This is a genomic window from Streptomyces sp. NPDC096310, from assembly GCF_044763125.1.
In the GTDB taxonomy this organism is placed as follows: domain Bacteria; phylum Actinomycetota; class Actinomycetes; order Streptomycetales; family Streptomycetaceae; genus Streptomyces.
Window position 1 is genome coordinate 517,561 of record NZ_JBIWFO010000001.1, and the last position, 56,703, is coordinate 574,263.

A 56,703-nucleotide genomic window follows, 5' to 3' on the forward strand; every position below is an offset into this window, starting at 1 on the left:
GGCCCGCCCCTCCTCCAGCCGGACGAGATAGTCCACGGACAGGCCGGTCAGCCGGGCCAGCTCCTCGTGGCGCAGCCCGCCCGTCCGTGCGGGCTCGTCCGCGGGCAGCCCGGCTTCCGCCGGGGCGATCCGGTCACGCCAGCGGTGCAGGGCCGTGCCCAGCTCTCCGTGTCGGGTCATGGCGCCAGTATCAGCGCGTACGGCCGCACTCGCCTGATACCGGCCGGTACCCGGCGCCGCGGGGCCGGGACGGGGGAGAGGGGGCCGGGCCCGCTCGGCCCGGCGCGTTCGCGCGCTCCTCTTCCCTCCACGGCGGCGGGCATTCCTGAATGCCACGTTCCGTACGCGGTGTTGCGAGTAGTCGCCAACCTTGCCCGAAGGGCCCTGATCAGGACTACCGTTGATCCCGAACCGTGGTGCGAGGCGTGCTCCGACGCCGGACCACAGATCAGGGGAGCGGGGGAGCGGACACATGCTGGATCCCATGTCGCTGGCGGCGATCACCGCGGTGCTGGGCGCCGTGGGCGCGGGGATGGCCAACGAGGCGGGGAAGTGGGCCTGGGAATCGGCCGGCGGCCTGGTGCGGCGCATCGTCGGGCAGGAGGTGACGGCGCCGACGGGACCGGCCGAGCTGTCCGCCGTGGCCCGTCTCGTCCATGAGAGCGTCCGCGACGATCCCGCGCTGGCCCGTGCCTGGGCGGCGTTCGCCCGTACGGCCCCTCTCCCCGCGACGGCGCACGGCATACCCGTACTGCCGCCCTCCATACGGTTCTTCACGGACCGTCAGGGTCCGATGCGGCTGCTGGAGCGGGAGGCCTCGCGCAAGGCCGACGGACGCCCCAGGCTCGCCCTGATCCACGGTCCCGAGGGCATCGGCACCAGCGCTCTGGCCGTCCACTGGGGGTGCAGGGAAGCGGCGCGGTTCCCCGGCGGCCAGCTCTACGCGGACCTGCGCGGCGCCTCCGCGGGGACCGCGCTCGACAGCGCCGTGGCGCTGCGCGGTCTCCTGCTCCAGTTGGGCATGGACCAGGACGACATCCCACCGAGCGCGGCGGACCGGCGCGCTTCCTTCCGGCGCTGCGTGGCCGACCGGCGGCTGCTCGTCGTGCTCGACCACGCGCACTCCTCCGCGCAGGTCCAGCCGCTGGTGACCTCCGCGCCAGAGGTGTTCACGGTGGTGGTGGCGCGTCGGCCGCTGCCCGGACTGGACGCGGTGCCCGTTCCCGTCGGACCGCTGTCCGACAAGGACGCGCGCCGACTGCTCACGGACCTCGCGGGCAGCGGGACCATGACGGCGGCCCGCGGCGTGCTGCCCCGTGTGCTGGAGCGGTGCGGCGGGTCGCCGTACGCCTTGCGGGCGGCCGCGCCTCTTCTCTCGGAGCCGGAGCCGGTGCTGGGGGCCGCGTCGCCGTCCGGCCCGGCGCCGGCCCGGCACCGTACGGAGGAGGCTGCTTCCATGACCGGTCACGATCCTGTCCGTACCGCCGCCGAGGTGGCGTACCGAGGGCTGGAGCCCGGCGCGGCACGGGTCTACCGGCTGATGTCGCTACGGGAGTGGCCCGCGCTCGGACCGGATGTCGTCGGCCAGATCGCGGGGATACCGGAGGCCGAGGCGGCCCGGACCCTCGGGGCGCTGGCGGACGGCCAGTTGCTGGAGCGGACGGACACCGACCGCTACCGCTACCGCCCCGCGGTCCGTGGCCACGCGGAGGAGACCGCCTTCCGTACGGACGGCATCGCGGCCTGCTCGGCGGCCATGACCGGCACGGTGCGGTGGTATCTGCGCCTCGCGGTGCGGGCGAGGCTCGCCGCCCTGCCGCAGGCCTGGGCGATCGGCCCGCTCTACGACGAGCTGGCGGGCAGCGCCGGCCCGTACGCCGATGAGGGCGATGCGCTCACCGCGCTCCGCGCCGAGCTGGGCAACCTCGTCCAGGCGGTCCTGGCCGCCGAGGAGTCCGGCGACCCCGACACCGTCTACCAGCTCTGCCAGGCCCTCTGGCCGCTCCAGCTCAAGGCGGGCCACCACGACGAGATCCTTCCGGCGCTCCGGGCGGGGGCACGAGTGGTCGACGCCCATCACCCCGGATCCCGGATGGCCGGGCGTATGCATGTACTGCTGGCGCTGAATCTGATGGAGCTGTGGGAGTACGAGGAGGCCGAGTCCCATCTGACCGCTGCCGTCCGGGCCGAGGAGCAGGCCGGGCACCGGCGCGGGCAGGCGTCCGCCGTAGAGTCGCTGGGGCTGCTGCGGCTGCGGCAATGGCGCTTCCAGGAGGCGTACGCGTCTTTCGACGAGGCGAACACGGTCCTGGACGAGGTGGATCCCGACGGCGAGGGCGCCCGCGATCTGCCGCGCGCCCGCGCCCTGTTGGAGCGGCACCGGGGCAGGGCTCTGCGCGGCCTCGGCGACTTCCCCGGGGCCAGGGAGCGCCTGGAGTCGGCGCTCGGCTTCTTCCGGGCCGCCGCCGACCCGTACAACGCGGCCCGGACGCTCACCGACCTGGCCGAGACCTGTCTCGCCGAGGGGCACCCGGAGAACGCCCTGCCGCTGATCGACGAGGCGACGGCCACCCTCGACAAGGAGAAGGCCGCCCACCACCTCACGCATCTGCGCGCCCTGCGCGAGCGCTGCCTCAGCGCCCAGGAATGACCGGTGCGCCCGGGACATCCGGGGCGTCCGGGGCGGCCGGGGTGACCGACACCCGGCTGGCGCCCGCGCCGGTCCTTACGGTCATTCCGTGCGCCGTCAGTCGCTCCAGCGTCCCTCCTCCGGCCAGCCAGGCATGGAGGGCGGAGACACCGGCGGCCGGGTCCACCCCGGACAGCGGCCCGTCCGGGGCATGACCGGAGAGCCGCAGCAGCGATCCGGCACGGGTCCGGACCGTACACACCCCGCCCTCGGCGACGAACGCCGCCAGGGCACAGTGCGGATGACGTGCCAGCACCTCATCGGTCCACCGTTCGGGGCCGCCGAACCGGGGGTCGTCCGCGGCGCCGTACCGGAAGATCACATCCGCCAGCGCGAGCCGCCCGGGGTCCAGGGTGTCCTCGTGTACGGCGGTGTGCGCGTCCCCGTCGTCCCCGGGCTCCGCGCGCGGATCCGCGTACCGGACCACCTCGATCTCACCCGCGCCGAGCAGCCGGGTCACCACCCGGAGCGGCGCCGTTCGGGTGACCGGCTCGTAGGGCGGCAGCGGCAGAGGGTCCAGCAGCGCGGGATCGGCGGGCTCGGGGAGGCCGATGAGCGCGTAGAAGTGGCGCCGTAGCAGGGCCGCCGCCGCGCCGGGAACCGAGGTGACCAGCGCGGCCGGTCCTGGTTCCGGCTCGGTGGCCGGCCGATGACCGGGCCGTCCGTCCAGCAGCGCCTCCAGCTGGGACCGGAGTGAGACGTGGGGCAAGAGCCGGGGCGCCCGCCGTACGAACGCGGCCACCGGCGACACCGGGTCGAGGCCGTCCGCCGAGGCCGCGCCCAGCAGTACCGGGGTGCCGAGGGCGGCCCCGTAATAGGTCACCGAACCGGCGTCCCCGATGATCACATCGGCGGCGATCAGCGCCTGACGCCACCCGTCCAGGGGGTCCACCAGCGCCAGACCGCCCCGCCGCGCCCGATCCAGCCAGGCGCGGACCTGCCCGGGGCCATGACCGTGCCAGATGTTGGGGTGCAGCACGGCGGCCGCCCGGTAGGTGTCGGCGGGCAGCTCCGCCGTGAGGCGCGGCAGCAGGGACGGCAGTACGTCCTCGGCCCCACTGTCCCCGAAGAGGGAGTCCGGGTTCCAGGTCGAGTTCAGCAGGACGAGCCGCTGGCCACGGCGGACACCGAGGGCCCGGCGGAAGCGCTCGCGGTACGGCAGGGCGGCCAGCATACGGTCGAAGCAGGGATCACCGGCGAGGACGGCGGTGGGAACCGCCTCCGGACAGGCGGCGCGCAACCGCTCCACCTGCTCGGGATGGGAGAGGACCAGGGAGTCCGCGACCGGTGTGCCGTCGGCGAGCAGCCACTCCGGAGAGAGACCGAACACCGGGTGCGCCGCACCGGAGTTCCGCGCGTCCCCGTCCCCGTCCGCATCCGCATCCGCATCCGCATCCGCCTCGGCCGAAGGCCGTCCGGTGTCCGGTGTCCGGTGTCCGGTGTCCGGTGTCCGGTGTCCGGTGTGGCCAGCCTCTTATTATAGCCAACGCCATGCGAGAGGATGGCCAACTTCCCTGTGAGGCAATGGAGTTGGCCGCCGAAACTGGCCGAGATCGCCAGGTCCACCGGGAGGGCGACCGCCTGCTCCCACGGCAGCACCGGCACGCCGGTCTCCGCCAGCAGCTCGGCCACCCCGGCCTGGAACGGTGACGACCCCGTGCAGGTGGCCAGCATCTGTATCCGCAGGTCGTCCCTGAACAGCGGGAGGACGTCCAGCAGTCGGGTCGCCGAGGTCACGTTGTGCACGACGAACAGCACCAGTCGGCACCGCCCGCGCGTCGTCCACCGCGCCGATCCGGCGCCCACCGGCACCCGTATCCAGCCGTCCGGCCGCTCGTCCATCCACCGTCCCCGCGTCGACCCGTCGCCGTGCCCTCAGATCGCGAGTTCCGTCTCGATCCGCTTGAGGTTGTGGCGGGCCAGCGCGAGATTGGCGCGGGTGCGGTCGAGCGCGAGGTAGAGGAAGAGCGATCCGTGGGTGGACAGCAGCGGCCGGATCAGGTGGTACTGCTTGCCGAGGGTGATCAGGATGTCGACCACGGTGTCGTCGATGTCCAGCGTCGCGAGGGTGCGGATCTTGGCGCGCACGACCTCGGTGTTCCCCGCCGCCGCGACCTCCAGATCGAGCCCCTGGTCCCCGCCCAGCGTTCCGAGTGACAATCCGCTCTCGTAGTCGACCACGGCCACCCCGAGCGCGCCGTCGATCGCCATGGCTTCTTTGAGCGCGGTCTCAAGGTTCATCGTGTGGTCCTGTTCTGGAAGATCTAAAAGAGCCGAAACTTTGCGGACGAAATAATGCCAAACCTGGTCACCAGGGGACTAGTTGAAGACTAGAGTACTGTGAAATCAGCCGTCACCTGAAGGGATGTACGTGTCAGCGATCGAATCGTCCCTCTCCCGGCTCATGGAGATGCCAGGGATGACAGGGGCCGCGCTGGTGGACGCGGTCACCGGTCTTACGTACTGCGTGGTCGGAGACGCCGCCGAGGTCGGGGACGGCGGGGAGACGGCCGAACTCACGGCCGCGATCGCCTCCCAGGTGGACCGGGCGGGGAACGAAAGCGAGCTGGAGAGCGTGATCGTGACGAGCGTGCGCCGGTACCACGTGGTGCAGGCGGTGAGGCGCGCGGGCGACCCCGTGCTGCTGGTCGCGGCGCTGGACCGCGACCGGACGAATCTCGCCCTGGCGATGCGCCGGCTCGCGGAGCACGCGGAAGGTGTGCTCGCATGAGCGGTGCGCCACGCAATGTCACGGCGTTGCTCGTACGGCTGCAACAGGAGCGCCACAGCGGTACGGTGTCGGTCTCCGGAGCGCCTGGCGGAACGATTCACCTCAGGAACGGCCTGATCAGCGCGATCGAAACCCCCGGGACCCCCTCGGTCGAGTCCGCCCTGCTGAAGTCGGGCCGGATCGACGACGAGGGGTGGGCGGCGGCCCTCGCGGCGGCCCGGGGGATGGACGGCCTCGGGGCGGCCCTCGTCGGTCAGGGGCTGGTGGGCGAGACCGAGTTGGAGGTCCTCTGCACCGCGACGATGTACGAGGGCGCCTTTGCGATGGCGCTCACCCGGCCGGACGGCTGGGAGGTGGGCGGGCCCACCCAGACCGTACTCGCGGGCCATCCCGCGCAGCCCCAGTCCGTCGCCGAGGAGACCGCGCGGCGGCTGGCGTTCGTCACCGGCCGCTGGGGAGCGCCGGGCGAACTGGCGAGGACCCGGCTGCGGCCCTCGGCGACCGCCGAGCGGGCGGCGGGCCGGCTTGCGCCGCGCCACACCGCGCTCCTCGCCATCGCCAACGGCCGCCGGACACCGCGCGATCTCGCCTTCTTCCTCGGCCGTGGGCTGTTCGCCGTGATGGTGGATCTGATCAGGATGGACGACCTCGAACTCGTCCAGTGGGAAGGCGACCGGCGCCCGGCGGGCAGGCCGAGCACCGCGCCGCGCGTCCCGGGCGCCGGTGCGGGCGACGGACCCTCGGCGGCGCCACCACCGGCCGGATCCCTGCCGCGCCGGGTGCCGGGCCCCCGCCCCCAGTGGGCAGCGGGCGTCAAGCCGGGGGTGGCGCCGCCGTCACCCGGCGGAGCGACAGCACCGGAGCGCTCGGGTCCCCAGGAACTCCACTGACCCCCAGCACCACGTAAGACCTCAGCACACGACGGACGGCTCGGAGCCCCGGCCGAGGTACGCGGCCGAAGCCTTGTAGAACGCCCCACGGCAACCGCTGCCGGATCATCACCAAGGAGCGAAACCATGCACGCAGACTCGTCCGTCACGCCCCTCGTCGAAGTTCTGGCCTCGCTGCGGGAACGGGTGCTGGGGGCGTCGGAGAGCGTTCTGTCCACCGCCGACGGCCTGATGGTCGCCGCCGACACCGACACACTCCAGCCGGAGTCCGTGGCCGCGCTCGCCGCGGCCACCCTGGGACTCGGCCAGCGCATGGCGCAGCAGGCCGACGCGGGCGCCCTCCGCGATGTGGTCATCCGTTGCGCGGCCGGGCAGATCATCGTCCTCGCGGTGGGCGACCGGGCGCTCCTCTCCATCCTGGGCGACGAGGGGATGGACATCGTCGCGCTGAAGCGGGAGGCGCCCGCACTCGTGGCCGAACTGGTCAAGCTCCTGGAAGGGGATGTGCCCGCCTGAACCCGGCGGGCCCCGGGGCGGACACGGGTGTACGGGGCGGCGGCGGGCCCCGTACCCCGTGGCGGCGGCGGGGCCCTGTACCCCGGAGCGGTCCCGCCCGCCCCGGTGCTCCTCCCCGTCATCCCCGTCATCTCCGTGGCGCCACCACACGCAGGTCGGCCTCGATACGGGCCACCGTCGCGAGCAGCGGGGGCAGCAGATCACGCCGTACCGACTCGATCGAGTGACGGCTCGCGTGGACCGGGACGTTGACGGCCGCGACCACGGTGCCCGTCCGGTCCCGTACCGGTGCGGCGACCGAGCGCAGCCCCTCCTCCAGCTCCTGGTCGACCAGTGCGTACCCCTGGCGCCGTACGCGTTCCAACTCCGCGCGCAGCAGATCGACGGAGACGGTGGTGTACGGGGTGAGCGGGGACGGCTCGGTGCCCTTGAGGCGGGTGTCGCGCTCCTCGTCGGGGAGGAACGCGATCAGCACGCGCCCGACGGAGGTGGCATGGGCGGGGAAGCGGGTGCCGACGGTGATCGACGCCGTCATGATCCGGGTCACCTGGACCCGCGCCACATAGACGGCGGCGTCGCCGTCCAGCACACAGAGCGAGGACGACTCGTGTACCTCGGCGACCAGCCGTTCGAGGTGTGGCTCGGCGATCTCCGGCAGCGAGAAGCTGGAAAGATACGCGTACCCCAGTTCGAGGACGCGGGGGCTGAGCCGGAACAGCCGCCCGTCCGTGTGGACATAGCCGAGATCGGCGAGTGTCAGCAGGAACCGGCGCGCGGCGGCCCGGGTGAGGCCGCAGAGACGGGCCACCTCGCTGAGCGTCAGCTCCGGATGGTGTGCGTCGAAGGCGCGGATCACCGAGAGCCCCCGTTCGAAGGACTGGACGAAGTGGGGTTCGCGTGACCGGGCAGCACTCATCGGTTGCCTCCGTCGACCCTGATGTGTGTCACGGGTGATCCGCTGATCCGCGTACGTCCGGCCGATCGGCGTACGTCTGTGCGTGACGCGCACGCTAGGAGCCGGGTCCGAGGGCTGTCAACAACGCCTCACAGGCCATCGCCGTTCTCGCCGCACAAGCTCAACTCCCTTCCCCTGCACGGGATATGAGGGCGACGCGCACCGTTGACCCGTAGCAGTGGCTGCCCCTGTGTTCCCGCTGGAAAATGCTGTGCGGGCTGCGCACGGTCCGCGACAAGCGCCGTCCCGACAAAGGGGGTTCATGCGTCGACTGGCCATCGCGTCCATCACCGCCGCGTTCCTGGTCACCACGACGGCCTGTGGCGGATCCGGTTCGGGAGGGCCGGGGGTGCGGGTGACGGGGCGTCGGGTGGTACGACCCGGGTCAAGGTCGGGATCAATCCCATCGTGGATGTCGCACCCCTGTATCTGGGGGAGAAGAAGGGCTTCTACGCCTCGTGGTGACTCGATCTCGCCATGGTGACCGCCCAGGGCGGCGCGGCGATCGTGCCCGCCGTGATCGGCGGGCAGGTCCAGTTCGGCTTCTCCAACATGACCACCCTGATGATCGCCCAGGTCAACCGCGTCCCCGTGAAGGCCGTGGCCAACGGCCTCGCGACCACCGGTGAGCAGGGCGCCGACTTCGCGGGTCTCGCCGTGCCGAAGGGCAGCCCGATCACATCCGCCAAGGAGCTCGCGGGCAGGAAGGTCGCGATCAACACACTGAAGAACATCGGCGACACATCCGTACGCGAGTCGGTGCGCAAGGCGGGCGGCGACCCGGCCGAGGTCGACTTCGTCCCCTGGACGCGGGTGGGCGAGAACGTCGAACTCCCGCTGCGCCGACGGAAGTCGCTCGACCGCGGGCGGCGCGCCGAACTGGTCGCGGACGCCCTCGCCGCCGTCGGCCTGGCCGGCACGGACAGCGCCTGTCCCTGGCAGCTCTCCGGCGGTACGCAGCAGCGGGTGGCCATCGCCCGCGCCCTGGCGTACGGGCCCGAAGTGCCGCTGATGGACGAGCCGTTCGCCGCCGTCGACGCCCTGACCCGCGCCGAGCTGGAGGACCTGGTCCGCGGGCTCTGGCGCGAGCGCGGCATGACGATCCTTTTCGCCACCCACGACATCGACGAGGCCGTCTAACCGGGGGAGCGGGTGCTGATCCTCTCCGCCTCGCCCACCGTCGTACGGGAACAGATGAGGATCGACCTGCCCGGGGAGCGGGACCAGCTCCGTACCCGGGCCGCCCCGCGCTTCGCGGAGCTGCGCACCCGGGTGTACGAGCAGATCCAGCTCGCCAGGCGCGGCGACCCGGCGCCCTGACGGGACCCGGCGCCGACGGGTCCGGCCGGGTGTTCGGCGGACGCACGGGCGTCGTCACCCTTTGTGCTGTCAGGCAATCACAGCGTATAAACCGGCGAAGTCTATGCCCCGTGGGGCGCCTGTGCATGAGGTTGCGCGAATACGCCGAAGTGCCGATCCGGCCGGGCTAGGCTCTCGCGTTACGCGCTGAGTTGATACGTAATCAGGCACTTGTTCCCAGGTTCCTTGATTGTTCGAAAATCGACCTGAATCGACCGCCAGAGGGCTTACATGGTTCGTCTTGAAGTACCACCCAAGGAACAGGCACCACCCAAGGAACAAGCGTCACCGGGATTCCGCGCGCTGCTCCTCCCCGTGCTCCTCGCCGCCGCCGTGACCACCCTCGCGGTGGTCCTCGTCGAGGACGCCGCTCGGATACCGCTCGCGCTGTACGGAGCGGGGGCCCTGGTCGTCATCGGATGGTGCGTACGGGAGTTGGCGCGCCGCCGCCGGGCGGTCGGCGTGCTCCACGAGCGCTACGCGTACCGGATCTCCCTGCTGGAGTCCCGCCTCGCACAGCACGACGAGGAGAGCGTGCGGCTCGGCAAGGAGCTGATGCCCGCCGCCGTGTACCGGCTCCGCCAGGGCGAATCACCCGACGAGGTGATCCGCGCCGTGGTCGACGGCGACGACCGTTACCGCGAACTGCCCGCCGCGCAGCGTTCCTTGCTCAAGTCCCTCCTCCAGATCGTCGACGACGAGGAGGCCATGCGCGAGTCCGCGCAGCGCTCCTTCGTCAACATCGCCCGCCGCGTCCAGGCCCTGGTGCACCAACAGGCCAGCGAGCTGCGGGAAATGGAGAACGCACACGGCCGCAACCCCGAGGTCTTCGACGATCTGCTGCGCATCGACCACGGCACCGCGCTGATCGGCCGGCTCGCCGACTCCATCACCGTACTCGGCAAGGCCCGCCCCGGGCGCCAATGGCCCAAGCCCGTACCGCTGTTCAGTGTGTTGCGCGGGGCGATGTCGCGGATCCTGGAGTACCAGCGCGTCGACCTGCACTCGATCGCGCAGGTGGCGATCGTCGGCACCGCCGTCGAACCGCTCATCCACGCCTGCGCCGAACTCCTCGACAACGCCACCCGTTACTCGCCTCCGCAGACCCGCGTCCATGTCACCGCCGTCGAGGTGCAGACGGGGATCGCCATCGAGATCGAGGACGGCGGCGTCAGCCTCAGCGAGGAGGCGCGGGCCCGCGCCGAGAGCATGCTCGCGCGCGCCCAGGCCGGTATCGACCTCAACGACCTCGGCGACACGCCCCGGCTCGGCATGGCCGTGGTCGGGCGGCTCTGCCAGATGTACCACCTCCAGGTCTCGCTGCGGCAGTCGGCGTACGGCGGCGTCCGCGCCGTGCTGATCGTGCCGCGCTCCATCGTGACCACCGGGCCCGCGCCCGGTATCGCCCACGGCATCGGCGCCTCGGCGCTGCCCCGGGGCACCACGTCGGACCTGCCCACGACCGATGTACTGCGCCCCGCCAACCGGGTGCCGCGGCCGGCCACCGGACCCCAGCGCCCGGCCCCGGTCGCGGTGGGGGAGGACGACGTACCGGTGGTGACGGAGTGGACGGAGAACGGACTGCCGCAGCGGCGCAGCCGCGGGCGCGCCCCTCTGGGCTCGCACAACCTCGGGCTCCACTCCGCCGGACACGGGGGCACCGGCCTGCCGTACGGCACGGCGAACGGGGGCGTGAACGGGGGTGCGAACGGCTCCGCGGGCGGCCGGGCCCACGGCCCGGCATACGGCAACGGCGCCGGGGCCGGCGCACCGGCCGGGGCCCACGCCCGTACGCCGGAAGGGAAACCAGGACCCGGTATCTGGCTCGAAGCCTTCACGAAAGCGGTCAACGGCACCCCCGGGGAGCCAACGGCCGGGACAGAGGACCCGCCGGGCCGGACCGGCGAGCACGGCGAATCCGACGATGTACGGGGCAAGGGAGATCTGAAGTGATCCAGCAGCGGGCGAACATGGACTGGATGCTCAAGGAACTCGCCGACGGGGTACCGCAGATCCAGCAGATCGTGGTGCTCTCCGCCGACGGACTCCGGATCGCCCGGCACGGCGGCGACCCGGACGTCGCCGACCGGCTCGCGGCGGCCTGCGCCGGGCTCCAGAGCCTGGCCGCCGCCGTCGCCGCCGAGATCCCGCTGAGCGACGGCCGGATGCGGCTCGTCGTCATCGAGGTCGGGGGCGGCTTCTTCTACCTGATGGAGGCCGGCACGGGCGCCTATCTCGCGGTCCTCGCCGACGACACGGTGGACGCGGGACTGGTCGGCGCCCGGATGCGCGACATGGTCGTCCGGATCGGCGCCCATCTCACCAGTCCGCCACGCCATGACGGGCAGGCCGGATGACCCCGCCTCCCCGACGCGAACGCCGCGCGCCCGAAGCGGACGTGGAAGACCCGGAACGGCTCTACGTGATCACCGGTGGCCCGGACGGCGCCGTACGGGCCCCGCTCGACCTGGTCACCATGATCGTGGCACAGGAAGAACCGTCACCGACGGTCCAGCCGGAACAGGCCGCCATCCTGCGGCTCTGCCACCGGCCGCTCTCCGTGGCCGAGATCTCCGCGTATCTCAGCCTCCCCTTCAGCGTGGTGACCGCGCTGCTGACCGAACTCCTCGCGACCGAGCTGGTCGAATCGCGCGCGCCCATCGTCCGCGCCGCGCTTCCCGACCGGTCCCTTCTCGAAGCGGTGATGCATGGACTCCAGAAACTCTGACACGATCACCGGCCCCAGGACCGAGGACATCCTGCCCACCACCGCCACCTCGGCGGTGAAGATCGTGATCGTGGGCGGGTTCGGGGTGGGCAAGACGACGATGGTCGGCTCCGTCAGCGAGATCAGGCCCCTCACCACCGAGGAGACCATGACCCAGGCCGGGGTGGGGGTGGACGACAACCGCGGGGTGGAGAGCAAGACCGCCACCACCGTCGCCATGGACTTCGGCCGGATCAGCATCACCGAACACCTGGTGCTCTACCTCTTCGGCACCCCCGGCCAGGAACGCTTCTGGTTCCTGTGGAACGGCCTCTTCGAGGGCGCCCTGGGCGCGGTGGTCCTCGTCGACACCCGCCGCCTCGAAGTCAGCTTCGACGTGATCGGACGCCTGGAGGAGCGCGGCGTACCGTTCGTCGTCGCCGTCAACACCTTTCCGGACGCGCCGCACCACCCCGTCGAGGCCCTGCGCGCCGCGCTCGACCTGCCCGACGAGGTGCCGATGGTCGACTGCGACGCGCGGCTGCGGGCGTCGAGCCGCGATGTGCTGCTGACGCTGATGAGCTATCTGCACCAGCTCTCCGCGCCACCCGGCTGAGCGGCCACCGGGCGGAGCCGCCGCCCGTACGGGCTGCCGCACTCCCGGTCGCCGCCGTGCGGCGCCGGGGCCGGCGCGGGCACCCTTCCCGTGCGGCCCCGGCCCGCCCCGTACATTCCCTTTCCTTCCCGACACCCTCCCTGGAGCGACCGTGACCTCCCCGTTTCCCCATCGACCCGGGCCGGACGGCCATGGAGCGCCGCCTCCCGGCTGCCCCGCCCACGGCCTGCACACCGGCGGCCTGCCCGGCACCGGCCTGCCCCCCGGGCGCGTGAACGGCGCGGGCCCCGGAGCGGGCAGCGGTCCCGTCCCGGCCGGACCGGCGCCCGCCGGGCTGCGCCGGCTGTACGGGCCCGAGGCCGAGAACGACCCGATGGGCCTGTACGAGAAACTGCGCGCCGAACACGGATCAGTGGCGCCCGTACTTCTGCACGGCGACGTCCCCGCCTGGCTCGTCCTCGGCCACAGCGAGAACCTGCACATGACACGGACACCGTCGCAGTTCTCCCGCGACTCCCGCCGCTGGCGCGCGCTGCACGACGGCAGCGCGCCGCCCGACCACCCCCTGGCGCCGATCTTCACCTGGCAGCCCATCTGCGTCTTCGCCGACGGCGCCGACCACGAGCGGCTGCGGGGCGCGGTCACCGACTCGATCGCGCGCATCGACCACCGGGGCGTACGCCGCTACATCAACCGCTACAGCAACCGGCTGGTCAACGAGTTCTGCCAGGCCGGGCGGGCCGATCTCGTCAGCAGCTTCGCCGAGCACCTGCCCATGATGGTGATGGCGCAGATCATCGGCATGCCGGAGGAGTACAACGAACGGCTGGTCCAGGCCGCCCGCGACATGATCAAGGGCACCGCCACCGCCAACGAGAGCAACGCGTATGTGATGGCCGCCCTGACCCGGCTGGTCAAGCGGCGCCGTATCGCCCCGGAGGAGGACTTCGCGACCTGGCTCACCCAGCATCCGGCGGGGCTGACGGACGACGAGGTGAGCCAGCATCTGCGGCTGGTGCTCATCGCCGCGTACGAGACCACCGCCAACCTGATCGCCAACGCGCTGCGCATGGTGCTCACCGACCCCCGGTTCCGCGCCCAGTTGAGCGGCGGCCACATGACGCTGCCGGAGGCCGTCGAACAGACCCTGTGGGACGAGCCGCCGTTCACCACGATCTTCGGCCGCTGGGCGGTCGGCGACACCGAACTCGGCGGACAGCAGATCAAGGCGGGTGACGCGCTGGTCGTCGGGATCGCGGCGGCCAACGTGGATCCGGTGGTACGGCCCGACCTCAACGCGTCCATGCAGGGCAACCGCGCGCATCTCGCGTTCAGCGGCGGCCCGCACGAATGCCCGGGACAGGACATCGGACGCGCCATCGCCGACACCGGGATCGACGCGCTGCTGCTGCGCCTGCCGGATCTGCAACTCGCGGTGGAGGAGCACGAACTGCGCTGGAGCGCGGCCCTGATGTCCCGTCAGTTGCTGGGACTGCCGGTCACGTTCGCGCCCCGGCCGCCCCAGGACGTCACCGGACCGCCCAACGCGATCTCCCCCGTCCCGCGCCCACGGTGGCAGGTCGAATCGCCCTCGCCCGGCACCGTACCGACCGCGGCATACGTCCCGGTGGCGGCGGTGCCACCGGCCGCCGGGGACGGCGTCCCGGACGGGGGAGCGGAGCCGGTGGTACCTGGCCCGGTCCCGGTACCGGAGCAGCGCTCGGGCAGCAGCGCACCCCGGCGGGCGTGGCGGGCCGTGGCCGGCTGGTGGCGCGGGTACTGACAGGAGGCGTACGGGCAGGAGGCGTGCGGGAGGAGGCGTACGGACGGGAGGACGGGAGTGGGTCAGCGCGCCGGGGCGAGCTGGTCCCACCACCAGGCGATCGTCGGGACGGGAAGCGGCTCCAGGCTGTTGTCGGCGGGCTGCTGCTTCCACCATCCGCCGGGCGGGGTACGCGGACCCGACGACGCGGTGTAACGGGGGCAGCGCGAGGCCCAGTCGAGATGGCCCCGGACGAACTGGCCGAGCCCCCGTACATAGCGGCGCAGACCGTCGTCCGCCTCGTCCATGACCTGGGCGGACAGCCGCTCGAAGAGCACCATCACCCGGTCCCGCATCGCCACGACCCGGACGAGGGCGCGCTGTGCGTCGCACCCCTGTTCCTGGCACACCACATCGATCAGATTGAGGTCGTCGTCCGCCCGCTCCAGCTCCTTGTTGCGGGAGTAGAGGTCGTTGTCCCAGCTCACCAGCGTCCAGGTGATCTCCGTGAGGGCCCGTACGCGCGGATCCTGGAGGTCCTCGTCGGAGACCGAGAAGCCGCCGACGATCTCGATCATGGCGGTGGACGGCGCCATCCCGATGGCCCGCATCCACAGCGTGACGTAGTCGTCGACGGAGGGCAGCCGGGCGTCGAGCCGCCAGGACGCCTCCCACGCCAGCCCCGAGGTGTAGACACGCATCGCCTCGACCACCCGGCGGAGCTGGCGGGGAGAGGCGTACGGTTCCAGCTCCTGCCGGATGCGGCGCAGCGCCGCGGTGTGCGGCGAGTCGTCGGCCGAACGCGCCTCCGGCGCCTCCATGGCGCGCATGATGCGTGAGGTCTCCCGGGCCAGCAGATCCGCCGTCGCCCCCGACTCGTCGCAGACCCCGTCGTCCAGGGAGAAGAGGACGGCGTGCAACTTGGCCATGAGGGCGAGGGGTTCGAGCCGTCCGTACGGCATCGTCGACGCGGCCAGACCGCCGAAATCGCACAGTGCGAGACGTTTGAGCTGCCGTTCGTCGTGGTCGAGCCGTTGCCCGCGCATCCACCGTACGGTCCGGTCGTTGAGGGTGTCACCGGAGCGGTGTCTGGCGGGCGGAACCGGGCAGTAGAACGGCACCGCCGGAAGCTGCTGAGCCAGGCGCTGTTCCGAGACACAGGTCACGATCGGCCTCCAGTTGCGGGGACGGGCGTAGTGCGGCGCGCTGACAAGGCGCGATGGCGTGGGGACGAGGCCTAGTGGAGCGTATCTGGCCATGTCGGATCGTCAACAGCCGCGCATATGGCTGCCGTCTGGCCGGAATTGACTGATTGTGAGCTGTCCTGATCAAGCTGGTACGGGTTCCGTCAGCACACCGGGAGACCGTCGTACGCCCCCCTGGTACGGACTTCCCCGCGCGGCCGTGCGCCGTCATCCGCCTCCTCGCCACGCCCCGGCCGAAGCCCGTGACGGGGCTCCCGGCGGCGTTTTCGTCACGGCCCGTGTGCGGACCGTGCGAAATCGACCCTTCTCCGGATCGCTGACACTACGTCAATTGGTGGTCAAGTGAGCAGACGAACGCACTCGATCCGTCTCAGCGATATCCTCGTCCGCCGGCCCTGACCGGGGATCAGGGCCCCGTGCGGAAGCGGCGGAAGAAGGCCCGGACGTCGTCGACGAAGAGGCCGGGCTGCTCCAGGGCGGCGAAGTGGCCGCCGCGGTCGAACTCCGTCCAGTGGGCGACGGGATGGTCCCGCTCGGCGAGTCGCCGGACCGGGCGCGCGAGATCGCCGCCGAAGACCGCGACACCGATCGGTGTGGGGTACGGCTGGGGCACAGAACCGGAAGGGGCACTCGTGTGGGGGGACCGGGCGTGTTCCCAGTACAGCCGCGCGGACGAACTCGCCGTACGGGTCAGCCAGTAGAGCATCACATTGGTCAGCAGCCGGTCGCGCCCCACCGCGTCCTCCGGTGCCCCCGCCGAGTCCGTCCACTCGCCGAACTTCTCCACGATCCAGGCGAGTTGGCCGACGGGCGAGTCGGTGAGCGCGTATCCGAGGGTCTGTGGCCGGCTGCTCTGGAGCGCCGCGTACCCCGCCATCTCGGTGTACGCGGCGGCCGTACGGCGCAGCCGCTCCCGGTCGTCGTCGCCGAGCGCGGCGGTCACGGCCGGATCCTCGGGCGGTGGGGTCAGCAGGGTGTTGACGTGGACGCCGACCACATGGGCGGCGTCCACCCGGCCCAGTTCGAGGGTGATCGCATGGCCCCAGTCGCCGCCCTGCGCGCCGTAGCGGTCATGGCCGAGCCGCCGCATCAGCTCCGCCCATGCCCTCGCGACACGGCGTACGTCCCAGCCGGGGCCGGTGGTCGGACCGGACAGCCCGTAGCCGGGGAGGGAGGGGATCACGAGATCGAACGCGTCGCCCCCGGCAGGCGCCGGAGGGTCAGTCAGGGGCCCGATCACATCGAGGAACTCGACCACCGAGCCGGGCCAGCCATGGGTGAGCAGCAGCGGCAGCGCGCCGGGCCGGGGCGAGCGGATGTGCAGGAAGTGCACGGTGGCGCCGTCGATCTCCGTGGTGAACTGCGGGAAGCCGTTCAGCTCGGCCTCCTGGGCGCGCCAGTCGTAGCCGTCGGCCCAGTACGCGGTCAGCTCCTGGAGGTAGCCGAGCGGCACGCCCTGCGACCATCCGTCGCCGGTGGCCGCGGCGGGCCAGCGGGTCGCCGCCAGCCGGGCGGAGAGCTCGTCCAGCTCCCGCTGCGGTACGGCGAGGGTGAAGGGGGTGAGCGCGCCGGAGGCGGCTGAGGGGGGAGAGACAGAGGAGGAAGGGGAGACGGGAGAGGGAGGGGAGTCGGGGGAGACGTTCATGGGCGGTCCCTGTCGTCGTACCGGACGGCGTTCCCGGGGACGGCCGGGACATCGGCGCGGTCGCTGTCGGTGGGGGCGTCGTCAGGACCGCCCGCCAGGGCCCGCGCGGCCGCCATCTCCGTATCGTCCCAGCCGATCGCGCCGGTCCGCATCCGCGCGCCGCCCTGCTCGTCGATCCAGCGGTGGTGCGCCTCCCAGGCGGCCTGCTTGCTGGTGCCCAGGGCCGACCCGATCCGGGACCAGGACGCGCCGGCGCGGCGCGCCGACCGTACGGAGAGCTGCCGGCCGTACGCCGCCTTGCGGGCGATCAGCTCGCCCAGGGCCAGCAGCTCCAGCGTCTCGTCGCGGCTCAGCGGGGTGGCCCCGGGATCGGGGAGCGCGCCGTCCGGGCCGTCGTCGTCCTCGCCGGGGGCGGCCAGCGACTCGCGGGTGCGCAGCTCGTCGTAGCGTGCGACGGCGGTGCGCAGGGTGAAGCGGCTCTCCAGCTCGTCGGGGGTGGACATGGGCCGAGTCTTCCGTCAGGGCAGCTTGACGTCAAGGCTCCTTGACGAACCTCCGGCTCCGCACACGACATCCGCGCCCGGCCCGGACATGACGGTGGGCCCCTCCCGGAGAAGGAGCCCACCGTCATGTGGTGCGCCGCTCCCGTCCCCACGGTGCGGCGCGGACGGACCGTCGTCATCCGCTCGGGACGACGGTCCGCCGGTCAGGGGTTCGCGCCGGTCCGCAGATCGAGCGCGGGAAAGACCGCGGCCTCCAGGAACCGCGTGAGATACGCCTCGTCCGCGAGTTGTCCGTCCATCGTCTTCCGCGCGCGCATCACACCGATGAGCTGGACGGCCACGAACTCGATGGCGGGGTTGTCCGCGGCCAGCTCGCCCCGGGCCACGGCACGCTCCACCATGGCCCCGATGGCCGTGATCTCCGGTTCGATGAGTGTTTCCCGTAGGGCCAGCAGTAGCTCCGGGTGCTGGAAAGCGGCATGGCCGAGCGCGTGCAGCAGCGCGGTGTCGCGTCCCGCGCCGAGCGCCGCCACCCGGACCGCCGCCCTCAAGTCCCCTTCCAGCCCACCGGTGTCGACATCCGCGAGCAGGGCGCACCGGGTGCCGCGCAGCGCGGCGGCGACGAACCGCGGCTTCGTACGCCACTGCCGGTAGAGCGTGGACTTGCCGCAGCGGGAGCGGGCGGCGACGCCCTCCATCGTCAGCGCGTCGTAGCCGCTCTCCCTGAGCAGGTCGAGAGCCGCCTCGTACAACTCCAGCTCCCGTTCCGGGGTGATCTTGGAGCGGCGCTGTGGCGTCATCGTCTCTCCTCGGCTCTCGCGCTCACGTATCGATACGTCAGTGTACCGATACGCCAGTGTACCGAAACGAATCCGTTTCGGTACACTGGCGTATCGATAGGGCGTGGTGCAGACCGCGCCGCCGTACCAGCACGTCGCCGCAGGGCGCCGTGTCGTCCATCCAAAGGGGGTCGGGTGCACCTCAACACCCGCACTGGGCCCGCCGAACGGAAGCAGAACCCTTCCGCCCGACCGCCCCTCGCAGCAGAGCCGTCGCTCGTAGGAGAGCTGCCGCTCGTCACCATCCGGCTTCCGGAACCGGCGGCGGTCCGATGAGCGCCGCGATGACGGTCGCGGTGGCGCTCTCCCTGCTCTCCGCCGTCGCCTACGCCTGCGCCGCCGTCGCGCAGGAACGCCTCGCCGCCCGTACGGAACAGGGCGTTCCGCTCCTCACCCTGCTGCGCCGGGGCGCCTGGTGGTCGGCCGTCGGGCTCAACGCGACCGGCGCACTGCTGCATGTCGTGGCGCTGACGTACGGCCCGCTCACGGTCGTCCAGCCGCTGGGCGCGCTCACGCTCGTCGCCGCCGTACCGCTGGGCGCCCGCCGCGCCGGGCGCCAGGTCAGCAGGGGCGAGTGGCGCGGTACGGCGCTCACGCTGGCCGGACTCGCGATCATCCTGCTGACGGCCGCGGGGGCCGCTCCCGAGCGGACGCTCACCCTGCCGCAGGCGCTCGGTGTCGCGGGCGTCGCGATGGCCCTGGTCGCGCTGCTGACCAGGCCGGGAGCCCGGCCGGGACTGCGCCACGCGGCGGCGTCCGGGATCATCTCGGGCGTCGCCTCCGCCCTCACCCAGACGGTCACGGTCGCCGCCACGGAGCGCGACGAGGCCACCGGCGCGCTGCCGCTCTGGCAGGTGGGAGCCGTGGCGCTGGTCGTCGCGGCCTTCGCCTCGGGCGGCCTGCTGCTCTCGCAGACGGCCTACCGCGGCGGTCTGGGCGCCCCGCTCGCGGTGCTGACGCTGGCCAACCCGGTCGCCGCGTCCGTCATAGGTCTGGCGCTGCTGGGCGAAGGGCTCCAGGGCGGCACCTGGGGCATCGCCGCCGCGCTCGTGGGCGCCGTGGTCGCGGGACGGGGCGTGGTCCTGCTGACGCGCACGGCGGCGGAGGTGGCACGGACGGCGGATCCGACGGCCGCGAAAGCGCCGACGGGCGGATTCGCGGCGGACGGGGCAGTGGCCGGAGAAGCATTGGCCGGAGAGGCAGCGGTGAGCGAGCCAACGGTGAGCGAGGCAACGGCGGGTGCGCCGTCGGCGCGGAAGCCCGCCCCGGCCGCCCCCGCCCGTACGTACCGCGCCCCCGCACTCCGCGACGGACCCCGCCGCCCGCGCCGGGCCGGCGCCACCCGGTCGGCCGTGTCCCGGCGCGCGGTCTGGCCCGTACCCCCGGCCGCGCCCGTGCGCCCCGAGCCGTACGCCGCGCTCGCCCCCGTACCGGCGGATACGGAAGGGGCGGGGGCCACCGGGCGCGTACCACGCCAACGGCGGCTTCTGCGGCGCTCCCGGAGCGCCGCGTGAAGCCGGTGTGAAGCTGCGCTGTGGGGCCGCTTAAGAAATCCTCGATGGACCGGAACGGTCGGGGTCGGCACATTGGAGTCGATCACCGCACGACGTTCACCGCACGACGATCGCATCAGATCGGCCACCGCGCGGTGACCACCGTTCTTCAGCACCATCACCTCCGGGAGCCGCGCCCCATGAAGGCACTTGTGAAACAGAAGGCCGAGCCGGGGCTGTGGCTCATGGACGTGCCCGAGCCGGAGACCGGCGACGGCGACGTGCTGATCAAGGTGGCCCGTACCGGCATCTGCGGCACCGATCTGCACATCCGCTCCTGGGACGGTTGGGCCCGGGGGGCCGTCACGACGCCCCGGGTCCTCGGCCACGAGTTCGTCGGTGAGGTCGTCGCCGTCGGCTCCGCCGTCCGGGAGGTCGCCGTCGGCGACCTCGTCAGCGGCGAGGGCCACCTCGTCTGCGGCACATGCCGCAACTGTCTCGCGGGCCGCCGCCACCTCTGCCGCAGCACGGTCGGTCTCGGCGTCGGCCGGGACGGCGCGTTCGCGCAGTACGTCGCGCTGCCCGCCTCGAACGTCTGGGTCCACCGCTCCGACGTCGACCTCGACATCGCGGCGATCTTCGACCCGTTCGGCAACGCCGTGCACACCGCGCTCTCCTTCCCGCTCGTCGGCGAGGACGTGCTGATCACCGGCGCGGGACCGATCGGGATCATGGCCGCCGCCGTCGCCCGGCACGCCGGGGCGCGCCATGTCGCCATCACCGACGTCAGCCCCTACCGACTGGAACTGGCCCGCAAGGCCGGCGCCACCCTCGCCCTCGACGTCTCCGTGCCGGGCAGCGGCATCGCCGAGGCACAGCGCCGGCTCGGCCTCAAGGAGGGCTTCGACATCGGCCTGGAGATGTCGGGCCGCCCCGAGGCACTGCGCGACATGGTCGACAACATGACCCACGGCGGCCGGATCGCCATGCTCGGCCTGCCCGCCGACGAGTTCGCGATCGACTGGTCGAAGATCGTCACCTCGATGATCACGATCAAGGGCATCTACGGCCGCGAGATGTTCGAGACCTGGTACGCGATGACCGTTCTCCTCGAAGGCGGCCTCGACCTCACCCCCGTCATCACCGGCAGCTACGGATACCAGGACTTCGAGGCCGCGTTCGACGAGGCCGCGACCGCCCGCAGCGGCAAGATCATCCTCGACTGGACCGGCTGAGCCCGGCCCCCACCACCTCCGCGGCGCCCGGCCCCCTCCCGAAGGACCGGCCGGCCCCGCGGCCCGCCCCGCAGAAGCCCACAGAACGCACAGGGAGCCCCCATGTACGGGTCCGTCCGGGACGAACTGTCCGCCACCCTCGACGAGATCCGCGCCGCCGGTCTCTTCAAGCCCGAGCGCGTGATCTCCACTCCGCAGAGCGCCTCCGTCGCCGTCGCGGCGGGCGGCGCGCCCGGCGACGTACTCAACTTCTGCGCCAACAACTACCTCGGCCTCGCCGACCACCCCGAGGTCGTCACCGCCGCCAAGGACGCGCTCGACCGCTGGGGCTACGGCATGGCCTCCGTACGGTTCATCTGCGGCACCCAGGAGATCCACAAGGAGCTGGAGCGCCGGCTGTCCGCGTTCCTCGGCCAGGAGGACACGATCCTCTACTCCTCCTGCTTCGACGCCAACGGCGGCGTCTTCGAGACCCTGCTCGGCCCGGAGGACGCCGTCATCTCCGACGCCCTCAACCACGCCAGCATCATCGACGGCATCCGGCTCTCCAAGGCCCGCCGTCTGCGCTACGCCAACCGTGACCTCGCCGAGCTGGAGACCCGGCTCAAGGAGGCGCAGGACGCCCGGCGCCGGCTGATCGTCACGGACGGCGTGTTCTCCATGGACGGATACGTCGCCCCGCTCGCCGAGATCTGCGACCTCGCCGACCGCTACGACGCGCTGGTCATGGTCGACGACTCGCACGCCGTGGGCTTCGTCGGCCCCGGTGGCCGCGGCACGCCCGAACTGCACGGGGTGCTTGACCGGGTCGACATCCTCACCGGGACCCTCGGCAAGGCGCTCGGCGGCGCGTCCGGTGGCTATGTCGCCGCGCGCGCCGAGATCGTCGCACTGCTGCGCCAGCGCTCCCGCCCCTACCTCTTCTCGAACTCCCTCGCCCCGGTCATCGCCGCCGCCTCCCTCAAGGTGCTCGACCTGCTGGAGAGCGCCGGTGAGCTGCGGGAGCGGCTGAACGCCAACACCCGGCTCTTCCGTACGAGGATGACCGAGGCCGGGTTCGAGATCCTGCCCGGCGACCACGCCATCGCCCCGGTCATGATCGGTGACGCGGCCGCGGCGGGCCGGATGGCGGAACTGCTGCTGGAGCGCGGCGTGTACGTGATCGGCTTCTCGTACCCCGTGGTGCCCATGGACCGCGCCCGGATCAGGGTGCAGCTCTCCGCCGCGCACTCCACCGAGGACGTGGAGCGGGCGGTCCGGGCGTTCACCGCCGCGCGGGACGTCATGAAGGACGAGGGAGTGTTTCGAAAGTAGCGCCGTCCGCCCGTAGGGCGGGGCCGGGCGCGGGGCGGGACGGTCCGGTGGTGCACGGGCGACCTGGCAGGATGGCGCGGGTGATCGACCCCCGCCGGCTGCGCGTCCTGCGGGCCGTCGCGGAGCACCGTACGGTGACCGCCGCGGCCGCCGCGCTCTACCTGACCCCCTCGGCCGTCTCCCAGCAGCTCGCCGCGCTGGAGCAGGAGACCGGCCACGCCCTGCTGACCCGTAGCGGCCGGGGCGTCCGGCTGACCGCCGCCGGGGAGATCCTGCTCGCCCACGCGCACCAGGTCCTCGCCCAGCTCGAACGTGCCGAGGCGGAGCTGGCCGCGTACGCGGGCGGTACGGCCGGTGAGGTCACGGTCGCCGCGTTCGCCACCGGCATCGCGGAGGTCCTGGCCCCGGCCCTGCGGCAGCTCGCCGGGGAACACCCCGGCATCCGGGTGCGGGTACGGGACGCCGAGGGCGACGAGAGTCTGCCGCTGGTGCTCGACGGCGAGGCGGACGTGGCCGTCGCGGTCGAGTACCGGGGCGCCCCGCGCGAGGACGACCTGCGGCTCTCCCGGGTGGCGCTGTACGCGGAGCCCTTCGACGCGGTGCTGCCCGCCGCCCATCCGCTGGGTCTCGGCGCGGAGGTCACGCTCGACGGGCTGGCCGACAGCGACTGGATCGGCCCCTACCCCGGCAACCCCTGCCATGACGTCATACAGCTCGCCTGCGAACTGGCCGGCTTCCAGCCCCGTCTGGCGCACTCCTCGGACGACTTCCGCGCGGTGGTCGCGCTGGCGGGCGCGGGCGCCGGGGTGGCCCTCGTGCCGCGCTCGGCACTGCGCGGGATGGAGCTGAAGGGCACGGTCGTCCGCCCGGTGGTGGGCCCGGCCGCGACCCGCCGCGTCTTCGCCGCCGTACGCCGGGGCGCGGAGGACCATCCGCTGATCCGGCCGGTCCTGGCGGCGCTGTCGCTGGCGGCGGCCGGGGTGACGACGGGCTGAGAGCCTGTCGAGGACACCCGGCGGGCCCCGCGGGCCCGTGGGGCTCAGCCGAGCAGGATCAGCAGGAGCACCAGGACGGTCAGCGCGCCCGCCGTGGCTACCGAGGCGCGCAGCAGCAACAGCCGGGACGGCACCCGGGTCACCGTGAGACCACGCTCGCCGGGGAGCACGTAGAAGACCCAGTTCGGCTGGTTCATCAGCTTCAGCCGGGTCAGCCGCAGGCTCAGGACGCTCACCTCCCGCGCGATCTCCCTGGGCTCGCGGGCGAGATGGCCTTCGAGGGAGCGGTGGTGGATCCGGTCGACGCCGTCCGGTACCGCGAACGCATCGCTCCCCGCTGCGGTCAGTTCGCTCCAGCCGGCCGTAGGCCGGTCGAGTCGGTGACGGACCGGGCGGGGCCAGCTCCGCCTCGGCAGCGCCAGGGTGGTGACGGACGTCCTGCGCCGGATGACCCCCCGGATCCAGCGGACGATGCTGCCCTTGCCGCCGCACTGCTTGTGCTCGATACGGCGGGAGCCGTCGCACTCCTCGCACCGGACGACATTGCTGCCGCCGCACGTGGCGCAGGCGACGACGCCCCGCCCCTTGCAGCGGGCACAGGCCGCGTCCGTGCGGCGGCAGCGGGCACAGGTGGTCCTGGGCGGCGCTTCGGACTCGCGGGGCCGCGCCGCGGTGTCCGCCGGGGGCTTCCCGCCCGTCGCGGGCTTCCCGGCGCCCGGGCGCCCCGCCGGGGCCTCGCGGCGCGGCGCGTCCGGGCAGTGGGTGCACGAGCCGACCCCGAGGCAGTCCGGGCAGACCACCGTCTCCGGATCGGGGCACGGGTGCTTGCCGCGGCCCTGACAGCCGGGGCAGGTGATACGGCCGTTGTCGCAGCTACAGATGGTCTCCTTGTCGGAGCCCTCGCGCACCAGCTCCAGCGTCAGCGTCTCGTGGGCGTCCTTCGGCGGCGCGAGGACATAGCCGCGCACATCGTCCTGGTAGCGAGGGCGGCCGGAGAGATCGAGCGGCCCGTGGTGCTCGGCGTCGTCCTGCTCGCGGGTCTCGACGCACCGGACCGTCCGGGCGCGCAGGAGCTGATGGCGTTCGATCTTCCGTATGCGCTCGGCCAGTTCACGGTGCGGATGGCGCGTCCCGCGGTTGCCGCCGCCATACGCGAGGACGGCTTCGAGGAGCGCTTCCTCGGACGGTTCCCCGTCGGAGCGCGGCTCGGCGCCGAACGCCGTCTTCTCGTACGGCTCTTCACCGGACGGTGCGTCGGACATGGCCGGTTCCCCTCCCCCGACGCGGGCCGCGCCCGCACAGAGCGCAGCGTAGAGGGGCGGCTGACACCCCCTCAAGTGGCGCGCGGCAGCGTGCGGGGGCGCTCGTCAGCGCGTGCAGGGGCGCGTACCGGCCGTCGTGCCGTGGCGTACGGCCGGCCGTACCGTGGGACGCGGGCCGCTCGCAGGTCAGGCCAGCAGGCTCGGCGCCGCCTTGTCCAGCACCGCGCCCACCCGCTCCCAGGTCTCCATGTCCCGCTCCACCGGCTCCAGTTCGGTGCCCTCACCGGCCTGCCACGCCGTCGCCACCGCCACCGGGTCCTCGCCCGTCGCCGCGCCGGCGGCGAGCGCCGCCGCGCCGAGGGCGACGAGTTCGCCGCCCGTCGGCACGATCAGCGGCCGGCCCGAGAGGCGCCGTACGGTCTCCACCCACATCCGGCCCCGCGCGCCGCCGCCCACCAGCCGCATCGGGCGGCCCGCCACCTCCGGGTCCGCCGGATCGAGCCCGCACGCGCGCGACACCTCGTCCAGGGCGCGCAGGACGGTGACGACCGCGCCCTCGTACGCGGCGCCCAGGAGCTGCTGCGCCGTGGTGTCGTGGCGCAACCCCGTCAGCAGTCCGGACGCGGCCGGCAGATCAGGGGTGCGCTCCCCGTCGAGATACGGCAGCACCACCGCCTCACCGCCCGGCGCCGCGTCCTCCCGGTCGAGCCGGAGCAGCGCGGCCACCTTGTCCACGGCCAGCGTGCAGTTGAGGGTGCAGGCCAGCGGCAGATACGTACCGTCGGCCGCGGCGAACCCCGCGAGCGCGGCGGACGCCGGGCGGGTACGGGTGGCGGCGAAGACGGTGCCCGAGGTGCCCAGGGAGAGCACCGGGTGGTCGAGCAGCCCGGCGCCGCCCAGGCCCAGACCGACGGCCGCGCTCATGTTGTCGCCGGTGCCCGCGGCGACCGCGACCCCGGCGGGCAGGCCGAGTTCGGCCGCCGCCCCGGCCGTCAGCGAGCCGACCCGGGTGGCCCCGGTGGCCGCGACGGCGGGCAGCAGCGTGGGGTCGAGACCGAGGAGCGCGAGCAGTTCCTCGTCGTAGCCGCCGGTCGCCGTCGAGTACCAGCAGGTCCCCGAGGCGTCGCCCGGGTCCGTCGCCGCGACCCCCGACAGCCGTTCGGTGAGGAAGTCGTGGGGGAGCCTGACGGCCGCGGCGGCCCGGGCGACGGCGGCGTCGTTCTCCCGCAGCCACTGCCACTTCGAGGCCGTCATCGAGGCCACCGGCACCGAACCCGTACGCGACGTCCAGGCGTCGGGGCCGCCGAGCGCCTCGGTGAGCGCGGCGGCCTGCGGGGCCGAGCGGGTGTCGTTCCACAGCAGCGCCGGACGCAGCGGCCGGCCCCCGCGGTCCAGCACCACCAGTCCGTGCTGCTGTCCGGCGACCGCGATACCGGTCACGGCCGAGGGCGCGATACCGGACTCCTTCAGTCCGGCGGCCACCGCCTCACGCAGGGCGTCCCACCAGATCTCCGGGTCGCTCTCCCTGGCCCCGCCCTCGCCGGTCACCCGGTGCGGGGCGCGGCCCACGGCGAGCAGCCGGCCGGTGGCGGCGTCGGTGAAGGCCGCTTTCGTGGACTGCGTGGAGCTGTCCACGCCGATCACGACCGGGCTCTGCGACATGGGCGTACCTCTTCCGAGCAGCGGTTTTGGACGTTGGAAGAACAAATTACGCGATGGGGCGGCGCACGGGAACCGTCCCGCCGATCATCGCTCCCGGCGGGGAGTCGGCCGGGATGCGGCGTGGGGGTTCTCCGCGCGGCGACCGGCATGCATTATTAGTCATGTCAGGAAACAAAAAGGTTTCGGCGCGCGCCGGGACCTGAGGTATCGAAGGCGGCCAGAGAATGACGGAACGCTTCACCCCCACCCCTGAGGACAAGTTCAGCTTCGGTCTCTGGACGGTGGGCTGGCAGGGCAGGGACCCCTTCGGGGACGCGACGCGCCCGGCCCTCGACCCCGTCGAGTCCGTACAGCGCCTCGCCGATCTCGGCGCGTACGGCGTGACGTTCCACGACGACGACCTGATCCCGTTCGGCTCCTCCGACACCGAACGCGAGTCGCACATCAAGCGCTTCCGTCAGGCCCTGGACGCGACCGGCATCGTCACCTCCATGGTCACCACCAACCTCTTCACCCACCCCGTCTTCAAGGACGGCGCCTTCACCGCCAACGACCGCGACGTCCGCCGCTACGCGCTGCGCAAGACACTGCGCAACATCGACCTCGCCGCCGAACTGGGGGCCAGGACCTTTGTGGCGTGGGGCGGGCGCGAGGGCGCGGAGTCGGGCGGCGCCAAGGACGTACGGGCCGCGCTCGACCGGATGAAGGAGGCCTTCGACCTCTTCGGCGCGTATGTCACCGAGCAGGGGTACGACCTGCGCTTCGCCATCGAGCCCAAGCCGAACGAGCCGCGCGGCGACATCCTGCTGCCCACCGTCGGCCATGCCCTGGCCTTCATCGAACAGCTGGAGCGCCCCGAGCTGTTCGGGGTCAACCCGGAGGTCGGCCACGAGCAGATGGCCGGGCTGAACTTCCCGCACTCCATCGCCCAGGCCCTGTGGGCGGACAAGCTCTACCACATCGACCTCAACGGCCAGAACGGCATCAAGTACGACCAGGACCTGCGCTTCGGCGCCGGCGATCTGCGCGCCGCCTTCTGGCTGGTGGACCTGCTGGAGAGCGCGGGCTGGGACGGCAGCAGGCACTTCGACTTCAAGCCGCCGCGTACCGAGGACTTCGACGGGGTGTGGGCCTCCGCCGCCGGGTGCATGCGCAACTACCTGATCCTCAAGGAGCGGGCCGCCGCCTTCCGCGCCGACCCGCTGGTCCAGGAGGCGCTGCGCGCCTCGCGCGTGGACGAGCTGGCGCAGCCCTCCGCCGCCGACGGGGTGGCCGGGCTGCTGGCGGACCGTGCCGCGTACGAGGAGTTCGACGTCGAGGCCGCCGCGGCGCGCGGGATGGCGTTCGAGCACCTGGACCAGCTCGCGATGGACCACCTGCTCGGGGTCCGCTGACCCCACGGCAGACCCGCCACGCGCACGCCGGACGGATCCCTTCCCGGATCCCGTCCGGCGTGTCAGCCGTTCCCGGGGGCGTGGCCGGCCGAGGCGGCCTCGTCGTCCGCGCCGCTCCCGCTCCCGTCGCTCCGGGCCCCGTCCCCGGCTCCGGCTGCGGACCCGTCCCCGGTCCCGGCCGCGGGCCCGTCCCCGTCGCTCCCGGCCTCGTCCCGCCGTACGTACGCCACCGGGTCGGCCAGCACCGCCCGTACCACCAGCGCCGCCCCGCCGCGCGCCGCGTCCCCCGCCGAGGAGGACGCGCGCAGCCGCCCGCTGCCGCGCGGCCACAGGCCCGACACCACCCGGGCCGTCAGCTCCCGGTCCGCTGCGGGCGACAGCCAGGGCATCAGCTCCCGGTAGATCCCGCCGAGCACGACCGCGTCCGGGTCGAGGAGGTTCACCGCCCCCGACAGCACCCGGCCCAGCATCGTCCCGGCCCGCTCGATCGCCGCCAGGGCCGCCGTGTCGCCCCGGCGCGCCCGGCGCTCCAGCTCCGCCACGCCAGGCACCCCGGCGTCCTCGTCGATGCCCGCCGCCCGCAGCAGCGCCGACTGGCCCGCGTACTGCTCCAGGCACCCCCGGGCGCCGCACCGGCAGAGCGGTCCGTCCGCGTCGGCGACCACATGGCCGATCTCCCCGGCGAACCCATGGGCCCCGCGCAGGAGTTCACCGTCCAGCACCAGCGCCCCGCCGACGCCGATCTCGCCGGTCAGATAGAGGAACGTACGGAGTCCTCCCGGGCCGCCGAACCACAGCTCGGCCAGCGCCGCGAGATTGGCCTCGTTCTCCGAACGCACCGGCAGCTCCGGCGCCGTGGGGCGCAGCCGGGCCAGGGCACGCGCGAACAGCGCCTGCGCGGGCACCCGGTTCCAGCCGAGGTTCGGCGCTTGGCGCACCGTGCCCCCCGACACCAGCCCCGGCAGGGCGAGTTGGACCCCCACCGGGTGCAACCCCTGTTCGGCCGCGGACTCCAGGGTGCGCGCGGCGATCCGGGCGCCCCGGGCCAGTACCTCGGCGGGCTCCGTGCCGCGGTTGTCGAGGTGTTCGGTCAGCCGCACCCGGTCGGTGCCGGACAGATCGACCACGCACACCGACACATAGTCGATATTGATCTCCACGCCGATCCCGGCGGGTCCCGAACGCGTCACCTTCAGTACGGTGCCGGGCCGTCCGGCCTGCCCGCTGAAGGTCTTGCCGGACTCGGAGAGGTATCCGCTCTCCATCAACTGCTCGACCAGGGAGGAGACCGCCGCCCGGGTCAGCCCGACGCGCGCCGCCACCCCGGCCCTGGTCGTCTCGCCCTCGTCCCGTACCGCCCGCAGCACAAGACTCAGATTGTGGCGGCGCACCGATTCCTTGTCGGCCTTGGGGCCGAGGGGGGTGTGGTTGGTGTTCATCTCACGGATGAGCCTATGTGATCGGAAACGGCCGGAAGGGGCCACTCGGCAAGCAGGATTTCTCATTCCGCCTGATGGTGTGATTAATGACTAATTAATCTTGACGAGGTCGCGGTGCCCCGTCAGGCTGGGGCCGCCGAACGAGGAGCAGCCACGTGACCACGCACGCCCCCGACCAGACCCCGCCCGACCAGGCCCGGCCCGGCCGGCCCCCGGCCGAGCGGAACACCACCGACCGGTGGATCCTGCGCACCGAGAACACCACCTACGCCGTCGCGCTCGAACCGGAAGGCCAGTGGGCCGAACTGACCGCCTGGGGACCGCACGGCGTGGAGAGCGGCCCCTCGCCGCTCGACTGGTCCCGCCGTACCCACTTCGTCACCCCGGCCGACCTGGCGCCCGCCGAGTACATCCCGTACGGGCTGCGGCCGTTCACCGGCGCCGACCTGCTCGCCCAGCGCCCGGGCGAGGACCGCGGCGTGTGGTGGACCTTCACCGGGGCGGAACCGGACGGGGACCGGGCGCTGCGGCTCGTCTTCACCGACGAGACCCTGGGACTTGAGACCACACTCCACTACGAGAGCGTCCCCGGCACCGATGTGATCCTGCGCTGGGCCGAGCTGGTCTGCACCGGCCCGGACGAACTGCGCCTGGAGCGCTTCGACTCCGCCGCCGTGAACATCCCCGTCACGGCCGGCGCCCGGCTCACGTACCTCACCGGCCAGTGGGCCCAGGAGTTCCAGCGCACCCAGCTCGAACTCACCCGTGGGCGCTTCGAGATGGCCAGTACCCAGGCCGTCCCCGGTCACGCGTACGCGCCCTGGCTCGCCGTCCAGGACGCCGCGCACCCGGACGGGACCACCGGCGTCCCCACCTACGGCGTCGCCCTTCAGTGGCCGGGGAACTGGCACATCACCACCGACGCCGAGCCCGGCGGCGCGGTCCGCGTGCGCGCCGGACGGCTGCCCCACGAGGGCGCGCTGCGGCTCGCCCCCGGCGCCTGCCTCACCACCCCGAGGCTCGCCTGCGCCTTCAGCCCGGACGGACTCGACGGTCTCGCCCGCGTCTGGCACCGCTACGAGCGCGGGCTCACCGGCGAGCGGACGCACCGTCCCCGCAAGGTCCTCTACAACTCGTGGGAGGCCACCGGCTTCGACGTCGACGCCGGCAGCCAGCTCGAACTGGCCCGGATCGCCGCCGACATGGGCGCGGAACTCTTCGTCGTCGACGACGGCTGGTTCCCCGGCCGGGACGACGACACGGGCGGCCTCGGCGACTGGCGCCCCGACCCGGCGTCCTTCCCTGGCGGGTTCGACGCCTTCGTCGGCGAAGTCCGCGCCCTCGGGATGGACTTCGGCCTCTGGGTGGAGCCCGAGTGCGTCAGCCCCCGCTCCGAGCTGTACGCCGCACACCCCGAGTGGGTCTACCGGGTGGACGGCCGCCCCGCCCGCCTCGTCCGCAACCAGCTCCTGCTCGACCTCGGCCGCGAGGACGTCCAGGACTTCGTGCTCGCCACCTTCGACCGGCTCCTCGGCGACCACGAGATCGGCTACCTCAAGTGGGACATGAACCGCCCGCCGACCGAACGCGGCCGGCCCGGGGCCGGCCCCGCCGAACACCTCGACCTCGACGCCGCGCACGTCGCCGGTTATCTGCGCGTCCTCGACCACCTCCGCGCCCGCCACCCGCACGTCACCGTCGAGGGCTGCTCCGCGGGCGGCGGCCGGATCGAGCACGCCACCCTCGCCCGTACGGACGTGGTGTGGCCCAGCGACAACACGGCACCGCTCGACCGGCTCGCCATCCAGTACGGCTATCTGCACGCGCACGCCCCGCACACCATGAGCTCCTGGGTCACCGACTCGCCCGGCATCTTCGACCCGCGCCCCCGCTCACTCGGCTTCCGCTTCGTCAACGCGAGCGCCGGTGTCCTCGGGATCGGCGCGGACATCCGTACCTGGAGCGCGGAGCGGCGCGCCGAGGCCGCGCGCTGGGTCGCCCGCTACAAGGAGATCAGGGAGGTCGTCCACCACGGCGAGGCGCGGCTGCTGAACACCCCCGCCGACGCCACCTGCGGGGTCCAGTACGAGGAGCCCGGCGGCGACCGGATCGTCGTCACCGCCCTCAGTACCGGCCGGCTCGACGGGGCGCCCCTGGTCCCCGGCCGCCCGGCCCGGCTCCGGCTGCGCGGTGTGGACCCGGCGGCCCGGTACACCGACGCCGCCACGGGCGAGACATACGGCGGAGCCCATCTGACCCACTACGGGCTGCCGTTCGCGTGGACTGCGGAGTACGACGCCGAACTCGTCGTGCTGGTACGGCAGTAGGCGGCCGGAGCCCGCGCGCCACGCCGTAACCTCGGGACACCGTCCATGTCCTCGAAGGCCAAGGAGTCGTACCGTCCCATGCGCCCCACGAACGCAACCGCCCGCTTCACCGACCGGGTCGCCGTGGTCACCGGCGCCGCCTCGGGCATCGGCGCCGCCACGGCGGGCCGCCTCGCCGCCGAGGGCGCCTCGGTGGTCCTCGCCGACACCGACGCGGAGCGCGGGGTGCCCGTCGCCGCGCGGATCCGGGAGGAGGGCGGGCGGGCCGCGTTCGTACTGGCCGATGTCGCGGAGGAGGCAGGCTGGGACCACATCGTCACCGCCGCCCACACCTTCGGTCCGGTGGACGTACTGGTCAGCAACGCGTACACCGTGGACGTCACGGCGGCGCACGAGATGACCCTCGCCTCCTGGGAACGGCAGCTCGCGGTCAACCTCACCGGCGGCTTCCTCGGCTTCAGGGCGGTCCTGCCGGATCTGCGCGCCGGGCACGGCGCCGTGGTGCTGACCTCGTCCGTCCACGCGCGCCAGGGCATACCGGGCCACCCAGCCTACGCCGCCTCGAAAGGGGCCCTGCTCTCGCTCTGCGCCCAACTCGCCGTGGAGTACGGGCCGGAGGTACGGGTCAACGCGGTCCTGCCGGGCCCGATCCTCACCGCCGCCTGGAACGCCGTCCCGGAGGAGGAGCGGGCGCGCAGCGCCGCCGGGACCGCGGCGGGCCGCTTCGGCACTCCGGAGGAGGTCGCCGCCGCGATCGCCTTCCTCGCCGCCGGTGAAGCCTCGTACATCACCGGATCGAGCCTGCTCGTGGACGGCGGCTGGAGTGTGGTGAAGGCGTCCGCCTGAGGCACACCGGCCGCACCGCACCGGCCGGCCGGCGGAGACGTCGGCGCGGCCGGGGCGCCGGGTGCTCCGCGGGCAGCTCCCCGAGGGCGCCGACGCTCGATCTCCCCGCGCCTCGGCGGGAGTTGGGAGGAGGTCCGCGCCGTCGTCGGGCCGGCCGCGGCCCGCACGGCGATGACGGAGAGCGCCGACGAACTGCTGGAGCGGATGCCGCCGATCGTCCAGCCGCGTCCCGGCGGACCCGTACGCGGCCGCCCCCCCCGTACGCGGCGGCCCCGTATCTGCGAGGGCCGTTCCCCTCCGCACCTTGCCCATCTCGCGATCGATGTGCGATCTTTGTTCCATCCCGTCAATGGAAACGTTTCCACGAGGAGGTGGGGCGGATGGCCACCATCAAGGACGTCGCGGCACGGGCCGGGGTCGCGCTCGGTACCGCGTCCCGGGTGCTCAGCGGCAGCAGTCAGACCTCGGCCGACTCCCGGTCCCGCGTGCTTGCCGCCGCGGCCGAGCTGGGGTACATCGCCAACGGGCCCGCCCGTTCCCTGCGGCGGGCGCGAACCGACGTGCTGGGGCTGCTCGTCTCGGACATCCGCAACCCGTTCTTCTCCGAGCTGGCCCATGCCGCCGAGCAGGAGGCGCGGCGCCACGGGTACACCGTGCTGCTGGCCAACGCGAACGAGGACGCCGAGCAGGCCGACGCCTACCTTCGGACCTTCGCCGCTCAACGCATCGACGGCCTGCTCTTCTCACCGCAGGGCACCGTCTCACCGCAGCTCGCGGCCACCCTTGCCTCCGGATTGCCACTCGTGTTCCTCAACCGCACGATCGAGGGCGTCGACGCCCCGCTGTACGGCACGGACAACGCTCAGGGCGTACAGCAGGTGCTCACCTGGCTGCGGCAGCGGGGCCACCGCGACGTGGCCTTCATCGGCGGCCCGGACACGATCTCCACCGGCGCAGAGCGTCGCGCCGCCTACCTCGCCGGGCGCCGGGCGCACGGCATCAGTACCGACGACAGGTTGCTCGACGCCGGTGACTTCCTGGCCACCGGCGCGGCGGAGGCCATGTGCCGCATCGTCGATCGCGGTGTCACGTTCACGGCCGTGTTCGGTGCGAACGGTCAGACGACCCTGGGAGCGGTGCGCGCGCTGCGCGAACGGCTCGGCGCGGAGCGGGCCGCCCGCATCGAGGTGGTCTCCTTCGACGACCTCGACTGGTTCGAGTTCGCTTCGCCGCCCATCAGCGCGGTCCGCAACGACGCGTCGTCGATCGGCCGGCTCGGTGTACGAGGGCTCGTCGACCTCCTCGCCGGCCGCGACGCAGCCGGTGAGCGTCTTCCCACCACCTTCACCGACCGGGCGGTGCGGGGCATCCGATGAGCATCGGGACCGCCCTCGGAGCCGCCGACATGGCACGCCCGGCCGGGAATCCTCTCGCCGGTGCCCGCGCTCCTCACGCTCCTCGCGCGGCCCGGCGCGCCGGGGCCGGCGCCCACGGGCACGCCGGCACCGGCGCCACCCCGCACGGCCCCCGGCGAGGCCGTCGACCGCTCTTACGAGATCGCGCGGCGTGTGACCGGCGGTCGCACAGCGCCTCCACCGCCGTCACTACGGAACCAGCACTGCGATGTCCGCTCCCAACCTGGCGGGAGACGGTGCGCCCTCCTTGAAAGGAACAACCGATGAAGGTCGCCCTCGGCGCGGACCACGCCGGATATCCGCTCAAAGACGCGGTCCGCGAGGCCATCGAGGCTCTCGGACACGAGGTGATCGACTGCGGCACTCACAGCCGCGAACCCGTCGATTTCCCCGACATCACCCGCACCACCTGCGAGGTGGTGCTCTCCGGCTCGGCCGACCGGGCCGTACTCGTATGCGGCACAGGCCAGGGCGCGGTCATGGCCGCCAACAAACTGCCGGGCGTCCGCTGCGGCCTCGCCCACGAGCCCTACTCGGCCCACCAGGCCGTCGAGCACGACGACGCCAACGCCATCGCCATCGGGGCCTGGCTGGTCCCGCACGCACTCGTGCCCGACATCATCCGTGAATTCCTCGGCGCGGTCTTCGACGACGACGAGGAGACCCGCCGCCGGGTCGCCAAGCTCAACGCGCTCGACGCCCTGCCCCCGGCCCCCTGACAATCCCTCCCGCACGCCGCGCGCGCACCCGTCGCGCGGGTGAACTCCCGTTCCACCGGCGCCGGATGCCCTGCCCGCGGACGCGTCGGCCGGGCGCCTCCTCACCATGCCCACCAGCACCCATCCCAAGGACTCGGCCCCCTCGTGCGGCCCCCTCCTCCTCACTGCGTAGACGCCGGCGTCTGTCCGGCGACCCACCAAGGAGACTCCCCATGTCCACCAGCGCCACCGCCGGACGGCGAAGCGTGCTCGGCTCCAAGGACCGCGTCAAGACAGCGGTCGCCGCGGCCCTCGGTACCAGCGTCGAGAACTACGACTTCATCGCGTACGGCACCGCCTCCGCGCTCTACTTCGGAGCGGTCTTCTTCCCCGAGAGCGACCGGTTCGTCGGCACACTGCTCTCCTTCGCCACCCTCGCGGTGGGTTTCGTCATGCGCCCGCTCGGAGGCGCTGTCGGCGGCTATTTCGCCGACAAGTTCGGCCGCAAGCCCGTCCTTGTCACGGCGATGATCGTCATGGGGGCCGCCACCTTCCTCATCGGTGTGCTGCCGACGTACGAACAGGCCGGTGTGCTCGCGCCGATCCTGCTCGTGGCCATCCGCATGATCCAGGGCCTCGCGTTCGGTGCCGAATGGGGCGGTGCGATCACCATGGCCTACGAACACGCGCCCTGGCACCGCCGCGGCATGTTCGCCGCGATCCCGCAGTCCGGCAACCCGCTGGGCATCGCCCTGGCCAGCGGTGTGTTCGCGTGGAGTGACACCCTCGACGGCAGCTGGCAGTGGCGAACCCCCTTCCTGCTCAGTGCCGTTCTCGTGATCGTCGCGCTGATCGTTCGCTCCCGTCTCTCCGAATCCCCTGAGTTCCAGGAAGCCCAGGCCACCGGCAAGACCGAGAAGAACCCCCTCCGCGCGACCCTGACCCGCGACTGGCGTGGCATCCTGCGGGTCATCGCCCTGCGCGTCGTGGAATCCTTCGCCTACTACTCCACCGCGACCTACCTGCTCAACTACATCACCGAACGCCACCCCGATCTCAGGCCCGTCGCCCTCAGCGCGATCACCGCCGCGAGCATCCTTGCCATCGCGGTCACCTTCCTCGCCGGCGCACTCACCGACCGCATCGGACGCCGCCCCCTCTACATAGCGGCCTGCACGATGGCGATCCTCTTCGCCTTCCCGATGTATCTGCTCACCAACTCCGCCCGACCCGCCCTCGTCGTCACGGTCTTCATCATCGGTATCGGCGTCATCCACGCCTCGCTCACAGGAACCCAGGGCTCGCTGCTCACCGAGCAGTTCCGCACCGCGACACGCACCTCGGGAGCCTCACTGGGCTACCAGATCGCCGCGGCCATCGGCGGCTTCGCCCCCCTGCTCGCCGCCGCCCTGGTGGGAACCTTCGGCTGGCCGGGCGCCGCACTGCTCTACCTCGGCGCGGCCCTGATCGGCCTCACCGGCATCCTGGTGACGAAGGAGACCTGGGGCCGTCACGAGCGGGAGCGCGTGCTCCGCCTCGTCGCCGAGGAAAAACACGCCCAAGCGGTGTCGGAGACACCGGCCGGTGCCGAGCTGCCGTCCTCGCCCGGATCGCGCTGAACCCACGCGAGCCCAGCGAGGTCCGGACGAGAGGCCCTAGCCGCGCTGCCGTGCCGGCCGCTGCGCAGGCACCGTACCCGTACCCATCCCTGTCCCCGCACCTGTGCCCGTACCGCCGTCCGCCCACGCGGGCGCCGTTCCGGTGAGCTGGCAGACCATCAGGTAGAAGGGGATGGGCGGGGTGTACGGGGTGGGCGCCTGCGGCCAGTGGATCAGTTTGGGGTGGACGGCGGGCACCGTCGTACCGCTGATGTAGCGCGCCGGGGACGGCCAGGTCAGATCGAGGTCGGAGCCCGCCGGGACGATCCACCACCACCAGTCGGTGTCCGCGAAGACACAGCCCGTCCGCGGCAGCCGGGCCATCAGCCGGAAGCCGTGTTCCGCGGGCACGCCCACCGCGTCGCACCCCAGGGAGGCCGGCAGCGTGGCCGGCAGGGGCAGTGCGGTCCCGCGCGGCGTGGTGTCACGCAGGCCGCGGGCCAGCCGCTGGAGCGCGGTCCTCAGCACGGCGGCTCCGTTCCGCGCGGTGCCTCCGTCGTCCGCGCAGGCCGGGCGCCGCGCGGCAGCGGCCGGCCGGCCCCGGGCGCCGCCGTGCCGGCGTGCGGCAGTTCGGCCCAGACGACACGCCCGGGACCGTAACCCGATGTGTCGTGGGCTCCCCAGCCGCTGCACATCGAGTCGACGAGGAAAAGCCCCCGGCCGCCCTCGCCCTCCGCCTCACCCTCGGCCGCGTGGTGGAGCTGGGGTCCGGTGGGGCCGTAACCCTGGTCCTCCACCGCTATCCGCAGGCGTCCCTCGCCGTCGCGTATCTCGCAGATGACGCGGTTGCCCGCGGCGTGCACGATCGCGTTCGTCACCAGCTCGGACACGACGAGGACCGCGGTGTCGCGGGTCTCCTCGTCCAGGTCCCAGAGGGCGAGGCGGGCCCGTATGAGCTCTCTGGCGCGTCCCACGGACTCCGCGTGGGCCGGCAGTTGAAACCCGTAGCGGCGGACTGCGTTGCCAGGGCACAGGGCGATGAGCTGGGGGGTGAGCGCGTTACCAGGTGCCACGACCGATTCCTAACGGTGGGGGAGCAGCGGATGCGTGCAAGACCTCTCCCATGGCAGAGCGCGACAACCGCGTGAACTGGTTCACCGGTCTACTGTCCACCCGCCGAGGACACTTGGCAAGTAGCACTCTGAAAAATTCAGAGTGCCATGTTCTTCGTCGGGGCGGCATGGCAGACTGCTGGTAACCGTGCGTGGGAAGGACCCAAAAGTGAGTGAACCGCGGTCCGCCCCGACCGTGGGCCAGGTCGTACTCGGCAGACGCCTCCAGGATCTGCGCGAGCGCCGCGGCCTGAGACGCGAGGAGGCCGCCAAGCTCCTGCGGGTGGCCCCGGCCACGATCCGCCGGATGGAGACGGCCGAGGTCGCGCTCAAGATCCCTTACGTACAGTTACTGCTCAGGGCGTACGGCGTACCCGAGGAGGAGGCGGAGGCCTTCGTCGAACTGACGGAGGAGGCGAACAAGCCCGGCTGGTGGCAGCGGTTCCACGACATCCTGCCGGACTGGTTCAGCATGTACGTCTCCCTGGAGGGCGCCGCGTCCCTCCTGCGGGCGTACGAACCCCATTTCGTTCCCGGGCTGCTCCAGACCGAGGAGTACGCGCGGGCCGTCATGCACGCGGGAGCGGTGGGACAGGCTCAGCCGGAGGAGATCGAGCGGCATGTGGCGCTCCGCATGGAACGCCAGGCGCTCCTGACCCGTGACGACGCGCCCAGATTCTGGGTGATCATGGACGAGACCGTGCTGCGCCGCCCCGTCGGGGAGGATCCGCGGATCATGCGGGAACAGATCGACAGGCTGCTGGAAGCCTCCGAGATGACCAATGTGACCCTGCAGATCGCGGAATTCTCCAGCGGACACCACCCGGGTACCTACGGGCCGTTCGTTCTTTTCCGTTTTGCCGTGCCGGAGCTGCCTGACATGGTCTACAGCGAGTACCTGACCGGTGCCGTCTACCTTGACGCACGTCCCGAAGTGGCCACCCACCTTGAGGTCATGGACCGGATGGCGGCCCAGGCCGCAACTGCACAACGCACGAAGGAGATCCTCAAGGATGTCCGCAAGGAGCTGTGAATGGACCCCATATACAACGGCATGCCCGCGGCCGACCTCGGCAGCGAAGGCTGGTACAAGCCGTGGAGTGGCGGCAACGGCGGCAACTGTGTCGAGGCCATGAAGCTGGCCGACGGCAGGGTCGCCATGCGCCAGTCCGCCGATCCGGGCGGGCCGGCGCTGATCTACACCACGAGTGAGATCGCCGCCTTCATCCAGGGCGCCAAGTCGGGACAGGCGGACTTCCTGCTCACGTGATCCGCCGCCGTTGCGGGAAGGACGGCGGCGGCACCCAAGCTGTCACTGAATCACGGGGAGCGCGGCGTCGCAGCACTTTCAGGTGCGCTGCGGCGCCGCGCTGTGTCACCGGGGCGGGGTCACCGGGTCAGGCACCCACCCGGCGCTTGTTCCAGACGTCGAAGCCCACCGCGGCGAGCAGCACGAGGCCCTTGATCACCTGCTGGTAGTCGGTGCCGATACCGACCAGCGACATCCCGTTGTTCAGGACGCCCAGCACCAGACCGCCGATGATCGCGCCGAACACCGTGCCGACCCCGCCGGTCATCGACGCGCCGCCGATGAACGCGGCGGCGATGGCCTCCAGTTCGAAGTTGATACCGGCCTGCGGCACCCCCGCGTTGAGCCGCGCCGCGTAGACGACGCCCGCGAGCGCCGCCAGGACACCCATGTTGACGAAGACCAGGAAGGTGACCCGCTTGTCCTTGACGCCGGACAGCTTCGCCGCCGCCTGGTTGCCGCCCAGCGCGTACACATGGCGGCCGACGACGGCGTTGCGCATGACGTAGCCGAAGCCGATCAGCAGCGCTGCCAGCAGCAGCAGGACGACCGGCACACCCCGGTAGCTGGCCAGGGTCATCGTGAAGGCCAGCACCGCCGCCGCCAGCGCCACCAGCTTGACGACGAACAGGTTGAAGGGCAGGACGTCCAGGTCGAACGCCTGCTGCCGGCGCCGGTCCCGGAACTCCTGGAAGAACGCGAACGCCAGCAGCGCCAGCCCCAGCAGCAGCGTCAGGTTGTGGTAGTTGGTGGACGGACCGACCTCGGGCAGATAGCCGGTCGAGATCTTCTGGAAGCCCTCCGGGAACGGGCCGAGCGAGCGCGACCCCAGGAAGATCTGCGTACCGCCGCGGAAGATCAGCATCCCGGCGAGGGTGACGATGAACGATGGAATGCCGACGTACGCGATCCAGAACCCCTGCCAGGCCCCGGCGATCGCGCCGATCAGCAGCCCCAGGATCAGTGCGGGCACCCAGGGCATGTCGTGTTCGACCATCATCACCGCGCAGGCCGCGGAGACGAACGCGGCCAGCGAGCCGACCGACAGGTCGATATGGCCCGCGACGATCACGATCATCATGCCGATGGCCAGGACCAGGATGTAACTGTTCTGGAGAACCAGGTTGGTGACGTTGTTCGGTTTGAGGAGGACCCCGTCCGTCCATATCTGGAACAGGACGACAATCAGGCCGAGCGCGACGAGCATGCCGTACTGGCGCATGTTGCGGCGCGCGGCCTCCATGAGCAGCGCCCCCGTCGCGGAGCGCCCGGACGGAGGCGCCGGCGGCGCGTCCTTCGGCGTGTCGCCCTTCGGCGTGTCGGTGGTGACCGGACCCATGTCGACTACCTCGTGTTCTTGGTCATGTGGCGCATCAGTACTTCCTGGGTCGCTTCCGCCCGCGGGATCTCACCGGTGAGCCGGCCGGCCGCCATCGTGTAGATGCGGTCGCACATGCCGAGCAGCTCGGGGAGTTCCGAGGAGATGAAGACGACGGCCTTGCCCTCCGCGGCGAGCTGGTCGATGACGGTGTAGATCTCGTACTTCGCACCGACGTCGATCCCGCGGGTGGGCTCGTCGAGAATCAGCACATCGGGACCCGCGAAGATCCATTTGCTGAGCACGACCTTCTGCTGGTTGCCGCCGGAGAGCCGCCCGACCTGCTCGAACACCGTCGGCGTCTTGATGTTCATGCTCTTGCGGTACGACTCGGCGACCCGGCTCTCCTCGTGCTCGTCGACGATCCCGCGCCGGGCCACCTTGGAGAGCGCTCCCAGGGTGATGTTGCGGCCGATGGTGTCGATGAGGTTGAGCCCGTACTGCTTGCGGTCCTCGGTGACGTACGCGATCCCGTGCGCCACCGCCTCCGGCACCGTCCTCGTCCGGATCTCCGCGCCGTCCTTGAGAACCGTCCCGCTGATGTTGCGGCCGTAACTGCGGCCGAACACACTCATCGCCAGCTCGGTGCGTCCGGCGCCCATCAGCCCCGCGATACCGACGATCTCGCCCCTGCGGACCTCGACGGAGACCCCGTCCACGACCTTGCGCTGCTGGTCGATGGGGTGGTGCACGGTCCAGTCCCGGACCTCCAGGGCGGGCCGCGCCCCCGGATCGCCCGCGTACGGGGTGCGTTCGGGGAAGCGGTGGTCGAGATCGCGGCCGACCATGCCCCGGATGATCCGGTCCTCGGTGGTCGACTCCGCGCTCACGTCCAGCGTCTCGATCGTCCGGCCGTCCCGCAGGATGGTGACCGAGTCCGCCACCTCGGCGATCTCGTTCAGCTTGTGCGAGATGATGATCGAGGTGATGCCCTGGCCCTTCAACTCCTTGATGAGCCGCAGGAGCTGGGCGCTGTCACTGTCGTTGAGCGCGGCCGTCGGCTCGTCCAGGATCAGCAGCTTGACCCGCTTGGCGAGCGCCTTGGCGATCTCCACGAGCTGCTGCTTGCCCACCCCGATGTCGGCGACACGGGTCTGCGGGTGCTCGTTCAGACCCACCCGCTTGAGCAGCTCGGCGGCGTGCTTGAGCGTGTCGTTCCAACTGATGAAGCCCCGGGTGGCGTGCTCGTTGCCGAGGAAGATGTTCTCGGCGATCGACAGATAGGGGATCAGGGCGAGTTCCTGATGGATGATCACGATGCCCTGGGACTCGCTGGCCTTGATGTCCTTGAAGGCGCACGCGGCGCCCTCGAACAGGATCTCACCCTCGTAACTCCCGTGCGGGTGAACCCCGCTGAGGACCTTCATGAGAGTCGACTTGCCCGCACCGTTCTCACCGCAGATGGCGTGCACCTCGCCCGGGGCGACGGTCAGGGTGACGTCCGAGAGCGCCTTGACCCCGGGGAAGGTCTTGACGATGGAACGCATCTCCAGGACGGGGGCCGCCGCACCGGCGGCCCCCGCCGTACCGACTGGAAGGGTCACTTCAGGTCCTCAGCCTTGAGGTAGCCGGAGTCCACCAGTTCCTTCTGGTAGTTGGACTTGTCGACGCCGACCGGCTCCAGCAGATATGCCGGGACGACCTTGGCCTTGTTGTTGTACGACGTCTCGTCGTTGACCTCGACCTTCTTGTCGTTCAGCATCGCGTCCGTCATCTGGGCGGCCGTCTTGGCCAGCAGCCGGATGTCCTTGTAGACGGTCATGGTCTGCTGGCCGGCGATGATCGACTTCACCGAGGCGACCTCGGCGTCCTGCCCGGTGACCAGCGGATAGGGCTTCGCCTTCGTCCCGTAGCCGTCGGACCTGAGCGACGACAGGATGCCGATGGAGATCCCGTCGTACGGCGAGAGGACCGCGTCCACGTTGTCCGAGCCGTACGCCCTGGTGAGCAGGTCGTCCATCCGCCGCTGGGCCGTGCCGCCGTCCCAGCGCAGGGTGGTGACCTGGTTCAGCTTGGTCTGTCCGCTGCGCACGACGAGCTGCTTGTCGTCGAGGAACGGCTTGAGGGTCTTCATCGCGCCGTTGAAGAAGTACTGGGTGTTGTTGTCGTCGGGCGAACCGGCGAAGAGCTCGATGTTGAACGGGCCCTCCTTGCCGCCCTCCTTCAGGCCCAGCTTCTCGATCAGGTAGGTGGCCTGGAGGACACCGACCTTCTCGTTGTCGAACGACGCGTAGTAGTCGACGTTCTTCGTGCCGAGGATCAGCCGGTCGTATGAGATGACCTTGATCTTCTGGTCGGCTGCCTGCTTGAGCACATCGCTCAGGGCGCTGCCGTCGATGGCCGCGACGATCAGGACGTCCACGCCCTTGGTGATCATGTTCTCGATCTGTGCCACCTGCTGGGCAACATTGTCCTCGCCGTACTGGAGGTCGGTCTTGTAGCCGAGCTTCTTCAGTTCGGTGACGACGTTGTTGCCGTCCGCGATCCAGCGCTCGGACGACTTGGTCGGCATCGCGATGCCGACGGTGGAGCCCTTGCCACCCTTGGTGTCGTCCTTGCTGCCGCCCTCGCTGCTCTGCCCGCAGGCGGCGAGTGAGAGCACCAGGGAGAGCGAGGTGACGGCGAGTGCGGCTCGGCGAGTTCGCATGGGTACATCAGTCCTTGTCGTCGGTCAGCGGAAAGCGGTTGAGCGGGCCCGGCAGCCGGGAGCCGAGCGGCGACATGCCGCCGTCGGCGCCGTGGCGGCCGAGCAGATCGAGGACGAGCCTGCCGCGCCGTACCCGTTCCCGGGCGGTGCTGAGGGCGGTCTCGCGGAGTTGGGCGCCGAAGGGGTAGATCCCCGGGGACTTCGACAGGCCGAACTTGAGGTAGAGCGGGGCGCCGCGCCGGATCAGCTCCGCCGCCTCGTACATCCGGACGTAGCCGCCGAGGTCGTCGGGGGCCTCGATGTAGAGGTCCATGGGGGCCCGGCTGACCCGGCGGATCTCGGTGAAGTGCGCGAGCGTGAGGTCCGAGGGGATGTTGACGGAGTCGGCGCCGAGGCGCTCGAAGACCGCGTACGACGCCGGGTTGACCGGCCCGATCAGCGCCGACACCTTGAACGTGGTGTCCTCGGGCAGCACACCCCGCTCGCGGAGCCCGTGCAGGGTCCACAGCACGCCCTCGTCGGCGACGAGCAGGCACTTCACCCCGAGAGAGGAGGCGCGCAGCGCGTCCTCGACACTGCCGGCCAGCGCGTCGTGACCCCGGGCGCGCAGTCCCGCGCCGCCGGAGTCGGTACGGGTGGAGCCGCCGATGTCCCAGGTGCCGCGCGGCCCGGTGAACAGGCACAGCTCGATGTTCCGGGACGCGCAGGCGTCGACCATCTCGGTGATCTCGGCGTCGGTGAGCATCCACACGCCGCTGCCCTGGCTGATGCGGTGGATGGGCACATCGAGCCGGTCGGACTCCTTGAAGACCTCGGCCAGGCACTCCGGGCCCTCGACGGAGGGGATCTCGGTCCGCCACAGCCCCCCGTCGGGGAAGGCGTGCGGGGAGGCGTCCGCGGGGCTGAGGGCGGGAGCGGCCAGGCCGAGCGTGGCGAGCGCCTGCTCGCCGGGCCGGCGGGGGGCGGGGGCTGATGCGTCGGTCACGGACGAGTCCTTCGGTTCGGTCCTACGCGTCGGTCGTACGCGTCGGGCGTGTCGCGGAGTGCGCGCTGGTGCGAGGAGCGTGGTGGTGAGGTGCGTGGTGGTGAGGTGCGTGGTGGTACGGGGGCCGCGGTGGCGCGGCGGTGTCCCACGGGTGGTGCCGAACACGGGGTCATGGCCGCAGCAGCACCTTCCCGGTTCCCGGATCGCCCCCGCCGACCAGCGCCACGGCCTCGCCGAACCGCTCCAGCGGGAACTCATGGGTGATCAGCGGCGCCGGGTCGAGCACCCCGGCGGTGAAGGCACGTACGGCGAAGGCCCAGGCGGACGACGGCGCCCCGAAGACGCCGTGCACGCTGAGTTGACCGAGCGTCAGCAGCGCCGGGTCGATGCCGGTGGCCCCGGGCGCGAACATCCCGGTGAGCGCCACCCGGCCGCCGCGCCGCGCCAGCAGACAGGCCGCGGCGGCGGTGCCCGGCGCCCCGGCGGTCTCCACGACGAGGTCGTAGCGCCCGTGCGCCTCCTTGGCCTCCTCCGGGGTTCCGGCGTCCGTCGCCCCGAACCGCCGGGCGAAGGCGCCGCGTTCGGCCCGGGGGTCGATGACGGTCAGCTCGGCGGGGGAGGTGGCGGCCAGCAGTTGGACGGCGAGCAACCCCAGTGTGCCCGCCCCGACCACGGCGATCCGCTCGCCCGGTTCGGGACGGCAGGTCCGCACCGCGGCGGCCACCACCGCGGCAGGCTCCAGCAGGGCGGCGGCCCGCAGGTTGGCATCGTTGTCAAGCAGGTGCAGCAGACGTGCGGGAACGACGACATGGTCGGCGAACGCGCCCGGCACGGTGAAGCCCGTCTCCTCGTACCCGCCGCCGCACAGCGAGGTCTCGCCGCCGCGGCAGCGGGCACAGGTCCCACAGGCCCGGAACCCCTCGGCGACGGTCCCGCGGCCGGTCAACTCCGGTGCCACGCCGGGGCCGACCGCCTCGACGGTCCCCGACCACTCGTGCCCCGGCGTCACCGGGTAGCGCACATAGCCCGGGTCGCGGTGGCCGTCGTACACCTCGCGGTCGCTCATGCAGATACCGGCCGCCGCGACGCGTACCCGTACCTCGCCCGGGCCGGGCACGGGGACCGGCCCGGTCACCAGACGGTGGACTCCGGGCCGGTCGACGACGACCGATCTGCCGGTCGCCGCCGGTCCGGCGGGCGTTGCTCGGCCCGCCGGGGACCGGTCGCTCATCGGGGCTCCTTCGGGTCGCGCTTCTCCCAGCCCTCGGCCCACAGGTCGAACCGCGCCTGCTGCTGCGGGAATTCGGCCGCGGCCTCGACGTCGAACTCTACGCCCAGACCCGGTGCGTGCGAGATCTCGAAGCAGCCCGTCTCCGGGTCGACCTGCGGAGCGCCCTTGACGACCTTCTTGATCTCCGCGTCGGCGAAGTCGTTGAAGTGCTCAAGGATCTTGAAGTTCGGTGTGCAGGCCGCGACTTGGAGGCTCGCGGCGGTCAGCACCGAGCCGCCGACATTGTGCGGCGCGACCAGCGTGTAGTGCGTCTCCGCGGTCGCCGCCAGCTTCCGCGTCTCCAGGATGCCGCCGATGTGGCCGACGTCCGGCTGGATGATGTCGGCGGCCTGCGACTCGAAGAGTTCGCGGAACTCGATCCGGTCGTGGATGCGTTCACCGGTCGCGATCGGCAGGTCGACCTTGTCGGCGACCTTGCTCAGCGCCTTCAGGTTCTCCGGCGGCACCGGCTCCTCCAGCCAGGCCGGGGCGTACGGCGCCAGTTCGCGCGCCAGGCGGACGGCGGTCGAGGGGCTGAACCGGCCGTGCATCTCCAGCATCAGCTCGGACTCGGGCCCGATCGCGTCCCGTACGGCCTCGATCAGCGCGACCGCCTCGTTGCTCGCCGCCCGGTCCAGCTCGAAGTGGCCGGTGCCGAACGGGTCGATCTTCAGGGCCCGGTAGCCGCGCGCGATCACGGCCTGGGCCGCCTTGTGGTAGGCGTCCGGGGTGCGTTCGGTGGTGTACCAGCCGTTGGCGTACGCCTTGACCCGGTCGGTGACCTTCCCGCCGAGGAGCTGCCACACCGGTACGCCCAGCGCCTTGCCCTTGATGTCCCAGCAGGCCATCTCGACGACCGCGATGCCCGACATCACGATCTCACCGGCGCGCCCGTAGTCGCCGTACTTCATCCGGCGTACGAGGTCCTCTACCGCGAAGGGATCCGATCCGCGAAGATGATTGGTCTCGGCCTCCCGCAGATAGCCGATGAGTGCGTCCGTCCTGCCGAGCATCCTCGTCTCACCGACGCCGGTGAGGCCTTCGTCGGTATGGACGAGGACGTAGGTGAGGTTACGCCAGGGCGTACCGACGACATGTGTGCTGATTCCCGTGATGCGCAAGACAGGTCCCCAGGGTGTGTTCGGTATTTCGTCACACGTTCGAAATCGTGGCGTGACGGTATTCAGACGCTCCGAGGGGTGTCAATGGGTAGCGCGGCGGTTAGCCTGTGTTCGTCATTCCGGCCGATGGCCGAAGTACCGAACGAGACGGGTGGGTGGTCGGCCATGGGACGGCTCGTCCCCGCGGTGACGCGGGCCCTGGACATACTCGAACTGTTCCTGGAGGGCGACGGGACGCTCTCCGCGCCCGATGTCATCCGCAAGCTGGGCCTGCCGCGCACCACCGTGCACGAGCTGATCACCACGCTCGCGGCCCGCTCCTACCTGGCGCCCGTCCCCGGACAGCCCGGCCGTTACCGGCTCGGCGTGCGCTCGTACCAGCTCGGCAGCCGGTACGCGGAACAGCTCGATCTCGCGGCCGAGGGGCGGCAGGTCGCCCGTGAGGTCGCCGAGACCTGTGACGAGACCGTCCATGTGGCGATCCTGGAGGGGACCGACGTCATCTACATCGCGAAGGTGGACTCCACGCACGCGGTCCGGATGGTCTCCGCCGCCGGGCGGCGACTGCCCGCGCACTGCACCTCGGTCGGCAAGATGCTGCTCGCCTCGCTCTCCGAGAGCGAGCTGGCGGCCCGTATCGACGGCCATGACTTCCTCGCGATGACCCCGGACAGCATCACCGATCCGGAGGTGCTGCACACGGAGCTGGCGAAGATCAGGGAGCGCGGGGTCGCCGTCGAGCACCGTGAGTCGAACCCCGACGTGAGCTGCGTGGCGGCGCCGGTACGGGACCGGGCGGGCCGGGTCGTCGCCGCCCTGTCCATCTCCGTACCGATGATCCGCTGGAGCGACGGGCGCGAGGAGGAGTTGTCCCAGCTCGCGGTGAAGGGCGCGGGGGCGCTCTCGGTACGCCTCGGGCACCGGGGCCGGCCCTGACGGCGGAGCGGGGCAGGGGCGTGGGACGGGCGGTGGGAGGAGCGGAAGCGGGCGGAGTGCGCCGGAAATCCCCTATTGTCACAACAATCTGACGTCGGAGGTGCCTGTCACCCTTACGGCGGATATTCTCGCCCCGTGAACACCCCTGATCCCACGGCCCTCAAGCTCTCGGTGAACCGGGCGAGTCCGGTGCCGCTCTACTACCAGCTCGCCCAGCAGCTGGAGAGCGCCATCGAGCACGGCAGGCTCGCCCCGGGCAGTTTGCTCGGTAACGAGATCGAGCTGGCCGGACGGCTCGGACTCTCCCGCCCCACCGTCCGGCACGCCATCCAGTCGCTGGTCGACAAGGGGCTGCTGGTCCGCCGCCGGGGCATCGGGACACAGGTCGTGCACAGCCAGGTCAAGCGCCCGCTGGAGCTGAGCAGCCTCTACGACGACCTGCGCGCGGCCGGACAGAGCCCCACCACCCGTGTCCTGCGCAACGAGACGGCCCCGGCCTCCGCCGAGGTCGCCGCCGCGCTCGGGATCGCCGAGGGCGTCGAGGTCGTCGTCCTGGAGCGGCTGCGGCTGAGTCACGCCGAACCGATGGCGTATCTGCGCAACTTCCTGCCGCAGGGCCTGGTGCGGCTGGACACCGAGGAGTTGGAGGAGACCGGCCTCTACCGTCTGATGCGGGCCGTCGGGATCACCCTGCACAGCGCCCGCCAGACCGTCGGCGCGCGCAACGCCACCGCGCCGGAGGGCGAGAGCCTGGGCGAGGCGGAGGGCGCCGCGCTGCTGACGATGCAGCGCACGACGTACGACGACACGGGCCGCGCCGTCGAGTACGGCACCCATATCTACCGGGCCTCGCGGTACGCCTTCGAGTTCCAGCTCCTCGTCCAGTCCTGACCGCAGGCCCGGCCGACGCGCGGACGGAGAAGGCGCAGGAGGAGCAGAACACCGCGACGACCGGCAAGGAGACCACCCTGCGTACGAAGATTGCCATGGTCACCCACGCGGCGCGGTGACACCTTCTGGGACATCGTCCGCACGGGCGCCCTGGCCGCGGCGGCCAAGGACACCTCGGCGACCACTTCACGCTGCTGCGGCTCGGCACCCTCGAACGCGGCGCCGCGCGCGGCGAGGTCGGTCTGGAGGCACTCACCAACCACATGGCGGGCGGCGCCGAACTCGCGGCGCTCAAGCACCCTAGGCTGTGGACCGACGGGTGGCGGCCCGGCAGGCAGAGCGGCCCGGCCACCCGGCACCGAACGTCCGTCCCGTCCTGGAGCACAGCACCACATGGCCCGACGCCCCGCACGCCCTCGTCACCCCGGCCGATCCGTCCCGCCCGCGGGGGCAGGGCGACGCGTCACCGACGCCTCGCCCTGCCCCTGCGGAGCGGACGCCGCGTACGGCGCGTGCTGCGGGCGGTTCCACACCGGACCCGACACCGCGCCCACCGCCGAGGCGCTGATGCGCTCCCGCTACAGCGCCTTCGCCGTGCTCGACGCGGCGTATCTGCTCGCCACCTGGGACCCCGCCGCCCGCCCGGCGCGCCTCGACCTCGACCCCGCCACGCGCTGGCAGGGACTGGAGATCCTGGCGACCACCGACGGCAGCCCCTTCCACGCCACCGGTACGGTCACCTTCCGCGCCCGGTTCACCGACGCGGGCGGACCGGGTGAACTGCACGAGCACAGCCGGTTCGCCCGGCACGACGGCGCCTGGGTCTATGTGGACGGCACCTTCCCGGACCAGGACCTCTGAATCCTCAGCGCCGCGCGGTCGCGAGCGTGGAGCCGGCCGGGACCCGTGCCCGGCCGGACAGGTCCTGGGCCAGATCCTCGGCCAGCAGGCGTTTCGCGATCGCGTCGACCGCGCGTCGCAGCTCGGTGCCGCTGGGCCTGCCCCGGTCGGCTTCGAGCTGTTCGCCCAGCCAGTGCGCCCACGCCGTATTGATCACGGCGGCCTCCCGGGCGCCCGCCTCCGTGTGCGCGAGCATGTTCCCGGTCCGGCTCAGATATCCCTCCCCGACCATCCGGTCGAAGACCGGGAACAGCACCTCGGGCGGCAGCCGGTGGCGCTCCGCGATCAGCCCCAGGCTGCTGTGGCCGACCATCCGGGTGAACAGCTCGACCTGCATCACGGCCCACGCCCCCGCGACGTCCAGCCGGGTGTCGGCGGAGAGCAGGAGCCTGCGCGCGGTGTCCCGCCGGGTGGTGCGCAGGATCTTCGCGACGGACAGCTCCAGCAGCCGCTCCGAGTCGCCGGAGCTGACCGGTGAGCCGAACCCCTCGCCCATGTCCGTGGAGCCGGCCCGCGCCGAGTCCCGCAGCCTCACCTGCTTGAGGAAGAGCGCCACCACGAAACCGAGGAGCGCCACCGGCACCGTCCACAGGAACACCGTCTGCAACGCGTCCGTGTACGCCTGTACGATCGGCGCCGCCTGCGCGGACGGCAGCGCGTGCAGCCCCTCCGGGCTCCCCGCCGCCTTCGCCACGGCGGCCGGGTCCGCCCCGGGCCCCGCCACCCGCAGTGCCCCGGCGATGCCCGTCCGCAGGTTCGGCCCGAGGGAGTTGGCGTAGATCGTGCCGAAGACCGCCGCGCCGAAGGCGCTGCCGAGCGTACGGAAGAAGGTCACCCCGGACGTGGCGGTGCCGAGGTCCGCGTACTCGACGGTGTTCTGCACCGCGATCGTCAGCACCTGCATGACCAGCCCGATCCCCAGACCCAGCACCAGCATCGACCCCGATTCCCGCCACACCCCGGAGTCCGGCCCCATCCGCGACAGCAGGTAGAGCCCCGCGGCCATCACCAGCGAGCCGACGATCGGGAAGATCCGGTACGTGCCCGTCCTGCTGACCACGTTGCCGCTGAAGACCGAGGCGACCAGCAGGCCGAAGACCATCGGCAGCGTACGGACGCCCGAGACGATCGCCGAGTCGCCGTCCACGTACTGGAGATACGTCGGCAGGAAGGTCATCGCCCCGAGCATCGCGAAGCCCACGATGAAGCTCAGGACCGAGCAGACCGTGAAGACCGGATTGCGGAACAGCCGCATCGGCAGCATCGGTTCGGCCGCACGCGTCTCCACCAGGCAGAACAGTGCGAGCGCGACGACACCGCCGACGAAGAGCCCGAGGATCACCGGCGAGCCCCAGCCGTACTGGTTGCCGCCCCAACTCGTCGCCAGGATCAGGGCGCTGGCCCCGATCGCCACCAGCGCGATGCCCAGGTAGTCGATGACGGGCCGGGAGACCGCCTTGACGGACGGGATCGTCCGGGCCGCCGCGACGACCACGGCGATCGCGATCGGCACATTGATGTAGAACGCCCAGCGCCAGCTCAGATTGTCCGTGAACACCCCGCCGAGCAGCGGCCCGACGACCGTCGAGACCCCGAAGACCGCGCCGATCGCCCCCTGGTACTTGCCGCGTTCGCGCAGCGGGATGACATCCGCGATCAGCGCCATCGCGGTGACCATCAGCCCGCCCGCGCCGATGCCCTGGAGCGCGCGCCAGGAGATCAGCAGCGTCATGTCGGTGGCGAGACCGCAGAGGAACGAGCCGGTGATGAAGACGATCGCGGAGATCTGGAAGACCAGTTTCCGGCCGAAGAGATCACCGAACTTGCCGACCAGGACCGTGGCGACCGTCTCGGCGAGCAGATACGAGGTGACCACCCAGGACATATGGGCGGCGCCGCCCAGATCCGAGACGATCGTCGGCAGGGCCGTGCCGACGATCGTCTGGTCGAGCGCCGCCAGCAGCACCCCGAGCATGATCGTGGCGAAGACGATGTTCCGCTGCCGCCCGTCGAGCACGGGCGGCGCGGGTGCGGACTCCGGCGCTCGCGTCGTCGCCGGGGTGCCGGTCTCGCTGGCTGAGGTCACCTCTGCACGGTCACACCGCGGCCGTCCGGACGCATGCGGGGTCGTCCAGACCGGTGAGATCCCCGCCGCCCCACCGACCCGTCAGCGCCCCGTCAGCACCTCCGCCAGGTCGTACCGCACCGGCTCCTCCAACTGCGCGTAGGTACAACTCGCGGGGGTACGGTCGGGGCGCCACCGGCGGAATTGCGTGGTGTGCCGGAACCGGTCGCCCTCCATGTGGTCGTAACCCACCTCGCACACCCGCTCGGGCCGCAGCGGCAGCCACGACAGGTCCTTCGTCCCGGACCAGCGGCTCGGGCCGCCCGGCAGCCGGGCGCTCTCGTGCGCGGACCCCTCCGTCCAGGCCGCCCACGGATGGCCCTCGGCGCTCTCCATGCGCAGCGGCGCCAGCTCCGCCGCCAGTTCGGCGCGGCGCCGCATGGGGAACGCGGCGCAGACCCCGACATGCTGGAGCACGCCCGCCGCGTCGTACAGACCGAGGAGCAGCGAACCGACCACCGGCCCGCTCTTGTGTTCCCGGTAGCCGGCCACGACGGCGTCCGCGGTCCGCTCGTGCTTGATCTTGTACATGGAGCGGGTGTCGGGGCGGTACGGCAGATCGAGGGGCTTGGCCACCACCCCGTCGAGACCGGCCCCCTCGTACCGTTCGAACCACTCCCGCGCCACGTCCACATCGGTGGTCGCGGGCGCGAGATGGACCGGCGGACGCGCGGGGGAGAGCACGGCCTCCAGCGCCTCCCTGCGGCGCGCCTGGTCCACGTCGAGCAGCGAGACGTCCCCGAGCGCCAGCAGATCGAAGGCGACGAAGCTCGCCGGGGTGCGCTCGGCGAGCAGGTCCACCCGGGACCTCGCCGGATGGATCCGCTCCGTGAGCAGGTCGAAGTCCAGCCGGTCGCCGTGCACGATCACGATCTCGCCGTCGACGACACAGCGCTCGGGCAGCTCGGCGAGGAGGGCCGTGACCAGCTCGGGGAAGTAGCGGGCGAGCGACTTCCCGGTCCTGCTGCCGATCACCACCTCGGCGCCGTCGCGGTACACGATCGCCCGGAAGCCGTCCCATTTGGCCTCGTACTGCATACCGGGTGGGATACGGGCCACGGACTTGGCGAGCATCGGTTTCACGGGCGGCATCACCGGCAGGTCCATGGAGCGATTGTCGGCCAGAATCTCCCGCATCGCCCGGTGTGTCCCGCGCGATGGCCTCCGTGCCTCCGTGATGCGCTCCGCGCGTACCCGCCCTACCGTGGCCCCATGGGCGCGGGCGCGGCGGTGGAGCTGGAGGCGGACGGCAGGACCGTACGGCTGTCCAGCCCCGACAAGGTCTACTTCCCGGAGCGCGGCTACACCAAGCTGGACGTGGCGCGTTACTTCCTGGCCGTGGCGCCGGGGATCACCCGTGCGCTGCGCGACCGCCCGACCACCCTGCAACGTTTTCCCGAGGGGGTCGACGGCGAGTCCTTCTTCCAGAAACGGGCGCCGAAGAACCTGCCCGACTGGATCCCCACCGCCCGTATCGAGTTCCCCAGCGGGCGCTCGGCCGACGAGATCTGCCCGACGGAGCCGGCCGCCGTCCTCTGGGCGGCGAATCTCGGCTGTCTCACCTTCCACCCCTGGCCGGTACGGCGGGAGTCCACCGACCACCCCGACGAGCTGCGCATCGACCTCGATCCGCAGCCCGGCACCGACTTCGCCGACGCGGTCAGGGCGGCCCATGAACTCCACGCGTTCCTGACGGAGCAGGGGCTGAACGGCTGGCCCAAGACCTCCGGCGGCCGGGGGCTGCACGTCTTCGTGCCGATCGAGCCGCGCTGGACGTTCACCGAGGTCCGGCGGTGTGCCATCGCCGTCGGCCATGAGCTGGAGCGGCGGATGCCGGGCCGGGTGACCACCGCGTGGTGGAAGGAGGAGCGCGGCGAGCGGATCTTCGTCGACTACAACCAGACCGCGCGCGACCGCACCATCGCCTCCGCCTACTCCGTACGCCCCCGGCCGCACGCCCCGGTCTCCGCTCCGCTGCGCTGGGCGGAGCTGGACGATGTGGCGCCGGACGACTTCGATCTGGTGACGATGCCGGCGCGCTACGCCGAAGTGGGCGATGTGCACGCGGAGATGGCGGACCGGCCGCACCGGCTGGACGGGCTGCTGGAGCTGGCCGACCGCTACGAACGGGACCACGGGCTGGGGGACATGCCGTACCCGCCGGACTACCCGAAGATGCCGGGGGAGCCCAGGCGGGTCCAGCCGAGCCGCGCCCGGCGCGAGAAGACGTAGCCCGGACGCACCACGCACAGAGGTGTGTCCCCTCTCCTCCGAGAGGGGACACACCGTCACTGGGCGCCGATCGCTCTCACAGCTCCTTGACGCGGATGTCGCGGTACGAGATGACGTCCGTGGTGCCGTGGACCTGGAGCCCGACATAACCGGTGGCGTACCGCCGGCCGTCCGTGCCCGGGTCACCGGCGCGTTCGGGGTAGAACGTCTGCCCGCCCACGTTGTCGAACTCGTTGATCAGCACCCCGTTGCGCAGGATGGTGTAGTGCTGACCCTCCACCCGGATCTCGTAGTCGTTCCAGGTGCCCTTCGGGGTGACGCCCGCGCCGCCGAGCCCCACACGGTCGAAGCCGTAGACCGAGCCGGTCTTGTACATGTCGCCGTCCGGGCGGTCCAGGATCTGGATCTCGTGCCCGTAGTTGATGGCGACCCACTCGGGGCGGGACTCCTCGGGGTGGTTGTGGACGTTCGGGAAGCGTACGAACACACCGCCGTTGGCGTTGCCGCTGCCCGGGGCGTCGTCCCGGAACTGGAGCTTCAGCGAGAAGTCGCCGTAGGTGCGCTGCGGGAACCACAGCATGCCCATGCCCTCGACGGTGGTGCTGCTGGTGATGGCGCCGCCGTCGCTCAGCGCGAACTTGCCGCCGCCGACCTGCTCCCACTTGGCCAGGGACTCGGCCGTACCGTCGAAGAGCGGACGGTAGCCCTCGGTCTGGCCGGGGGTGCCGATCTTCGACTGCTTGGCCGCCTTGGTGATCTTCGTGAACTCGCGCGCGTCGATCACGTTGTCGGCCAGCAGCTTGTCGAGCACGCTGTCGACGTGCTTGAGGAAGAGGGCCTGCGAGGTCCACTCCTTCTCGTCCTCGATCAGCTCGTTGATGGTGCACCGGTTACGGGTCAGCCGGTTCGGCACGCCCGAGTCGACCGTACCCACGATGACCGTCAACCGCTCGTCGAACTCCGGGCAGTTGGGCGCCGGAACGCCGCCGCTCTGCGCGACGGTGAACGAGAGCTGCTTGGCCTGCGCGGTGTTGCCCGCCTTGTCGGTCGCCCGGTAGGAGAGCGCGTGGTAGCCGACACGGTCGACGACGACGGGCGCGGTGTACGCGAGGTAGGGGCCGCTGTCGAGCGAGTACTCGATCCGGTCCACCCCCGACTCGGCGTCGGTCGCCGTGAGCGTCACCTTGGCGCTGGTGATGTAGGCGCCGTTGGAGTTCTTGTCGCCGGTCACCACCGCTCCGGTCACCGGCGGGGTGGTGTCCTTGACCGGCGGGGCCACCACCGTGAAGGACACGGACTTGGCCGCGGCCGCGTTGCCCGCCTTGTCGGTGGCGCGGTAGCGGACCGTGTGCGTACCGACCTGGTGCACCATCACCGGGGCGGTGTACGGCTGCCAGGCGCCGTCCGCACCGAGCGCGTACTCGATGGTGTTGACGCCGGAACCGGTGTCGGAGGCCGTGACGGTGACCGTGGCCATCGACAGGTAGTCGCCCGCCTCGTCCCGGTCGCCGCTCACGGTCGCCGAGGTCTCCGGCGCGGTGGTGTCGTCGGTCGGCGGGGCCACCACGGTGAACGCGACGGACTTCTCCTCGGCCGCGTTGCCCGCCTTGTCGGTGGCGCGGAACCTGAGGGTGTGTTCGCCGACCTGGTCGACCACCACCGGGGTGGTGTACGGCTGCCACGGCCCGTCCGCGCCGAGTGCGTACTCGGTGGTCGCCACCCCGGATCCGTCGTCGGTCGCCTTCACGGTCACCGTCGCGGAACCGACGTACGCGCCGTCCGCGTTCTGCTGGCCCTCGACGGTGGCCGAGGTGGTGGGAGCGGTGGTGTCGTCACCGCCGCCCGCCTCGGTCACGGTGAGGACGCCGGTCATCGTTCCGTGGCCCGGGATGACGCAGTGGTAGCGGTACTTGCCCGGGGTCAGATTGACCTCGGTGGTGTACTTGCCGCCGTTGGCGTCGCTCGGGTTGGCCAGGATGTTCACCGCTACGTCGTTGTTGTACTCGGGATCCGACGTGTCGAAGGTGAGGGTGTGCGGCATCCCCGTGGTGTTGCCGGTGGCCGCGCTGTTCTCGAAGACGATCGTGGTCGGCCCGGCCACCGCGGTGGTGGGGAAGCTGAGGTACTTGTCGATGGGGTCGCCGGCCGTCCAGGTGAGCACCTGGGCCGCCGCCGTGCTCGGGCTCCCGGCGCCCTCCTCGCCGCCGGACGGCCGTCCGTACGCGGCCGTCGAGGTCAGCCCCAGCACCATCAGGAACGCGCCCAGCAGGGCCGTCCACAGCCGCCGCGACCGGTGGGCGCGTGGACGGCGCCCCGGCCGGTGTCTCAACTCGCCTCTCACTGCGCCGCCTTCCGTGCGAGGTCACCGGCGGCCGGGGTCGGCTCGCCGCCCTTGTAGGTCACGCGCCACAGCGCGGACTGGGAGTCGGAGGTGAAGAAGCCGCGCCCGTAGTCGAGGACGTAGAGCGAGCCGTCCGGAGCGAACTTCCAGTCCATCAGGTTGCGGATACCGCCCTGACCGACCGGGATGATCTTCTTCAGGGACTCGGCGTGCACCGGCAGCCCGCCCTTGCCCACGGTCTTCGGATCGGTCATCACCGCGTGGCGCGGGCTGTCCGCCGCGTCGTAGAAGTCGCCGACGAACCACTTGCCGTCCCAGTACTCCGGCCACTTCGCGGCGCTCGTGCTCTGCGCGTCGTACCGGTAGACCGGGCCGTTCATGGTCGCCTGGCCGCCGCCCTTGAGCCACGGGAGGAGGTACGTGGACTCGCTGGTCTTGTAGCTGGGGATGCCGTTGGCGTCCCGCGGGAAGTCGGGGCCGCCGCCCTGGGGCGAGTACCAGATGGTGTTGCCGGTGACGGGCGGCAGGTTCACCAGGCCGTCGTTGTTGGGCGACTCGTTCTTGGGGGCGGCGCAGTTGTACCACCCCAGCGGCTTGGACGGATCGGGCAGATTGCGGTCCCGGTAGGGCTGGTTGTTGCCCATGCAGAACGGCCAGCCGTGGTTGCCCGCCTTGGTGATCGCGGAGAACGTGTCGTACTTCGCCGGACCCCAGGTGGTGCTCGGCGCGCCGGCGTCCGGGCCGACCCAGCCCGCGTACAGGGTGTCGGTCTTCCGGTCGATCGAGATCCGGGACGGGTTGCGCACACCCATCACATAGATCTCGCCGCGGGTCTTGCCGCCGCCCTCGGCCTGCTCCTTGCCGGTGAAGAGGTTCCCCTCGGGCAGGGTGTACGTGCCGTCCGCCTCGGGGTGGATCCGCAGGATCTTGCCGTTGAGGTTGTTGGTGTTGCCCGCGGTACGGCGCGCGTCCGCGAAGGAGACGCCCTTGTACGCGGGCTGCGGGTTGTTGCCGGAGTAACCGTCGCTGAAGCCGGAGGAGTTGTTGTCACCGGTCGCGATGTAGAGGTTCCCCTTCGAGTCCCAGGCCATCCCGCCGCCGGCGTGGCAGCAACTGTGCACCTGCACGGGCCACTTCAGCAGGACCTTCTCGGAGGCGAGGTCCAGCTTGTTCGTCGCGCTGTCCAGCGTGAAGCGGGAGACGCGGCGTTCGGCGATCTGGGTGTCGCGGTTGAGCTGCGAGTGCGGGGTGTAGTGCAGGTACACCCAGCCGTTGGTCGCGAAGGCGGGGTCCAGCTCGATCCCGAGCAGCCCCTCCTCGACCTTGATCAGCTCGTCGCCGCCGCCCTTGTTGCCGAAGAC

At 71.8% G+C, this 56,703-nt stretch carries 47 protein-coding genes and 4 pseudogenes (2 of these 51 cut by a window edge); 28 read left to right on the forward strand and 23 right to left on the reverse strand.

The window, feature by feature from the left end; translation table 11 throughout:
- Positions 1-180, reverse strand: partial view of a helix-turn-helix transcriptional regulator gene (locus tag ACIQ7D_RS01975; RefSeq protein WP_403932438.1) — the 5' portion only. The gene continues 756 nt to the left of window position 1, outside the view; 180 of the gene's 936 nt are visible here — the first part of the coding sequence; the start codon lies at positions 178-180; the stop codon falls past the left edge of the window.
- 292 nt (positions 181-472) lie between these two features.
- On the opposite strand from ACIQ7D_RS01975, the gene ACIQ7D_RS01980 reads away from it, so the two are divergent.
- The gene (locus ACIQ7D_RS01980; RefSeq protein WP_403932441.1) at positions 473-2,650 is read left to right on the forward strand and encodes a tetratricopeptide repeat protein; all 2,178 of its coding nucleotides are present in this window, start codon (positions 473-475) and stop codon (positions 2,648-2,650) included.
- Here the strand turns inward: ACIQ7D_RS01980 and ACIQ7D_RS01985 are convergent.
- The gene (locus ACIQ7D_RS01985; protein ID WP_403932443.1) at positions 2,634-4,019 is read right to left on the reverse strand and encodes a hypothetical protein; all 1,386 of its coding nucleotides are present in this window, start codon (positions 4,017-4,019) and stop codon (positions 2,634-2,636) included. The two genes, ACIQ7D_RS01980 and ACIQ7D_RS01985, sit on opposite strands and share 17 nt — an antisense overlap.
- 545 nt (positions 4,020-4,564) lie before the next feature.
- On the reverse strand, positions 4,565-4,930 hold the full coding sequence (locus ACIQ7D_RS01990; protein ID WP_403932446.1) for a hypothetical protein: 366 nt from the start codon (positions 4,928-4,930) through the stop codon (positions 4,565-4,567).
- 124 nt (positions 4,931-5,054) lie between these two features.
- Here ACIQ7D_RS01990 and ACIQ7D_RS01995 point away from each other — a divergent pair, with 124 nt between their 5' ends.
- From ACIQ7D_RS01995 to ACIQ7D_RS02005, 3 genes are all read left to right on the forward strand, one after another.
- Positions 5,055-5,420, forward strand: a complete 366-nt coding sequence (locus tag ACIQ7D_RS01995; RefSeq protein ID WP_403932448.1) for a hypothetical protein — start codon at positions 5,055-5,057, stop codon at positions 5,418-5,420.
- The gene (locus ACIQ7D_RS02000) at positions 5,417-6,310 is read left to right on the forward strand and encodes a hypothetical protein (RefSeq protein WP_403932451.1); all 894 of its coding nucleotides are present in this window, start codon (positions 5,417-5,419) and stop codon (positions 6,308-6,310) included. Before ACIQ7D_RS01995 ends, ACIQ7D_RS02000 begins: the two co-directional genes overlap by 4 nt.
- Before the next feature lie 126 nt (positions 6,311-6,436).
- On the forward strand, positions 6,437-6,826 hold the full coding sequence (locus ACIQ7D_RS02005; RefSeq protein WP_403932454.1) for a roadblock/LC7 domain-containing protein: 390 nt from the start codon (positions 6,437-6,439) through the stop codon (positions 6,824-6,826).
- A gap of 127 nt (positions 6,827-6,953) precedes the next feature.
- Here the strand turns inward: ACIQ7D_RS02005 and ACIQ7D_RS02010 are convergent, their stop codons facing one another.
- Complete coding sequence (locus tag ACIQ7D_RS02010) at positions 6,954-7,742, reverse strand: IclR family transcriptional regulator C-terminal domain-containing protein (RefSeq protein WP_403932457.1); 789 nt, start codon at positions 7,740-7,742, stop codon at positions 6,954-6,956.
- 516 nt (positions 7,743-8,258) lie between these two features.
- Here ACIQ7D_RS02010 and ACIQ7D_RS02015 point away from each other — a divergent pair.
- The 7 genes and pseudogenes from ACIQ7D_RS02015 to ACIQ7D_RS02045 form a co-directional block, all read left to right on the forward strand.
- A pseudogene (locus tag ACIQ7D_RS02015) lies at positions 8,259-8,528 on the forward strand (ABC transporter substrate-binding protein); the annotation flags it as partial.
- 15 nt (positions 8,529-8,543) lie between these two features.
- Positions 8,544-9,101 (forward strand): annotated as a pseudogene (locus tag ACIQ7D_RS02020) (ABC transporter ATP-binding protein); the annotation flags it as partial.
- Positions 9,102-9,371: 270 nt separating this feature from the next.
- Positions 9,372-11,093 (forward strand): sensor histidine kinase, encoded by a 1,722-nt coding sequence (locus ACIQ7D_RS02025; protein WP_403932459.1) that lies wholly within the window; start codon positions 9,372-9,374, stop codon positions 11,091-11,093.
- The gene (locus tag ACIQ7D_RS02030; RefSeq protein WP_385003854.1) at positions 11,090-11,497 is read left to right on the forward strand and encodes a roadblock/LC7 domain-containing protein; all 408 of its coding nucleotides are present in this window, start codon (positions 11,090-11,092) and stop codon (positions 11,495-11,497) included. The genes ACIQ7D_RS02025 and ACIQ7D_RS02030 overlap by 4 nt, the downstream gene beginning before the upstream one ends.
- Positions 11,494-11,868: a DUF742 domain-containing protein gene (locus ACIQ7D_RS02035; RefSeq protein WP_403932462.1), complete on the forward strand. Its 375-nt coding sequence runs from the start codon at positions 11,494-11,496 to the stop codon at positions 11,866-11,868. Before ACIQ7D_RS02030 ends, ACIQ7D_RS02035 begins: the two co-directional genes overlap by 4 nt.
- Positions 11,849-12,463 carry a GTP-binding protein gene (locus ACIQ7D_RS02040; protein WP_403932465.1) on the forward strand — a complete coding sequence of 205 codons (615 nt, stop codon included), beginning with the start codon at positions 11,849-11,851 and terminating at the stop codon, positions 12,461-12,463. The genes ACIQ7D_RS02035 and ACIQ7D_RS02040 overlap by 20 nt, the downstream gene beginning before the upstream one ends.
- A 151-nt stretch (positions 12,464-12,614) precedes the next feature.
- Positions 12,615-14,246, forward strand: a complete 1,632-nt coding sequence (locus ACIQ7D_RS02045) for a cytochrome P450 (RefSeq protein WP_403932468.1) — start codon at positions 12,615-12,617, stop codon at positions 14,244-14,246.
- A gap of 62 nt (positions 14,247-14,308) precedes the next feature.
- On the opposite strand, the gene ACIQ7D_RS02050 is transcribed toward ACIQ7D_RS02045, so the two are convergent.
- From ACIQ7D_RS02050 to ACIQ7D_RS02065, 4 genes are all read right to left on the reverse strand, one after another.
- Entirely contained in the window at positions 14,309-15,391 is a 1,083-nt protein-coding gene (locus ACIQ7D_RS02050) for a hypothetical protein (protein WP_403932471.1), read from the reverse strand.
- A gap of 445 nt (positions 15,392-15,836) precedes the next feature.
- The gene (locus tag ACIQ7D_RS02055) at positions 15,837-17,075 is read right to left on the reverse strand and encodes an epoxide hydrolase family protein (protein WP_403932473.1); all 1,239 of its coding nucleotides are present in this window, start codon (positions 17,073-17,075) and stop codon (positions 15,837-15,839) included.
- Entirely contained in the window at positions 17,072-17,578 is a 507-nt protein-coding gene (locus ACIQ7D_RS02060) for a hypothetical protein (RefSeq protein ID WP_403932475.1), read from the reverse strand. The genes ACIQ7D_RS02055 and ACIQ7D_RS02060 overlap by 4 nt, the downstream gene beginning before the upstream one ends.
- Before the next feature lie 203 nt (positions 17,579-17,781).
- Positions 17,782-18,378, reverse strand: coding sequence for a TetR/AcrR family transcriptional regulator (locus tag ACIQ7D_RS02065; protein ID WP_403932478.1), 597 nt, complete (start codon positions 18,376-18,378; stop codon positions 17,782-17,784).
- Between the two features lie 311 nt (positions 18,379-18,689).
- Between ACIQ7D_RS02065 and ACIQ7D_RS02070 the strand changes: the two are divergent.
- The 4 genes and pseudogenes from ACIQ7D_RS02070 to ACIQ7D_RS02085 all read left to right on the forward strand — a co-directional run.
- Positions 18,690-19,694, forward strand: a pseudogene (locus tag ACIQ7D_RS02070) (DMT family transporter); the annotation flags it as partial.
- Positions 19,695-20,110: 416 nt separating this feature from the next.
- Positions 20,111-21,145: an L-threonine 3-dehydrogenase gene (gene tdh / locus ACIQ7D_RS02075; protein WP_403932481.1), complete on the forward strand. Its 1,035-nt coding sequence runs from the start codon at positions 20,111-20,113 to the stop codon at positions 21,143-21,145.
- Positions 21,146-21,247: 102 nt separating this feature from the next.
- Entirely contained in the window at positions 21,248-22,459 is a 1,212-nt protein-coding gene (locus ACIQ7D_RS02080; protein ID WP_403932484.1) for a glycine C-acetyltransferase, read from the forward strand.
- An 80-nt stretch (positions 22,460-22,539) separates the two neighbouring features.
- Positions 22,540-23,454 carry a LysR substrate-binding domain-containing protein gene (locus ACIQ7D_RS02085; RefSeq protein ID WP_403932487.1) on the forward strand — a complete coding sequence of 305 codons (915 nt, stop codon included), beginning with the start codon at positions 22,540-22,542 and terminating at the stop codon, positions 23,452-23,454.
- Between the two features lie 44 nt (positions 23,455-23,498).
- On the opposite strand, the gene ACIQ7D_RS02090 is transcribed toward ACIQ7D_RS02085, so the two are convergent.
- Entirely contained in the window at positions 23,499-24,716 is a 1,218-nt protein-coding gene (locus ACIQ7D_RS02090) for a hypothetical protein (protein ID WP_403932490.1), read from the reverse strand.
- Positions 24,717-24,902: 186 nt separating this feature from the next.
- Positions 24,903-26,378, reverse strand: a complete 1,476-nt coding sequence (xylB, locus tag ACIQ7D_RS02095; RefSeq protein WP_403932493.1) for a xylulokinase — start codon at positions 26,376-26,378, stop codon at positions 24,903-24,905.
- A gap of 224 nt (positions 26,379-26,602) precedes the next feature.
- Between xylB and xylA the strand changes: the two genes are divergently transcribed.
- A complete protein-coding gene (gene xylA / locus ACIQ7D_RS02100; RefSeq protein WP_403932496.1) occupies positions 26,603-27,772 on the forward strand; it encodes a xylose isomerase in 1,170 nt (389 codons plus the stop codon).
- A 62-nt stretch (positions 27,773-27,834) separates the two neighbouring features.
- Here xylA and ACIQ7D_RS02105 read toward each other — a convergent pair whose 3' ends face one another.
- The gene (locus tag ACIQ7D_RS02105; protein ID WP_403932499.1) at positions 27,835-29,211 is read right to left on the reverse strand and encodes an ROK family protein; all 1,377 of its coding nucleotides are present in this window, start codon (positions 29,209-29,211) and stop codon (positions 27,835-27,837) included.
- A 242-nt stretch (positions 29,212-29,453) separates the two neighbouring features.
- Here ACIQ7D_RS02105 and ACIQ7D_RS02110 point away from each other — a divergent pair, with 242 nt between their 5' ends.
- The 5 genes from ACIQ7D_RS02110 to ACIQ7D_RS02130 all read left to right on the forward strand — a co-directional run bounded on the left by ACIQ7D_RS02110 (position 29,454) and on the right by ACIQ7D_RS02130 (position 36,116).
- Positions 29,454-31,538, forward strand: coding sequence for an alpha-galactosidase (locus ACIQ7D_RS02110; RefSeq protein WP_403933771.1), 2,085 nt, complete (start codon positions 29,454-29,456; stop codon positions 31,536-31,538).
- A gap of 78 nt (positions 31,539-31,616) precedes the next feature.
- A complete protein-coding gene (locus tag ACIQ7D_RS02115; protein WP_403932502.1) occupies positions 31,617-32,384 on the forward strand; it encodes an SDR family NAD(P)-dependent oxidoreductase in 768 nt (255 codons plus the stop codon).
- A 380-nt stretch (positions 32,385-32,764) separates the two neighbouring features.
- Positions 32,765-33,760: a LacI family DNA-binding transcriptional regulator gene (locus ACIQ7D_RS02120; protein ID WP_403932505.1), complete on the forward strand. Its 996-nt coding sequence runs from the start codon at positions 32,765-32,767 to the stop codon at positions 33,758-33,760.
- Positions 33,761-34,062: 302 nt separating this feature from the next.
- Positions 34,063-34,518, forward strand: coding sequence for an RpiB/LacA/LacB family sugar-phosphate isomerase (locus ACIQ7D_RS02125; protein WP_403932508.1), 456 nt, complete (start codon positions 34,063-34,065; stop codon positions 34,516-34,518).
- A gap of 212 nt (positions 34,519-34,730) precedes the next feature.
- Positions 34,731-36,116, forward strand: a complete 1,386-nt coding sequence (locus ACIQ7D_RS02130) for an MFS transporter (RefSeq protein ID WP_403932512.1) — start codon at positions 34,731-34,733, stop codon at positions 36,114-36,116.
- A gap of 36 nt (positions 36,117-36,152) precedes the next feature.
- Here ACIQ7D_RS02130 and ACIQ7D_RS02135 read toward each other — a convergent pair whose 3' ends face one another.
- Both ACIQ7D_RS02135 and ACIQ7D_RS02140 read right to left on the reverse strand, forming a co-directional pair.
- Complete coding sequence (locus tag ACIQ7D_RS02135) at positions 36,153-36,623, reverse strand: hypothetical protein (RefSeq protein WP_403932515.1); 471 nt, start codon at positions 36,621-36,623, stop codon at positions 36,153-36,155.
- Positions 36,617-37,168, reverse strand: coding sequence for an ATP-binding protein (locus ACIQ7D_RS02140; protein ID WP_403932517.1), 552 nt, complete (start codon positions 37,166-37,168; stop codon positions 36,617-36,619). Before ACIQ7D_RS02140 ends, ACIQ7D_RS02135 begins: the two co-directional genes overlap by 7 nt.
- Positions 37,169-37,376: 208 nt before the next feature.
- On the opposite strand from ACIQ7D_RS02140, the gene ACIQ7D_RS02145 reads away from it, so the two are divergent.
- Together ACIQ7D_RS02145 and ACIQ7D_RS02150 are read left to right on the forward strand one after the other, a co-directional pair.
- The gene (locus tag ACIQ7D_RS02145) at positions 37,377-38,240 is read left to right on the forward strand and encodes a helix-turn-helix domain-containing protein (protein ID WP_403932520.1); all 864 of its coding nucleotides are present in this window, start codon (positions 37,377-37,379) and stop codon (positions 38,238-38,240) included.
- Complete coding sequence (locus ACIQ7D_RS02150) at positions 38,241-38,477, forward strand: DUF397 domain-containing protein (RefSeq protein ID WP_403932523.1); 237 nt, start codon at positions 38,241-38,243, stop codon at positions 38,475-38,477.
- Positions 38,478-38,604: 127 nt separating this feature from the next.
- Here ACIQ7D_RS02150 and mmsB read toward each other — a convergent pair whose 3' ends face one another.
- The 6 genes from mmsB to ACIQ7D_RS02180 form a co-directional block, all read right to left on the reverse strand.
- A complete protein-coding gene (gene mmsB / locus ACIQ7D_RS02155) occupies positions 38,605-39,855 on the reverse strand; it encodes a multiple monosaccharide ABC transporter permease (RefSeq protein ID WP_403932526.1) in 1,251 nt (416 codons plus the stop codon).
- 5 nt (positions 39,856-39,860) lie between these two features.
- Positions 39,861-41,381, reverse strand: a complete 1,521-nt coding sequence (mmsA, locus tag ACIQ7D_RS02160; protein ID WP_403933773.1) for a multiple monosaccharide ABC transporter ATP-binding protein — start codon at positions 41,379-41,381, stop codon at positions 39,861-39,863.
- A 53-nt stretch (positions 41,382-41,434) separates the two neighbouring features.
- Positions 41,435-42,541 carry a multiple monosaccharide ABC transporter substrate-binding protein gene (gene chvE / locus ACIQ7D_RS02165; protein WP_403932529.1) on the reverse strand — a complete coding sequence of 369 codons (1,107 nt, stop codon included), beginning with the start codon at positions 42,539-42,541 and terminating at the stop codon, positions 41,435-41,437.
- 7 nt (positions 42,542-42,548) lie between these two features.
- Positions 42,549-43,526, reverse strand: coding sequence for a hypothetical protein (locus tag ACIQ7D_RS02170; RefSeq protein WP_403932532.1), 978 nt, complete (start codon positions 43,524-43,526; stop codon positions 42,549-42,551).
- Between the two features lie 169 nt (positions 43,527-43,695).
- The gene (locus ACIQ7D_RS02175) at positions 43,696-44,757 is read right to left on the reverse strand and encodes a zinc-binding dehydrogenase (protein ID WP_403932535.1); all 1,062 of its coding nucleotides are present in this window, start codon (positions 44,755-44,757) and stop codon (positions 43,696-43,698) included.
- Positions 44,754-45,917 (reverse strand): mandelate racemase/muconate lactonizing enzyme family protein, encoded by a 1,164-nt coding sequence (locus ACIQ7D_RS02180; protein ID WP_403932538.1) that lies wholly within the window; start codon positions 45,915-45,917, stop codon positions 44,754-44,756. Before ACIQ7D_RS02180 ends, ACIQ7D_RS02175 begins: the two co-directional genes overlap by 4 nt.
- 165 nt (positions 45,918-46,082) lie before the next feature.
- Here ACIQ7D_RS02180 and ACIQ7D_RS02185 point away from each other — a divergent pair, with 165 nt between their 5' ends.
- From ACIQ7D_RS02185 to ACIQ7D_RS02200, 4 genes and pseudogenes are all read left to right on the forward strand, one after another.
- Positions 46,083-46,853: an IclR family transcriptional regulator gene (locus ACIQ7D_RS02185; protein ID WP_403933775.1), complete on the forward strand. Its 771-nt coding sequence runs from the start codon at positions 46,083-46,085 to the stop codon at positions 46,851-46,853.
- Positions 46,854-46,988: 135 nt separating this feature from the next.
- The gene (locus ACIQ7D_RS02190; protein ID WP_403932541.1) at positions 46,989-47,744 is read left to right on the forward strand and encodes a GntR family transcriptional regulator; all 756 of its coding nucleotides are present in this window, start codon (positions 46,989-46,991) and stop codon (positions 47,742-47,744) included.
- A 173-nt stretch (positions 47,745-47,917) separates the two neighbouring features.
- Positions 47,918-48,043, forward strand: a pseudogene (locus ACIQ7D_RS02195) (sugar ABC transporter ATP-binding protein); the annotation flags it as partial.
- 94 nt (positions 48,044-48,137) lie between these two features.
- Positions 48,138-48,605, forward strand: a complete 468-nt coding sequence (locus tag ACIQ7D_RS02200; RefSeq protein ID WP_403932544.1) for a YchJ family protein — start codon at positions 48,138-48,140, stop codon at positions 48,603-48,605.
- A 4-nt stretch (positions 48,606-48,609) separates the two neighbouring features.
- Here ACIQ7D_RS02200 and ACIQ7D_RS02205 read toward each other — a convergent pair whose 3' ends face one another.
- Together ACIQ7D_RS02205 and ACIQ7D_RS02210 are read right to left on the reverse strand one after the other, a co-directional pair.
- Positions 48,610-50,730, reverse strand: coding sequence for an MDR family MFS transporter (locus ACIQ7D_RS02205; RefSeq protein ID WP_403932547.1), 2,121 nt, complete (start codon positions 50,728-50,730; stop codon positions 48,610-48,612).
- Between the two features lie 81 nt (positions 50,731-50,811).
- On the reverse strand, positions 50,812-51,876 hold the full coding sequence (locus ACIQ7D_RS02210) for an ATP-dependent DNA ligase (RefSeq protein WP_403933777.1): 1,065 nt from the start codon (positions 51,874-51,876) through the stop codon (positions 50,812-50,814).
- A 105-nt stretch (positions 51,877-51,981) separates the two neighbouring features.
- Here ACIQ7D_RS02210 and ligD point away from each other — a divergent pair, with 105 nt between their 5' ends.
- Complete coding sequence (gene ligD, locus ACIQ7D_RS02215) at positions 51,982-53,001, forward strand: non-homologous end-joining DNA ligase (protein ID WP_403932550.1); 1,020 nt, start codon at positions 51,982-51,984, stop codon at positions 52,999-53,001.
- 76 nt (positions 53,002-53,077) lie between these two features.
- Here ligD and ACIQ7D_RS02220 read toward each other — a convergent pair whose 3' ends face one another.
- Together ACIQ7D_RS02220 and ACIQ7D_RS02225 are read right to left on the reverse strand one after the other, a co-directional pair.
- Positions 53,078-55,252 (reverse strand): OmpL47-type beta-barrel domain-containing protein, encoded by a 2,175-nt coding sequence (locus ACIQ7D_RS02220; protein WP_403933779.1) that lies wholly within the window; start codon positions 55,250-55,252, stop codon positions 53,078-53,080.
- A gap of 86 nt (positions 55,253-55,338) precedes the next feature.
- Positions 55,339-56,703, reverse strand: partial view of a ThuA domain-containing protein gene (locus tag ACIQ7D_RS02225; RefSeq protein ID WP_403932553.1) — the 3' portion only. The gene runs 1,152 nt beyond the window's last position; the window shows 1,365 of its 2,517 coding nt (coding positions 1,153-2,517); its start codon lies beyond the right edge, outside the window — the gene reads right to left on this strand; it ends in the stop codon at positions 55,339-55,341.

What these genes read in the sequence shown, in the direction of transcription:
- ACIQ7D_RS01980 (WP_403932441.1), top strand. Translation starts at nt 473, where the DNA reads ATGCTGGATCCCATGTCGCTGGCGGCGATCACCGCGGTGCTGGGCGCC.
- ACIQ7D_RS01990 (WP_403932446.1), bottom strand. Translation starts at nt 4,930, where the DNA reads ATGAACCTTGAGACCGCGCTCAAAGAAGCCATGGCGATCGACGGCGCG.
- ACIQ7D_RS01995 (WP_403932448.1), top strand. Translation starts at nt 5,055, where the DNA reads ATGTACGTGTCAGCGATCGAATCGTCCCTCTCCCGGCTCATGGAGATG.
- ACIQ7D_RS02000 (WP_403932451.1), top strand. Translation starts at nt 5,417, where the DNA reads ATGAGCGGTGCGCCACGCAATGTCACGGCGTTGCTCGTACGGCTGCAA.
- ACIQ7D_RS02005 (WP_403932454.1), top strand. Translation starts at nt 6,437, where the DNA reads ATGCACGCAGACTCGTCCGTCACGCCCCTCGTCGAAGTTCTGGCCTCG.
- ACIQ7D_RS02010 (WP_403932457.1), bottom strand. Translation starts at nt 7,742, where the DNA reads ATGAGTGCTGCCCGGTCACGCGAACCCCACTTCGTCCAGTCCTTCGAA.
- ACIQ7D_RS02025 (WP_403932459.1), top strand. Translation starts at nt 9,372, where the DNA reads ATGGTTCGTCTTGAAGTACCACCCAAGGAACAGGCACCACCCAAGGAA.
- ACIQ7D_RS02035 (WP_403932462.1), top strand. Translation starts at nt 11,494, where the DNA reads ATGACCCCGCCTCCCCGACGCGAACGCCGCGCGCCCGAAGCGGACGTG.
- ACIQ7D_RS02040 (WP_403932465.1), top strand. Translation starts at nt 11,849, where the DNA reads ATGGACTCCAGAAACTCTGACACGATCACCGGCCCCAGGACCGAGGAC.
- ACIQ7D_RS02055 (WP_403932473.1), bottom strand. Translation starts at nt 17,075, where the DNA reads ATGAACGTCTCCCCCGACTCCCCTCCCTCTCCCGTCTCCCCTTCCTCC.
- ACIQ7D_RS02060 (WP_403932475.1), bottom strand. Translation starts at nt 17,578, where the DNA reads ATGTCCACCCCCGACGAGCTGGAGAGCCGCTTCACCCTGCGCACCGCC.
- ACIQ7D_RS02065 (WP_403932478.1), bottom strand. Translation starts at nt 18,378, where the DNA reads ATGACGCCACAGCGCCGCTCCAAGATCACCCCGGAACGGGAGCTGGAG.
- tdh (WP_403932481.1), top strand. Translation starts at nt 20,111, where the DNA reads ATGAAGGCACTTGTGAAACAGAAGGCCGAGCCGGGGCTGTGGCTCATG.
- ACIQ7D_RS02080 (WP_403932484.1), top strand. Translation starts at nt 21,248, where the DNA reads ATGTACGGGTCCGTCCGGGACGAACTGTCCGCCACCCTCGACGAGATC.
- ACIQ7D_RS02090 (WP_403932490.1), bottom strand. Translation starts at nt 24,716, where the DNA reads ATGTCCGACGCACCGTCCGGTGAAGAGCCGTACGAGAAGACGGCGTTC.
- xylB (WP_403932493.1), bottom strand. Translation starts at nt 26,378, where the DNA reads ATGTCGCAGAGCCCGGTCGTGATCGGCGTGGACAGCTCCACGCAGTCC.
- xylA (WP_403932496.1), top strand. Translation starts at nt 26,603, where the DNA reads ATGACGGAACGCTTCACCCCCACCCCTGAGGACAAGTTCAGCTTCGGT.
- ACIQ7D_RS02105 (WP_403932499.1), bottom strand. Translation starts at nt 29,211, where the DNA reads ATGAACACCAACCACACCCCCCTCGGCCCCAAGGCCGACAAGGAATCG.
- ACIQ7D_RS02115 (WP_403932502.1), top strand. Translation starts at nt 31,617, where the DNA reads ATGCGCCCCACGAACGCAACCGCCCGCTTCACCGACCGGGTCGCCGTG.
- ACIQ7D_RS02120 (WP_403932505.1), top strand. Translation starts at nt 32,765, where the DNA reads ATGGCCACCATCAAGGACGTCGCGGCACGGGCCGGGGTCGCGCTCGGT.
- ACIQ7D_RS02125 (WP_403932508.1), top strand. Translation starts at nt 34,063, where the DNA reads ATGAAGGTCGCCCTCGGCGCGGACCACGCCGGATATCCGCTCAAAGAC.
- ACIQ7D_RS02130 (WP_403932512.1), top strand. Translation starts at nt 34,731, where the DNA reads ATGTCCACCAGCGCCACCGCCGGACGGCGAAGCGTGCTCGGCTCCAAG.
- ACIQ7D_RS02150 (WP_403932523.1), top strand. Translation starts at nt 38,241, where the DNA reads ATGGACCCCATATACAACGGCATGCCCGCGGCCGACCTCGGCAGCGAA.
- mmsB (WP_403932526.1), bottom strand. Translation starts at nt 39,855, where the DNA reads ATGGGTCCGGTCACCACCGACACGCCGAAGGGCGACACGCCGAAGGAC.
- mmsA (WP_403933773.1), bottom strand. Translation starts at nt 41,381, where the DNA reads ATGCGTTCCATCGTCAAGACCTTCCCCGGGGTCAAGGCGCTCTCGGAC.
- chvE (WP_403932529.1), bottom strand. Translation starts at nt 42,541, where the DNA reads ATGCGAACTCGCCGAGCCGCACTCGCCGTCACCTCGCTCTCCCTGGTG.
- ACIQ7D_RS02175 (WP_403932535.1), bottom strand. Translation starts at nt 44,757, where the DNA reads ATGAGCGACCGGTCCCCGGCGGGCCGAGCAACGCCCGCCGGACCGGCG.
- ACIQ7D_RS02185 (WP_403933775.1), top strand. Translation starts at nt 46,083, where the DNA reads ATGGGACGGCTCGTCCCCGCGGTGACGCGGGCCCTGGACATACTCGAA.
- ACIQ7D_RS02200 (WP_403932544.1), top strand. Translation starts at nt 48,138, where the DNA reads ATGGCCCGACGCCCCGCACGCCCTCGTCACCCCGGCCGATCCGTCCCG.
- ACIQ7D_RS02210 (WP_403933777.1), bottom strand. Translation starts at nt 51,876, where the DNA reads ATGGACCTGCCGGTGATGCCGCCCGTGAAACCGATGCTCGCCAAGTCC.
- ligD (WP_403932550.1), top strand. Translation starts at nt 51,982, where the DNA reads ATGGGCGCGGGCGCGGCGGTGGAGCTGGAGGCGGACGGCAGGACCGTA.
- ACIQ7D_RS02220 (WP_403933779.1), bottom strand. Translation starts at nt 55,252, where the DNA reads ATGGTGCTGGGGCTGACCTCGACGGCCGCGTACGGACGGCCGTCCGGC.